This window comes from Kribbella sp. NPDC048915 (genome assembly GCF_040649595.1).
In the GTDB taxonomy this organism is placed as follows: Bacteria; Actinomycetota; Actinomycetes; order Propionibacteriales; family Kribbellaceae; genus Kribbella.
The window spans coordinates 1-45,254 of sequence record NZ_JBEZFT010000056.1; the positions used below are offsets into that span (position 1 = coordinate 1).

Annotated in this window: 44 protein-coding genes and 1 pseudogene; 22 read left to right on the forward strand and 23 right to left on the reverse strand. The window is 69.1% G+C overall.

Going from position 1 to position 45,254, the window contains the following annotated elements:
• Both AB0B82_RS24510 and AB0B82_RS24515 read right to left on the reverse strand, forming a co-directional pair.
• Positions 1–380 (reverse strand): transposase (locus AB0B82_RS24510; protein WP_360172939.1); only part of this gene is annotated, 380 nt, incomplete at its 3' end.
• Positions 265–660 (reverse strand): transposase, encoded by a 396-nt coding sequence (locus AB0B82_RS24515; protein WP_360172823.1) that lies wholly within the window; start codon positions 658–660, stop codon positions 265–267. The genes AB0B82_RS24510 and AB0B82_RS24515, both read right to left, overlap by 116 nt.
• A gap of 129 nt (positions 661–789) precedes the next feature.
• Here AB0B82_RS24515 and AB0B82_RS24520 point away from each other — a divergent pair, with 129 nt between their 5' ends.
• Positions 790–1,782, forward strand: coding sequence for a malate dehydrogenase (locus AB0B82_RS24520; protein WP_360172826.1), 993 nt, complete (start codon positions 790–792; stop codon positions 1,780–1,782).
• A 99-nt stretch (positions 1,783–1,881) separates the two neighbouring features.
• Here the strand turns inward: AB0B82_RS24520 and AB0B82_RS24525 are convergent.
• The 4 genes and pseudogenes from AB0B82_RS24525 to AB0B82_RS24540 form a co-directional block, all read right to left on the reverse strand.
• Positions 1,882–4,592: pseudogene (locus AB0B82_RS24525) on the reverse strand (S8 family serine peptidase).
• A gap of 57 nt (positions 4,593–4,649) precedes the next feature.
• A complete protein-coding gene (locus tag AB0B82_RS24530) occupies positions 4,650–5,063 on the reverse strand; it encodes a hypothetical protein (protein WP_360172829.1) in 414 nt (137 codons plus the stop codon).
• A 265-nt stretch (positions 5,064–5,328) separates the two neighbouring features.
• The gene (locus tag AB0B82_RS24535) at positions 5,329–6,054 is read right to left on the reverse strand and encodes a transporter substrate-binding domain-containing protein (RefSeq protein WP_360172832.1); all 726 of its coding nucleotides are present in this window, start codon (positions 6,052–6,054) and stop codon (positions 5,329–5,331) included.
• Between the two features lie 448 nt (positions 6,055–6,502).
• Positions 6,503–7,480: a helix-turn-helix domain-containing protein gene (locus tag AB0B82_RS24540; protein ID WP_360172835.1), complete on the reverse strand. Its 978-nt coding sequence runs from the start codon at positions 7,478–7,480 to the stop codon at positions 6,503–6,505.
• Positions 7,481–7,519: 39 nt separating this feature from the next.
• Between AB0B82_RS24540 and AB0B82_RS24545 the strand changes: the two genes are divergently transcribed.
• Positions 7,520–7,879, forward strand: a complete 360-nt coding sequence (locus AB0B82_RS24545) for a cupin domain-containing protein (RefSeq protein WP_360172838.1) — start codon at positions 7,520–7,522, stop codon at positions 7,877–7,879.
• A 25-nt stretch (positions 7,880–7,904) separates the two neighbouring features.
• Here AB0B82_RS24545 and AB0B82_RS24550 read toward each other — a convergent pair whose 3' ends face one another.
• Positions 7,905–8,891 (reverse strand): pirin family protein, encoded by a 987-nt coding sequence (locus AB0B82_RS24550; protein WP_360172841.1) that lies wholly within the window; start codon positions 8,889–8,891, stop codon positions 7,905–7,907.
• A gap of 127 nt (positions 8,892–9,018) precedes the next feature.
• Between AB0B82_RS24550 and AB0B82_RS24555 the strand changes: the two genes are divergently transcribed.
• The 4 genes from AB0B82_RS24555 to AB0B82_RS24570 all read left to right on the forward strand — a co-directional run bounded on the left by AB0B82_RS24555 (position 9,019) and on the right by AB0B82_RS24570 (position 11,323).
• Entirely contained in the window at positions 9,019–9,876 is an 858-nt protein-coding gene (locus tag AB0B82_RS24555) for a bifunctional methylenetetrahydrofolate dehydrogenase/methenyltetrahydrofolate cyclohydrolase (RefSeq protein ID WP_360172942.1), read from the forward strand.
• A 37-nt stretch (positions 9,877–9,913) separates the two neighbouring features.
• Positions 9,914–10,183 (forward strand): DUF3017 domain-containing protein, encoded by a 270-nt coding sequence (locus AB0B82_RS24560; protein ID WP_360172844.1) that lies wholly within the window; start codon positions 9,914–9,916, stop codon positions 10,181–10,183.
• A 269-nt stretch (positions 10,184–10,452) separates the two neighbouring features.
• The gene (locus AB0B82_RS24565) at positions 10,453–10,938 is read left to right on the forward strand and encodes a GNAT family N-acetyltransferase (protein WP_360172847.1); all 486 of its coding nucleotides are present in this window, start codon (positions 10,453–10,455) and stop codon (positions 10,936–10,938) included.
• Between the two features lie 88 nt (positions 10,939–11,026).
• Positions 11,027–11,323, forward strand: coding sequence for a hypothetical protein (locus AB0B82_RS24570; RefSeq protein WP_360172945.1), 297 nt, complete (start codon positions 11,027–11,029; stop codon positions 11,321–11,323).
• On the opposite strand, the gene purH is transcribed toward AB0B82_RS24570, so the two are convergent.
• Genes purH through AB0B82_RS24585 form a run of 3 tightly spaced genes read right to left on the reverse strand, consistent with a single transcriptional unit; the run spans position 11,320 to position 14,763 of the window.
• A complete protein-coding gene (gene purH / locus AB0B82_RS24575; RefSeq protein WP_360172850.1) occupies positions 11,320–12,879 on the reverse strand; it encodes a bifunctional phosphoribosylaminoimidazolecarboxamide formyltransferase/IMP cyclohydrolase in 1,560 nt (519 codons plus the stop codon). The genes AB0B82_RS24570 and purH overlap by 4 nt on opposite strands.
• Positions 12,876–13,502 (reverse strand): phosphoribosylglycinamide formyltransferase, encoded by a 627-nt coding sequence (purN, locus tag AB0B82_RS24580; RefSeq protein ID WP_360172853.1) that lies wholly within the window; start codon positions 13,500–13,502, stop codon positions 12,876–12,878. Before purN ends, purH begins: the two co-directional genes overlap by 4 nt.
• A gap of 10 nt (positions 13,503–13,512) precedes the next feature.
• Positions 13,513–14,763: a DUF6350 family protein gene (locus AB0B82_RS24585; RefSeq protein ID WP_360172856.1), complete on the reverse strand. Its 1,251-nt coding sequence runs from the start codon at positions 14,761–14,763 to the stop codon at positions 13,513–13,515.
• Between the two features lie 175 nt (positions 14,764–14,938).
• On the opposite strand from AB0B82_RS24585, the gene AB0B82_RS24590 reads away from it, so the two are divergent.
• Positions 14,939–16,276, forward strand: coding sequence for a hypothetical protein (locus tag AB0B82_RS24590; protein WP_360172859.1), 1,338 nt, complete (start codon positions 14,939–14,941; stop codon positions 16,274–16,276).
• Positions 16,277–16,324: 48 nt separating this feature from the next.
• Here the strand turns inward: AB0B82_RS24590 and sucD are convergent, their stop codons facing one another.
• Positions 16,325–17,215, reverse strand: a complete 891-nt coding sequence (gene sucD / locus AB0B82_RS24595) for a succinate--CoA ligase subunit alpha (RefSeq protein WP_360172862.1) — start codon at positions 17,213–17,215, stop codon at positions 16,325–16,327.
• A gap of 14 nt (positions 17,216–17,229) precedes the next feature.
• Entirely contained in the window at positions 17,230–18,402 is a 1,173-nt protein-coding gene (gene sucC, locus AB0B82_RS24600) for an ADP-forming succinate--CoA ligase subunit beta (protein ID WP_360172864.1), read from the reverse strand.
• Between the two features lie 189 nt (positions 18,403–18,591).
• Here sucC and AB0B82_RS24605 point away from each other — a divergent pair, with 189 nt between their 5' ends.
• The gene (locus tag AB0B82_RS24605) at positions 18,592–20,241 is read left to right on the forward strand and encodes a glycoside hydrolase family 13 protein (protein WP_360172866.1); all 1,650 of its coding nucleotides are present in this window, start codon (positions 18,592–18,594) and stop codon (positions 20,239–20,241) included.
• A gap of 134 nt (positions 20,242–20,375) precedes the next feature.
• Here AB0B82_RS24605 and AB0B82_RS24610 read toward each other — a convergent pair whose 3' ends face one another.
• The 5 genes from AB0B82_RS24610 to AB0B82_RS24630 form a co-directional block, all read right to left on the reverse strand.
• Positions 20,376–20,765 carry a hypothetical protein gene (locus tag AB0B82_RS24610; RefSeq protein ID WP_360172868.1) on the reverse strand — a complete coding sequence of 130 codons (390 nt, stop codon included), beginning with the start codon at positions 20,763–20,765 and terminating at the stop codon, positions 20,376–20,378.
• A 245-nt stretch (positions 20,766–21,010) separates the two neighbouring features.
• Positions 21,011–21,886, reverse strand: coding sequence for a carbohydrate ABC transporter permease (locus AB0B82_RS24615; RefSeq protein ID WP_360172871.1), 876 nt, complete (start codon positions 21,884–21,886; stop codon positions 21,011–21,013).
• Positions 21,886–22,962: a sugar ABC transporter permease gene (locus AB0B82_RS24620; RefSeq protein WP_360172874.1), complete on the reverse strand. Its 1,077-nt coding sequence runs from the start codon at positions 22,960–22,962 to the stop codon at positions 21,886–21,888. The genes AB0B82_RS24615 and AB0B82_RS24620 overlap by 1 nt, the downstream gene beginning before the upstream one ends.
• A gap of 94 nt (positions 22,963–23,056) precedes the next feature.
• The gene (locus tag AB0B82_RS24625) at positions 23,057–24,382 is read right to left on the reverse strand and encodes an ABC transporter substrate-binding protein (protein ID WP_360172877.1); all 1,326 of its coding nucleotides are present in this window, start codon (positions 24,380–24,382) and stop codon (positions 23,057–23,059) included.
• A 414-nt stretch (positions 24,383–24,796) separates the two neighbouring features.
• Positions 24,797–25,216, reverse strand: a complete 420-nt coding sequence (locus AB0B82_RS24630) for a cobalamin B12-binding domain-containing protein (protein WP_360172880.1) — start codon at positions 25,214–25,216, stop codon at positions 24,797–24,799.
• Positions 25,217–25,347: 131 nt separating this feature from the next.
• Here AB0B82_RS24630 and AB0B82_RS24635 point away from each other — a divergent pair, with 131 nt between their 5' ends.
• The 4 genes from AB0B82_RS24635 (at position 25,348) to AB0B82_RS24650 (ending at position 29,152) form a co-directional block, all read left to right on the forward strand.
• Entirely contained in the window at positions 25,348–26,202 is an 855-nt protein-coding gene (locus tag AB0B82_RS24635; protein WP_360172883.1) for an alpha/beta fold hydrolase, read from the forward strand.
• 336 nt (positions 26,203–26,538) lie between these two features.
• Positions 26,539–27,297: a M23 family metallopeptidase gene (locus AB0B82_RS24640; RefSeq protein WP_360172886.1), complete on the forward strand. Its 759-nt coding sequence runs from the start codon at positions 26,539–26,541 to the stop codon at positions 27,295–27,297.
• Between the two features lie 41 nt (positions 27,298–27,338).
• Positions 27,339–27,857, forward strand: a complete 519-nt coding sequence (locus AB0B82_RS24645) for a DUF6886 family protein (RefSeq protein WP_360172889.1) — start codon at positions 27,339–27,341, stop codon at positions 27,855–27,857.
• Positions 27,854–29,152: a lanthionine synthetase LanC family protein gene (locus AB0B82_RS24650; protein ID WP_360172892.1), complete on the forward strand. Its 1,299-nt coding sequence runs from the start codon at positions 27,854–27,856 to the stop codon at positions 29,150–29,152. The genes AB0B82_RS24645 and AB0B82_RS24650 overlap by 4 nt, the downstream gene beginning before the upstream one ends.
• Here AB0B82_RS24650 and AB0B82_RS24655 read toward each other — a convergent pair.
• Together AB0B82_RS24655 and pcrA are read right to left on the reverse strand one after the other, a co-directional pair.
• Entirely contained in the window at positions 29,124–29,684 is a 561-nt protein-coding gene (locus tag AB0B82_RS24655) for a hypothetical protein (protein ID WP_360172894.1), read from the reverse strand. The genes AB0B82_RS24650 and AB0B82_RS24655 overlap by 29 nt on opposite strands.
• A 106-nt stretch (positions 29,685–29,790) precedes the next feature.
• Positions 29,791–32,118, reverse strand: a complete 2,328-nt coding sequence (pcrA, locus tag AB0B82_RS24660) for a DNA helicase PcrA (RefSeq protein ID WP_360172897.1) — start codon at positions 32,116–32,118, stop codon at positions 29,791–29,793.
• 75 nt (positions 32,119–32,193) lie between these two features.
• On the opposite strand from pcrA, the gene AB0B82_RS24665 reads away from it, so the two are divergent.
• The 3 genes from AB0B82_RS24665 (at position 32,194) to AB0B82_RS24675 (ending at position 34,341) form a co-directional block, all read left to right on the forward strand.
• The gene (locus AB0B82_RS24665) at positions 32,194–33,081 is read left to right on the forward strand and encodes a phospholipase (RefSeq protein WP_360172900.1); all 888 of its coding nucleotides are present in this window, start codon (positions 32,194–32,196) and stop codon (positions 33,079–33,081) included.
• Positions 33,082–33,142: 61 nt separating this feature from the next.
• Positions 33,143–33,736 (forward strand): ATP-dependent Clp protease proteolytic subunit, encoded by a 594-nt coding sequence (locus tag AB0B82_RS24670; RefSeq protein ID WP_360172903.1) that lies wholly within the window; start codon positions 33,143–33,145, stop codon positions 33,734–33,736.
• The gene (locus tag AB0B82_RS24675; RefSeq protein ID WP_360172906.1) at positions 33,733–34,341 is read left to right on the forward strand and encodes an ATP-dependent Clp protease proteolytic subunit; all 609 of its coding nucleotides are present in this window, start codon (positions 33,733–33,735) and stop codon (positions 34,339–34,341) included. Before AB0B82_RS24670 ends, AB0B82_RS24675 begins: the two co-directional genes overlap by 4 nt.
• Before the next feature lie 77 nt (positions 34,342–34,418).
• On the opposite strand, the gene AB0B82_RS24680 is transcribed toward AB0B82_RS24675, so the two are convergent.
• Complete coding sequence (locus AB0B82_RS24680) at positions 34,419–35,489, reverse strand: serine hydrolase domain-containing protein (RefSeq protein WP_360172909.1); 1,071 nt, start codon at positions 35,487–35,489, stop codon at positions 34,419–34,421.
• A gap of 141 nt (positions 35,490–35,630) precedes the next feature.
• On the opposite strand from AB0B82_RS24680, the gene AB0B82_RS24685 reads away from it, so the two are divergent.
• Entirely contained in the window at positions 35,631–36,356 is a 726-nt protein-coding gene (locus AB0B82_RS24685) for a PIG-L deacetylase family protein (RefSeq protein ID WP_360172912.1), read from the forward strand.
• Positions 36,357–36,396: 40 nt separating this feature from the next.
• Positions 36,397–37,122, forward strand: coding sequence for an alpha/beta hydrolase (locus AB0B82_RS24690; protein WP_360172915.1), 726 nt, complete (start codon positions 36,397–36,399; stop codon positions 37,120–37,122).
• On the opposite strand, the gene AB0B82_RS24695 is transcribed toward AB0B82_RS24690, so the two are convergent.
• On the reverse strand, positions 37,105–38,433 hold the full coding sequence (locus tag AB0B82_RS24695) for a C1 family peptidase (RefSeq protein ID WP_360172918.1): 1,329 nt from the start codon (positions 38,431–38,433) through the stop codon (positions 37,105–37,107). The two genes, AB0B82_RS24690 and AB0B82_RS24695, sit on opposite strands and share 18 nt — an antisense overlap.
• A 134-nt stretch (positions 38,434–38,567) precedes the next feature.
• On the opposite strand from AB0B82_RS24695, the gene rpsR reads away from it, so the two are divergent.
• Positions 38,568–38,810, forward strand: coding sequence for a 30S ribosomal protein S18 (rpsR, locus tag AB0B82_RS24700; RefSeq protein ID WP_360172920.1), 243 nt, complete (start codon positions 38,568–38,570; stop codon positions 38,808–38,810).
• 531 nt (positions 38,811–39,341) lie between these two features.
• Here the strand turns inward: rpsR and AB0B82_RS24705 are convergent.
• Together AB0B82_RS24705 and AB0B82_RS24710 are read right to left on the reverse strand one after the other, a co-directional pair.
• On the reverse strand, positions 39,342–39,983 hold the full coding sequence (locus tag AB0B82_RS24705) for a response regulator transcription factor (RefSeq protein ID WP_360172923.1): 642 nt from the start codon (positions 39,981–39,983) through the stop codon (positions 39,342–39,344).
• Positions 39,980–41,530 (reverse strand): PspC domain-containing protein, encoded by a 1,551-nt coding sequence (locus tag AB0B82_RS24710; protein WP_360172926.1) that lies wholly within the window; start codon positions 41,528–41,530, stop codon positions 39,980–39,982. Before AB0B82_RS24710 ends, AB0B82_RS24705 begins: the two co-directional genes overlap by 4 nt.
• 182 nt (positions 41,531–41,712) lie before the next feature.
• On the opposite strand from AB0B82_RS24710, the gene AB0B82_RS24715 reads away from it, so the two are divergent.
• The 4 genes from AB0B82_RS24715 to AB0B82_RS24730 all read left to right on the forward strand — a co-directional run bounded on the left by AB0B82_RS24715 (position 41,713) and on the right by AB0B82_RS24730 (position 44,855).
• The gene (locus tag AB0B82_RS24715; RefSeq protein ID WP_360172929.1) at positions 41,713–43,098 is read left to right on the forward strand and encodes a PspC domain-containing protein; all 1,386 of its coding nucleotides are present in this window, start codon (positions 41,713–41,715) and stop codon (positions 43,096–43,098) included.
• Entirely contained in the window at positions 43,095–43,286 is a 192-nt protein-coding gene (locus AB0B82_RS24720; protein ID WP_360172932.1) for a hypothetical protein, read from the forward strand. The genes AB0B82_RS24715 and AB0B82_RS24720 overlap by 4 nt, the downstream gene beginning before the upstream one ends.
• A gap of 173 nt (positions 43,287–43,459) precedes the next feature.
• Positions 43,460–44,590 (forward strand): Cmx/CmrA family chloramphenicol efflux MFS transporter, encoded by a 1,131-nt coding sequence (locus AB0B82_RS24725; RefSeq protein WP_360172935.1) that lies wholly within the window; start codon positions 43,460–43,462, stop codon positions 44,588–44,590.
• Between the two features lie 64 nt (positions 44,591–44,654).
• The gene (locus AB0B82_RS24730; protein WP_132316966.1) at positions 44,655–44,855 is read left to right on the forward strand and encodes a cold shock domain-containing protein; all 201 of its coding nucleotides are present in this window, start codon (positions 44,655–44,657) and stop codon (positions 44,853–44,855) included.
• Positions 44,856–45,254 lie beyond the last annotated feature (399 nt).

Genomic DNA, 45,254 nt, shown 5'->3' on the forward strand with positions numbered 1-45,254 from the left:
GGGATCACCGCGACGATCCCGCGCTCGCGCAGATGGGTTCGGATCGCGCGCGAGGAATAGGCCTTGTCGGCACGAAGCCGGTCCGGGCGGGTGCGCGGACGGCCGAGCGGCCGGGCAACACGCAACTGGGCCAGCAGCGGCAGCAGCGCCGGTGCGTCGTTGGCCTGGCCGGCGGTCACCGCGATCACCAGCGGCAGTCCATGCCCGTCTACCAGCTGATGGATCTTGGTCGACAGCCCGCCGCGAGAGCGGCCGAGCCCGTGATCAGGCGGCTCGGCCCGCGGATTCTTGTAATTCGACCCAGCCCCCTGTGTGGCGCGCGATGTTGGTCGCGTGCTGATGCGCGCGAGCGATAGTGGAGTCGACTGCGATCGACCAATCCAACCGACCCGTGGCGTCGGCCTGGGCAGTCAACGCGGCCAGCACCTCATCCCACGTACCGTCAGCAGCCATGCGCCGGTGCCAGGTCCAGACCGTCTGCCACGGCCCGAACACCTCAGGCAGATCCCGCCACGCGATCCCGCACCGGTACCGGTAGATGATCGCCTCGACCATCGTGCGGGCATCGGCGAACGGACGACCCTGCCGGCCGGTCCGAGCCGGCAGCATCGACGCGATCAACGACCACTGCACATCCGACAACAACCGAAACCTCGACACGACACCAAGGCTCTCAACGAACAGCCCCAATGTTTGTCAGACACGCTCTAGGCGTGAACCCGGCGTTGGAGGCCGGCCCGCGGCTTGCTAGCGTCCGAAGCACACAATCGGATGATCTAGGAGTGTGTCGTGAGCACTACACCGGTGAAGGTGGCCGTTACCGGGGCCGCGGGGAATATCGGCTACAGCCTGCTGTTCCGGATCGCGAGCGGAGCGCTGCTCGGGCCGGACACCCCGGTGGAGCTGCGGCTGCTGGAGATCACGCCGGCTCTGAAGGCGCTCGAGGGCGTCGTCATGGAGCTCGAGGACTCCGCCTTCCCGACGCTGGCCGGGATCGAGATCGGTGACGACCCGAACGTCGTCTTCGACGGTGTCAACATCGCGCTGCTGGTGGGTGCGCGGCCGCGGACCAAGGGGATGGAGCGCGGTGACCTGCTGGAGGCCAACGGCGCGATCTTCACCGTCCAGGGCAAGGCGCTGAACGACCACGCCGCCGACGACATCCGGATCACGGTGACCGGCAACCCGGCCAACACCAACGCGCTGATCGCGCAGCAGAACGCGCCGGACATTCCGGCCGAGCGGTTCTCCGCGCTGACCCGCCTGGACCACAACCGGGCGCTGGCCCAGCTGGCGAAGAAGACCGGCACCCACGTCACCGACCTGAAGAAGCTGACGATCTGGGGCAACCACTCCGCCACGCAGTACCCGGACATCTTCCACGCCGAGGTGGCGGGCAAGAACGCGGCCGAGGTCGTCAACGACCAGGACTGGCTGGAGAACGACTTCATCCCGACCGTGCAGAAGCGCGGCGCGGCGATCATCGAGGCCCGCGGCGCCTCCTCCGCGGCGTCCGCGGCGGCGGCCACGATCGACCACACCCGCGACTGGCTGAAGGGCTCGGCCGAGGGCGACTGGCTGTCGATGGCGGTCGTGTCCGACGGCTCGTACGACGTCCCGGAGGGCCTGATCTCGTCGTTCCCGGTGACCACCAAGGACGGCAACTGGGAGATCGTCCAGGGCCTGGAGATCAACGAGTTCTCCCGCGGCCGGATCGACGCCTCGGTCGCCGAGCTCGGTGAGGAGCGCGACGCGGTCAAGGAGCTCGGCCTGATCGGCTGACCTCGCCGTGAGATCAGCCTGACTTCAGCTGCGCGAACGCCCCCTGGAACGCTGCTTCCAGGGGGCGTTCTGCTGTCTCAGCAGCTCAGCCCTCAGCCCTCAGCGCAGGCCGTACGCCGCGATCACGGTCTGCGTCGTACTGTTCCCGGCCGTGTCCGTCACGGTCGCCCGCAACGAGACGGCCTTCCCGGCCGGCGTCGGGAAGATCGCCTTGTACCGGCCGTTGCCGATCGGCGCGACCGCGGCCTTGCGCCAGGTCTTGCCGTCGTCGCCGGACACCTCGACGGTCAGCTTCCGGATCTTGCCGGCCGCCGCGTCGACGACGATCGGCAGGACGGTCACCGGTTTGCGTGCGGCGAGGTCGCGGCTGTCCACCGGGGGCTGGTAGCGCACGCTCGGCATCGACAGCTCCGTCCTGTCCTCGGCCGCCGCCGAGCTGAATGTCCAGCGCAGGTCGGTCCGGGTCGCAAAGGGGATCTTCGATTGCGTCTGCGTCGTCTCCAGCGTGTACGTCGACTTCACCGCGGGCAGGTCCGCCGCCTCGACGTACCCAAAGCCCGTCGCCTCGGCGATGACCTTCCCATCCCGGATCAGCCTGCTGGACCCGGAGTCGGGCAGGACGAATCCGGCGTGCCCGTCCGCGTCACCGAGGCTCTCCACGGGCACGTACAGGATGTTCTCGAGCCGAACCGCCCGGCCCGCGCCGGCCCCAAGAGCGGCGGCGTAGTAGCGCTCGTCGTACGACTTGCCCGGCCGGTACGAGTTGTCCAGCGAGGTCAGCTGGCTGACGGTCTGCGGAACCGGGTACTGCGGATCGGTCCCCGGGACGATCTGTGCCACCACCGTCTGCCAGGTGGCCGGCTGCCCGTCGACGTACAGGGTCGTCGTCAGCGGTGCCTTGCCGTAACCGAGCCTCCTCCCCCAGACAGCATCCATCCCCGGCGCAAAGCCGAAGACGGTGCGCTCGTGCGCGCGGTCGCCCGCGGCGTGGACGGCTTGCCGGACGACCGCCTGGTCCTTCGCCTTCACGGCTCGGACAAACCCGGTCGGGAACCTCCCGGGGAACGTGTCGAGCTGGCCGGTGTAGTACGGCGAGTTGTCGAACGATCCGTTGGCGCTCGGCTTCGCCCACTGCGTCGACACGTGGCCGAGCAACTGCTCCGCGGGCAGCGCGGCCGACCCGACCTGTGCGGTGTAGACGACATCGAGGCCGAAGCTCAGACCCGAGTAGGTCAAGCGGTACCGCCCGTCTGCGGAAATGCGGTCGAACCCGATGTCGGCGAGCGCGGCCTGCGCGCCGGCCTGCGGCACGCTCACCTTGACCTGCTTCGCGGTCCGCGCGTCGAAAACCACGGTCGTGGACGCGGCGAGTTTCACCGACGGCTGCACGAGCCCGTAGGTGGTGACGCTGTTGTTCGGCTCCAGCATGTATTGCACGTTGTGCACCAGATACTCGCCCTTCGGCAACCGCAGCGTGAGCGTGTCGCTGTCGCTGCCGAGGAACTCGAAGAAGTTGCGTTCCAGCCCGAAGATCGACCCTTCGAACGGGATCGGCTTGCCGTCGCGTCCGATCGACTTCAGCGCCAGGGTGTAGGCCTCCGCTTCCTTCTCGACGGCGAGCGCCGAGGTCACCCTGACGCCGTCCGCGGTGGCGGTGAGCCGGCCCGAGTACGGTCCGTCCGGACCGTCGTGGTTGGTGTTGGACGTGGCCTGCACGGTCGCCGTACCGCCTGCGGGGATCGTGACGGTCGAGGCGCTCAGCTCCAGGGCGGTCGCCGGGGCGGCCGCGCCGTCCGGGCCGTTCAGCGAGGCGGCCAGGCCGAGGGTGACCGGCTGGTCGCCGAGGTTGCGATACGTCACGGTCTTCGTGACGGGCGCGTCGTCGTCGTGCGGCCATTGCGCCGTACCGAACGAGATGTTGCCCGACTCGGCGATCACGGTCTGTTTGATGCCTTTGGCAACATCTACCCGACCGGCTCCCTGCTCGAAGGCAGTCTGATCCGCGGCGGGCCGGGCCGACGCCATCAGTGCGCCCTTGAGCTCGGCCGCTGTCCAGTCCGGGTGCTGCTGGGCGAGGATTGCCGCCGCTCCCGCGACGTGCGGCGTCGCCATCGACGTACCGTCCAGGTTCAGGTAGTCGTCACCCACCGGGATGCCGATGATCGAGTCCTTCGCCCTCGCCGCCACGATCGCGACCCCCGGCGCGGTGATGTCGGCTTCACCGCGTTGTCGCCGACGCGTGGGCCGCGGCTGGAGAAGCCGGCCAACTGGTCCTGCTTGTCGACCGCGCCGACGGTCAGCGCGGCGTCCGCGCTACCGGGCGACCCGACGGTGCGCTCCCCCGGGCCGCTGTTGCCGGCGGCGATCACGAACAAGGCGCCGGTCTCTGCGGTCAGCCGGTTGACGGCCTCCTCGAGCGGGTCGATCTCGGGGGTGTCGGTGCCGCCGAGGCTGAGGTTCACGACCTTGGCCTTGACCTCGGTCGCGGCCCATTCCATGCCTGCCAGGATCGCGGACTCCTGACAGCCGCCGAAGTCGTCACAGACCTTGCCGTCGTACAGCGTGGCCTCCGGTGCGACGCCCTTGTACTTGCCGGCCGAAGCCGCCGCGGTACCGGCGATCGTCGAGGCGACGTGCGTGCCGTGACCGAAGTGATCACCGCCGGGGGACTCGGTGAAGTTCCTACTGCCGGCCACCTGGGTCGCCAGATCCGGATGCGACGCGTCGACACCGGTGTCCAGGACGGCAACCGGAACCCCTTTGCCGGTGTATCCCGATGTCCATGCGGCCGGCGCACCAATCTGCGGCACCGATCGGTCGAGCGTGACCTTACGCTTGCCGTCCAGCCAGATCTTCTCGATGTCCGGCTAGGTCAGCACCGATGATTCCTTGCCGACCACCAGTGCTGCGCCGTTGATGACCGGAAGCTGACGGGCAAGGGTTGCTCCGGGGATGGTTCGGCGCGTCTGCTGGGCTTTCCCGTTGTAGGTGACGATCAGCGGGAGTTCGTCGCCGTACCCCGCCTCGGCGAGGGCGGTCACGTCGAAGAGGCGGCGATCCAGCGTTCCCTTCGCGACGCGAGCACTCACGTCGGACGGGACGACGTACAGATGATTGCCGGATCGGTACGTGCCGAAGGTGACTGCGCCGCGGCCTTCGCCGGGCTGGATGGTGGCCCGGCTGCCACCGGGCCCGCGCAGCGTGACCCGATCACCGGTGATGAGGGTGACGGTCCTCGGTTCGACTTCCGCTCGGGTAGGGGCCGGGGCGGCTGCGGTCAAGTCGGCAGGGCGGCTGCGACTGAGTTGGGGGCGATGAGCCCGAACGTGACGATCGAGGCGACGGCGGTCAGGCCGCGGCGCCTCGATCGTGGTGTGAACGCCAAGATGAGTCCCTCCCGGTTCGATTTGTCCTCACATGGGTCGCCCGCGGGTCCTCACCTGACGCGCACGCGCGACCACTCACAGAGTCAATGCACCGGCCTCATCAAGATGTTGCGCCGAACAACCTGCCACGGCAGGTTGTTGCCTTGGCAACTTCCGTGGGTCACCGCATCTCGGGTCTGGCGGGTGGGGCGACCGTCGCGTCGGGTTGGCCGGACCTGGTGAGGGAGGAGGCAACGAAACCCGACGCCTTCAGGTCCTCGATCACGTCGTACAGGTAAGCCACGGTCTCGGGCCGCTTCGAAAGCGCCATGGCGACAGCCTGGCGGATCTCCATGAACCGCTCGTCGATCAACCGCAGCTCCGGGTTCTCGGCCACGTACCGCGTGATCGGCTGCCGAATCCCCGCCGCCACCTCCAACCCCTCGGCACGGAACGCCTCCGCACCCTCCGCACCCCTGACCACCGTGGCCCGCTGCAACGTCCGGGTCAGGTAGAGGTCGTACGCCGAACCCTCCTTCACCCCGATCCGCACGCCGCGCGCATCCACATCCTCGACGGTGCGCAACGCCGAGTCCCGGGGTACGGCGAACACACCCTCGATCACGACGTACGGCGCCGTGAACGCAACCTCGGCCGCCCGCGCCGGCTCGATCGCGAGGAAGCCGAGGTCCGCACGGCCGGTGGTCAGGGCCTCGTACGACTTCCGGGCCGCGTCGAAACACACCCATTCCACCGGCAGCCCCAGTCGCCGCGCGACCTCCCGCGCGATATCCACCGTCACGCCCCGCGGCGCCTGCGCCGTTCCCTGCGCCAGCACCGGATTCCCCAAATTGATCGAAACCCGCAGTACACCGGTGGGCGCGAGATCCTCCGCAACAGTCGCCATACCCGCGACCCTAACCAGACGCCCCTGCGCACCCACCTCCGCTTGACGATTCCCGTCAGCCGTGCGGTTTCCCCGTCAGTCGCGCGGCTTCCCGTCAGTCGCGCGGTTCCCGTCAGTCGCGCGGTTCCCGTCGATGATGCGGTGAGGAAATGGGAGGACGGTGGGCCTTGCCCAACCATCGACGCACCACGACGCCGCCCCTCCCGACGAGCAAACCCTCCACTCCAGTGGGTAACCCCTCAACTGGAGGGTTGCCCACTCAAAATTTGAATGGGCAACCCTGCAGATGAATGGGCAAGCTCGCTCGACCGTCTGCGCACCACGGCGTTCGCCGGGCGGGACGTGCGGTCGCCTGGCTGGCGGCAGCTGCGTCGGGGCGGCTGCGTCGGGGCGGCTGCGTCGGGGCGGCTGCGTGGGGCGGCTGCGTGGGGCAGGCGGTGGGCGGCAGCTACTTGCCTTGGTAGGTGCGGCGGTAGGCGGTGGGGGTGGTATGGAGGGCGGCCCGGAAGCGGCGGCGCAGGTTGGTGGCGGAGGAGAGGCCCACGCGGGTGGCGATCGCCTCGACGGAAAGGTCGGTTTCCTCCAGTAGTACGCGGGTTCTGGCGATCCGTTGAGCGATGAGCCACTGCCCTGGCGCCGTACCCAACTGCTGTTCGAACCGCCGTGCCAGCGTCCGTGGTGACACGTTGACCCGTTTCGCCAGGTCCTCGACCGTGATCGGCTCGTCCAACCGCGCCACCGCCCAGTCCAGCGCCGCACCCAACGACTCGGCCCCCGCGGAGGAACTGCCACCACGCCGGGTCGGCGGTTCGTCAATGCCGCGATCGAGCAGAGACGCACCCTCCGAGCGGTACTGCGACTGACCGCCTTCGCGATGCGGCGGCATCACCATGCGGCGCGCGACCCAGGACGCGTACGACGCTCCCTGGTCACGGCGTACCAGGTGCAGACACAGGTCGATGCCGGTACCGGAACCGCCGCTCGTTGCCACATCACCGTGGTCGATGTACAGCACGTCCGGATCCACCTGCACCGCGGGGAATCGGCGCTGCAGCTCGTCGGCGTACCGCCAGTGCGTCGCCGCCCGCCGGCCGTCCAGCAGACCGGTTGCCGCAAGCAAGTAGGCGCCCGAGCAGATGCTGACCAGCCGGGCGCCGCGCCGGTGCGCGCGCAGCAGCGCGCGGACGACGGCGTCGCTCGGCTCCCGATTGATCGGCAGCCAGCCCGGGATCACGATCGTGTCCGCCCGGCTCAGCGCCCGCAGTCCCGACGTCACCACCATGTCGAAACCCTCGGTGCTGCGAACGTTTCCGGGCTCCTCGGTGCAGACCCCGAAACGGTACGGCGGGTCGCGGAACACCGCCGCGGCACAGCCCAACTCGAAACTCGCCTGCGGCGCGGCCACCAGTGCGACAACGCGATGCATGGCAGGAAAGTACCTCATCGAGACTTTCCTGACACTGGGGTGCGGCGACGATCCCGGCCAGGATCGGGAGACATAGAGAAGCAAGACCTGGAGAAATACACGTGGTCGTCGGTCGACGACGCACCGATCCGTGAAGTGTTCCCCGGCATCAGGTTGCGGCCGTTGTGGTCCGGCAAGGTTGCGAAGGCGTTCGTCCTGGAGATGGATCCGGGATCGCACTGGCAAGGTATCGACGTCCACGATCCCGGACCGGAGGAGGTCTTCGTCGTCGACGGCGTGTTCAACGACGGTGAGCGCGACTACCCCGCCGGCTCGTTCATTCACGCGCCGGCGGGGTCGTCCCACGTTCCGCAGTCCGCGACGGGCTGCACGTTGTTCCTCTTCTACCCGGAGGGGTAGCGGCTTCGACCCCGACGGGTAGCAGTCACTCGGTACTGCGGAGCTCGGTCGGGGCGCCGTGCACGGCCGGGATCGAGCCCAGCTTGCCGGCCTGGAAGTCCTCGAAGGCCTGGATCACCTCGGCGCGGGTGTTCATCACGAACGGTCCGGCCATCGCGATCGGTTCCTTGATCGGGCGGCCGCCGAGGACCAGGACGTCAAGGTTCGGTTCGGCCTGCGGCTGCGACGTACTCGCCGCCGTACGGATGGTGTCACCGGGCCCGAAGACGGCCAGCTGACCCTTGCGGATCGGCCGGCGTTCCGCGCCGGCCGTGCCCTGGCCGGCCAGGACGTACACGAGCGCGTTGTAGTCCGGCTGCCAGGGCAGCACCATCTCCGCGCCCGGACTCACCGTCGCATGCACGAGGGTGATCGGCGTGTGCGTCGACCCCGGACCGTCGTGCCCGTCGACCGAGCCGGCGATCACGCGGATCAGTGAGCCGCCGTCCGGCGTGGAGAGCAGCGCGGAGTCGCCGCCGCGGATGTCCTGGTAGCGCGGCGGCGCCCACTTCAGCGCCTTCGGCAGGTTCACCCAGAGCTGGATGCCGTGGAACAGGCCGCCGCTCATCACCAGATGCTCCGGCGGCGTCTCGATGTGCAGCAGACCGCTGCCCGCGGTCATCCACTGCGTGTCGCCGTTGGAGATCACGCCGCCACCGCCGTTGGAGTCCTGGTGCTCCATGATGCCGTCGAGCATGTACGTGACGGTCTCGAAGCCGCGGTGCGGGTGCCACGGTGTGCCCTTCGGCTCGCCGGGCGCGTATTCCACCTCACCCATCTGGTCCATGTGGATGAACGGGTCCAGGTCGCGCAGGTCGACGCCCGCGAAGGCGCGCCGGACCGGGAATCCCTCGCCCTCGTAGCCGCTCGGCGCGGAGGTCACCGACTGCACGGGACGCTCCCGCGTCGCGGCCGGGTCCTGCGCGCTGATCCTGGGCAGAACAGTGATGTCGCTGACGGTCACGGCGGGCATGGCGTGCTCCTCTGGTTGATAGTTCAAGAATAAACTACCTGCTCGAACCGTGGCAAGAGCACCCGCATTCCCGGCCGCGGCGATCCGGCTGCCCGGGAGGATCGGGCGCGTGGCAGACTCTGGGGTCGTGACGGCGCAGATTCTGGACGGCAAGGCGACGGCGGCGGCGATCAAGGACGAACTGAAGGTCCGGGTCGCGAAACTCGCCGAGCAGGGCGTGGTGCCCGGGCTCGGCACGATCCTGGTCGGCGACGACCCGGGCAGCCGGGCGTACGTGGCCGGCAAGCACCGCGACTGCGCAGCGGTCGGGATCGCCTCGATCCAGGTCGAGCTGCCGGCGACCGCGACCCAGGACGAGATCGCCGCGAAGGTGCAGGAGCTCAACGAGAATCCGGATTGCACCGGCTTCATCGTCCAGTTGCCGCTGCCCAAGCACGTCGACACCAACACGATCCTCGGCCTGATCGACCCGGCGAAGGACGCCGACGGGCTGCACCCGGTCAGCCTCGGCAAACTCGTCCTCGGCCAGGACGGTCCGCTGCCGTGCACCCCGAAGGGCTGCGTGGAGATCCTGCGGCGGTACGACGTACCGATCGCCGGCGCCCACGTGGTCGTCGTCGGACGTGGCGTGACCGCGGGACGGCCGATGGGGCTGCTCTTCACCCGGCGCAGCGAGAACGCGACCGTGACGCAGTGCCACACCGGGACGAAGGACCTCGCGTCGGTCGTCCGTACCGGCGACATCGTGATTGCCGCGGCCGGTTCGGCAGGCCTGATCACCGCGGACATGGTGAAGCCGGGCGCCGTCCTGCTCGACGTCGGCACCAGCCGCAACGCCGAGGGCAAGATTGTCGGCGACATCGAGGACGCCGCCCGGGAGCAGGCCGCGTGGATCGCGCCGATGCCCGGCGGGATCGGTCCGATGACGCGGGCGATGCTGCTCACCAACGTGGTCGAGGCCGCCGAAGCGAGCCTGCCGCAGTGAGCGGCGCGCGAGCCGCCGGATCCGGTACGGCGTGCTGATGGCGGGCGAGGCCCAGCGCCGGAGCAACTGGCCGCTCGCGCTGACCCTGCTGGTCGCGCTGAGCGGCCTGGTCGTGCTCTGGTTCTACGACTGGCGCAACGGCGTCCTCATCTTCGCCGGCGCCGTCGGCCTGGCCGGCCTGCTCCGCGCCGGCCTCTCCGACCGCGCCGCCGGCCTCCTGCATGTCCGCGGCCGCGCGTTCGACACCACCTTCCTCTTCCTCACCGCCGCCGCCATCGCCGTCCTCGGCCTGATCGTCCCCAACTGACAGGCGCCTGTCAGCGGGACGCCGCCCGTCGGCCCGTGGCCGACGGATTGCGGCGGGCGGCGGGCGATACACCGGCGATCGCAACCTCGCAATTGTCTGGCTGCCGCCTCCACGAGCAGTCATGCGGAATACTCTCCCAGGAGGGTTTTCCGCATGACAGTGGAGGATTCTGCCCCGCCACACGCCAGAAACCCTCCAAAGATCAACGTCAGGAGCCAGGGGATGTCGCGGACTTCGGCGACGAGCGACTCGTGCTCGGTTGACGCACCATGACCTCGATACGCCCTGCGGACCCGGCGGATGCCGGCGAGATTGCTCGGGTCTATGTGGCTTCGTGGAATCAGGGGTTCGGGGAATTGATGCCGCCGGCTGTGCTGACCGCGGAGCGGGTGGCACGCTGGAGGGAAACGGTTGCTGGAGGCAACTGGTGGGTCGCGGAGTACGACGGTGAGTTCGCCGGGTTCGTGGGAATCGGGGACAGCCGGGATCCGGTGGAGGCGGGGTTGGGGGAGCTCGACACGATCGCCGTCGACCCGGCGTACTGGCGGCACGGGGTCGGTACTGCGCTGCTGCGGAAGGCGCTCGGTGAGCTCGCGGCGCAGTACGACCAGGCGATCCTGTGGACGCTGGCCGACTACCCGCAGGGCCAGAACTTCTACGTCAAGAGCGGCTGGACGCTGACCGATACCACCCGCGCCGACGGGACCCAGCTGATGTATCGCCACAAGTTACAGAACTTGAAATCTGCAACCTGACCTGCCTACGAACATCTCCGTGCCGCAGGTACTGCGGGAGACCGTGACGAGACGTTGGCTCGACCAGCACCGCGATCAGCTCACCGAGATGGCGTCCGACCCCACGATTCCCCCGGTACGTCGCCTGCGCGCCTGGCTGCACGCCGTACTCGAGCTCAAACAGGCGAAGGTCCGTGACGACCCCAAACTGTTCGCCGCATACGGGATCCTCGCCGAGGCGCACAGTCAGCTGGCGACCAACCACGTCGTGGCGCGTGTCAGGTCGACAGGACGTCTCCCGTGCCACGGGCCACAGCCGAGCGTGAATCAGACACCGAACGCACCCGCCCCGCACCACACTAACTGTCGAGCGTGCACACCTTCGGGCCGTGCATCAATCATCTAGTGGAAGAAGTGCCGGGTGCCGGTGAAGTACATGGTGATGCCGGCCTTGTTGGCGGCCTCGATGGCGGCCTCGTCGCGGATCGAGCCGCCGGGCTGGACGACCGCCTTCACGCCGCCTCCGATCAGCACCTCGAGGCCGTCCGGGAACGGGAAGAACGCATCCGACGCGGCCACGGAGCCCACGGCGCGCTCGCCCGCTCGGGAGACCGCGAGCCGGCACGAGTCGACCCGGTTGACCTGCCCCATGCCGACGCCGACCGAAGCCCCGCCCGAGGCGAGCAGGATCGCGTTCGACTTGACCGCGCGGCAGGCCTTCCACGCGAAAGCGAGATCGGCCAGCACCTCGTCCGAAGCAGCCTCGCCGGCCGCCAGGGTCCATGCCGACGGGTCGTCACCCTCGGCCTGGAAGCGGTCGCGGTGCTGCAGCAACAGGCCGCCGCTGATCGCGCGCAGCTCCACGGTCTCGTCCGCGGACACCTCCGGCGCGACGAGCAGCCGGATGTTCTTCTTCGCCTGCAGGATCTCGACCGCGCCGTCGTCGAAGCCGGGCGCCACCAGCACCTCGGTGAAGATCTCCGCGACCTGCTTGGCCAGGTCGACCGTGACCGGACGGTTCGTCGCGATCACACCGCCGTACGCCGACACCGGGTCGCACTCGTGTGCACGGCGGTGCGCTTCGGCGATGTCCTTGCCGACGGCGATCCCGCACGGGTTGGCGTGCTTGATGATCGCGACCGCCGGCTCGCTGAAGTCATACGCGGTACGCCGGGCCGCATCTGCGTCGACGTAGTTGTTGTACGACATCTCCTTGCCGTGCAGCTGCTCCGCCGCGGCCAGACCGCCGCGGCCGTTCAGGTACAGCGCGGCCGGCTGGTGCGGGTTCTCGCCGTACCGCAGGACGGCCGACTTCTCCCAGGACGCACCGACCCACGCGGGGAAGCCGGAGCCCTCCGAGCTGTCGGTGAGCACGTTGCCCATCCAGGACGCGACCGCGATGTCGTAGTCCGCCGTGTGCACGAACGCCGCCGCGGCCAGCTGCTGACGCTGCTCGAGCGAGAAGCCGCCCTCGTTCAGCGCCGCGAGCAACGACGGGTACTGCGAAGCGGACGTGACGACCGCGACGTTCGCGTGGTTCTTCGCGGCGCCACGCACCATCGACGGACCGCCGATGTCGATCTGCTCGATGCACTCGTCGACCGAGGCGCCGGAGGCGACCGTCTCGGTGAACGGGTACAGGTTGCTGACCAGCAGCTCGAACGGCTCGACCCGCATCTCGCGCAACTGCTCGACGTGCTCGTCCCGCCGGACGTCGGCCAGCAGGCCGGCGTGCACCATCGGGTGCAGCGTCTTGACCCGCCCGTCCAGGCACTCCGGGAATCCGGTCAGCTCCTCGACCTTGGTCACCGGCACACCGCTCGCCGAGATCCGGGCCGCGGTGGATCCGGTCGACACGATCTGGACGCCGGCGGCGTGCAGCGCGGCCGCGAGCTCCTCCAGGCCGGTCTTGTCGTACACGCTGATCAGCGCGCGGCGGATCGGCCTGCGGTCGGTGCTCACTTCAGTCGAACCTTTCGTCCGGTGATGGTCCAGCCGTCGCGGACCAGGCGGCCGACCCACTCCACCAGCTGGCGGCGTTCGACCTCCTTGATCCGCTCGGTCAGGGTTTCTTCGGTGTCGTCGTCCGCCACGGGTACGGCGACCTGCGCGATGATCGGCCCGGTGTCGACGCCGCCGTCCACGAAGAACAGCGTCGCCCCGGCGACCTTCACGCCGTACTCCAGCGCGTCCCGGGGACCGTGGATCCCGGGGAAGGCCGGCAGCAGCGCGTTGTGGGTGTTGATGTACCGGTCGCCGAACGCGGCCAGGAAGTCGTCCCCGACCAGCTTCAAGAACCCGGCCGAAACCACCAGATCGGGCTGGTACTGCGCGACCGACGCGGTCAGCGCCCGGTCCCAGTCGGCCCGCGACGGGTACTCCTTGACCTTGTGCACGAACGTCGGCACCCCGGCGGCCACGGCGCGGTCCAGCCCGGCGATGCCGTCCCGGTCGGCACCGACGGCGACGACCTGAGCGCCGTACGCCGGGTCGGCGCAGGCGTCCAGCAGGGCCTGCAGGTTCGACCCCGACCCCGACACGAGCACGACCAGACGTGCAGAACCGGAGTCAGCAGCAGAAGTCACGGCCGGAAGCCTATCGCTCGGCGCCGAGGTCCCCGTCAGCCGGGCGGCGGGACGAGACGATCGCGGCCGTGACCGCGGCGCCGATCGCCATCCCCGCGGCCAGCACGCCGGCCGCGGGCAGTGCTGCCGGGACGCCGACCGCGGCCATCCGCCCCGGCCCGGCCGACCCGCCGGACAGCACGAGCAGCGCGAACAGGACGATGCCCGCGACCGCCGCCGCCATCGCGCCGCGCAGCGCGAACGCGTCCCAACCCAGCGCGTAGGCGTCCTCCTCCGCGAGCCCACGCCGTACGACGACCAGCCCCGCCATCACGCCGGCCACGAGCGGGACGACTGCGGTCAGGGCGAGCAGGTACGACGGGGTCGCGCCGTCGGCAGGTACCGCGGCCAGCAACGGGAACGCCGGGAGGCTGCCGACGTCCACGCCGGTCGGGGCGATCGTCGTACCGGCCCCGAGCTGGAAACCGGGTCCGGCGAGGAACGCCACGGCGAACAGCACCAAGTTCGGCAGCAGCATCAGGCAGATCGCGAACAACACGACCGACCCGACCACGCCCGCGTTCAGCAGCTCGAGCATCGCGGTGATCCGAGAGAAATGGATCGCCAGCAGTACGGCGTACAACAACGACGCCAGCGCCATCACGGTCAGTACGGCGGCCAACGCGGCGGGTACGACGTCGCGCACCCCCGCCGGTGTCGCGTCCGCGATGTCGGCGCCGGCTCCGGACTCGACCACGATGCCGGCGAGCCCGGCCACCAGCGCGAGCGAGAACGTGCCCAGGAAGGCCGCCAGCGGCGACACCTTGAGCGAGCCCTCGTCCGTGAGCAACGCCACGATCAGCCCGCCGAGCCCGTAGACGAGCGCGAACGACAGCCCGAGCCCGATCAGCTCCTTGGTCCGGTCCGCACCACTGGACCGCGCGGCCGACTTGCCGCCGCGGTACAGGCACCAGGCGAAGAACAGGGTCAGGCCGAGCGGCGCGATGCTGATCCGGCCGGTACCGAGGGTCACACCGGCCTTGTGCGCGACCAGCCAGGCCGACGCACCGGCGCGGACCGCGCCCGAGGCTCCGCCGAACGTGGCCGCCAGCCAGCCGATGACGGCCACCGCGGCGCAGGTCAGCAGACCGGTCAGCAGGCAGGCTCCGGCGGAGATCACGGCCGACACGACCAACGGCTTGGTCCGGTCGGCGATCTCCGACGTCTGCGCGGCACTCTTGTCGCCGTCCCGCGCGCCCGGGCGGCTCAGCATGTCGGTCATCCGGCTCCCATCGTCTCTCCGCGACCGGACGGCGCTCGTCCTGACACGCCGGATGTGGGAGACTTCAGCCCGCTCGCTCACGCTCGGTTCACCGCTGTTCGCCTGGTGGTAGCTGAGTGGGGCGGTCGCGGGTTCACCGGGTACTGTCGGGTGGAATCAGTCAGGAGGTCGAGCTTTGGCCGGTTCCCACCGTGCACCACGCGGCGGCGGTCGCGCCGCTGCCCGGGAGGCGCGTCGGCAGAAGGCGCGCAAGCGGAACCAGACGATCGCGGCCGGCGCCGCGGTCGTGGTGCTCGTCGGCGGCGGCGGTGTCGCCGCGCTGAACGCGTTCGGCGGCGACAACGGCTCCGGCCCGAAGGTCGGCAGCGGTCCCGCGGACGACAAGTCGGCGGCCGACATCCTGTCCGACGACAAGGCGCTGCTGGACGCCGCGGCCGCGAAGACGCTGGGACCGACCGGCACCTGGACAGTCACCAAGACCGCGGACGGTACGTCGGCGCCGGACAACTCGTTCGCCTGCCAGATGCAGCGCTTCGCCGACCCGGCCGGGCTGCGCACCTGGGTGCGCACCCTGCAGAACTCGACCACCAAGGAAACCGCCGTCCAGTACATCGACGTGTCGAACGACAAGGCCACCGCGGCCAAGACCTACACGACCGTCGTCCGCTGGCTGAGTCAGTGCACGACACCGCAGACCCGGCTCTCGGCGGGGTACTCGACGGCCGGCGTCGGCCAGGCGGGCGTGATAGCGGTCTTCAGTCAGCTGCCCGGCGCGAAAACGACGAAGTACCGGACCGTCGCGGTCACGCTGGCGGGACAGGCGACCATGGTCGTCGAGCACGACACCGTGTCCGCCGCGCCACCGCGGCCGAGCGCGGTGCTCGCGACGGCGAGCGCGGCGGCGAAGAAGATCTGCGAGCAGACCGGCGGCTGCGGCACCGGAGCCCCGATCGCGAAACCGGCCCTGCTGCCGAACACCGACACCCCCGGCTTCATGGCCCCGGTCGATCTGCCGATCCTGGCCCAGATCGACAAGCCGTGGGTGAGCGCGCCGCCGGCGGCGAAGACCACGACCGGCACCCAGTGCGAGAAACTCGACCTGCGCAAGGCGAGGGCCGCCAAGTACGGCACAGTGACGTATGTGACGCCCGAGGCGAAGGTGCCGACCGAGTTCGGGCTCGACAACACCGTCGCGAAGTTCGCCACCGCGAACGCGGCCGCGAGCTTCGTCGAACAGATCAAGAAGAACGTCGACGCCTGCGAGAAGAACGTGTCGAACGCCGAGGTCGAGTCGACCGGTACGGTCAAGACCCCGACCGTCACGGGCAAGAGCTGGAAGGCGACGTACGACACCGGTAACGGGAACAAGTTCGTCTACCGGATCGGGATCGCCGCATCCGGCGACCGCGCGGTGTACCTGCTGTTCCCGGTGCTGAAGAAGCTCGATCTGACCGACGCCGCGTTCAACGAGACGCTGGTCCGCGCCGCCGACCGCTCGCTGGTCTACAAGTAGCAACGGGACCCACCCTCTCGCGAGGGCAGGTCCCGTTCGTCGGGGGTGCTACTTGCTCAGCCCCTGCATGATCCCGCGCATCAGGTTGGCGGTCTCGGTCGGCGTCTTGCCCACCTTCACGCCGACGGCCTCGAGGGCCTCCTGCTTCGCGGCCGCCGTACCGGACGAACCGGACACGATCGCGCCCGCGTGACCCATCGTCTTGCCCTCCGGCGCGGTGAACCCGGCGACGTACCCGACGACCGGCTTGGTCACGTTCTCCTTGATGAACGCGGCCGCCCGCTCCTCGGCGTCACCACCGATCTCACCGATCATCACGATCGCGTCGGTGTCCGGGTCGTCCTGGAACGCCTGCAGCGCATCGATATGCGTGGTCCCGATGATCGGGTCACCGCCGATCCCGATCGCGGTCGAGAACCCGAAGTCGCGCAGCTCGTACATCATCTGGTACGTCAGCGTGCCGGACTTGCTGACCAGGCCGATCCGGCCCTGGCCGGCGATGTCGGCCGGGATGATGCCGGCGTTCGACTCACCCGGCGTGATGATGCCCGGGCAGTTCGGCCCGATGATCCGGGTCTTGCCGGACGCCTGCGCGGCGGCGAAGAACGCTGCGGTGTCGTGCACCGGCACGCCCTCGGTGATCACCACGACCAGCGGCACCTCGGCCTCGACGGCCTCCAGTACGGCGTCCTTGGTGAACTTCGGCGGGACGAAGATGACCGACACGTTCGCGCCGGTCTCCTTGACGGCGTCCGCGACCGTACCGAAGACCGGCACCGCCTTGCCGTCGAAGTCCTGGCTCTGGCCCGCCTTGCGCGGGTTCACGCCGCCGACGATGTTGGTGCCCGAGGCGAGCATCCGGGTGGTGTGCTTGGTGCCCTCGGAGCCGGTCATGCCCTGGACGATGACCTTGCTGTCCTTGGTCAGGAAGATAGACATTGTTCGGCGATCCCTTACTTCGCAGCCAGCTCGGCGGCGCGCTTCGCCGCGCCGTCCATCGTGTCGACGCGCTCCAGACCGGCCAGGCCGGCCTCGTCGAGGATCCGGCGGCCCTCCTCGGCGTTGTTGCCGTCCAGCCGGACGACCAGCGGCTTGGTCACGGCCTCGCCGCGGCTCGCCAGCAGCTCGAAGGCCTGCACGATGCCGTTCGCGACCGCGTCACAGGCGGTGATGCCGCCGAAGACGTTGACGAAGACGCTCTCCACCTGCGGGTCGGAGATGATGATCTCCAGGCCGTTCGCCATCACCTCGGCGCTCGCGCCGCCGCCGATGTCGAGGAAGTTCGCGGGCTTCACGCCGCCGAACTCCGCACCGGCGTACGCGACCACGTCCAGCGTCGACATGACCAGGCCGGCGCCGTTGCCGATGATGCCGACCGAGCCGTCCAGCTTCACGTAGTTCAGGCCCTTGGCCTTGGCCGCCGCCTCCAGCGGGTCGGCCGCCGCCACGTCCTCGAACTCGGCGTGGTCCGGGTGCCGGAAGTCCGCGTTCTCGTCCAGGGAGACCTTGCCGTCCAGCGCCTCGACGTTGCCGTCCTCGAGCTTGACCAGCGGGTTCACCTCGACCAGCGACGCGTCCTCGCTGATGAAGACGCCGTACAGCTTGACGATTTCCGGTACGACGGCGTCCAGCACGTCGGCCGGGTACTTCGCCGCCTCCGCGATCTCGCGCGCCTTGGCCTCGTCCACACCGGTGGCCGGGTCGATCGAGATCTTCGCGACCGCGTCCGGGTTGGTGTGCGCGACCTCCTCGATCTCCATCCCGCCGGCGGCGGAGGCGATGCACAGGTAGTTGCGGTTCGCCCGGTCGATCAGGAACGAGAAGTAGTACTCCTCGGCGATCGCCGCGGCCGGGACGATGTTCAGGATCTTGACGACGTGACCCTTGATGTCCAGCCCGAGGATCTCGCGCGCCTTCTCCTCGGCCTCGTCCGGGGTCGCGGCCAGCTTCACACCGCCGGCCTTGCCGCGCCCGCCGGTCTTGACCTGGGCCTTCACGACCACCCGGCCGCCGATCTTCTCGGCTGCCGCGCGGGCTTCCTCCGGAGTCGTGACGACCTCACCTACGGTCGTCCGCACTCCGTGCTTGGCGAAGACGGTCTTCGCCTGGTATTCCATCAAGTCCACGACTGTGGTCCCTCTCTCGCACCTGTTCGAGTAGGCCGCGGCAGGCGGGCTGACCCGATGAAGTAGGGCACGGTCGCCGGCGCGCTCCGTCGGCCTGAGACTAGCCACCCCGACGGCGGCGGCAACAGCCGGGGTACACGCTGAGACGACTGTCACACGCGCGGCGGCCTTCGTGTCACGCTAGTTCGCATGAGCGATCCAGTGCCTGAATCCGGAACCAGACCAGTGGACGACTGGTGGCGTAGCGCGGTCGTCTATCAGGTGTACCCCCGTTCGTTCGCGGACGCCGACGGCGACGGCACCGGCGACGTGAACGGCATCCGTGCCCGGCTGCCGTACCTCGCCGACCTCGGCGTCGACGCCCTCTGGATCAGCCCGTGGTACCCCTCGCCGCTGCTCGACGGCGGGTACGACGTGGCCGACTACCGCGACATCAACCCGGAGTTCGGCACGCTCGCGGACGCCGACGCGCTGATCGCCGAGGCACACGCGCTCGGGCTGCGGATTCTGATCGATCTGGTGCCGAACCACTGCTCCTGGGAGCACCCGTGGTTCAAGGCGGCGCTCGCGGCGGGTAAGGGTTCTCCGGAGCGAGACCTGTTCTGGTTCCGGGACTCGCGCGACGGCGGTCCGCCGACCAACTGGCCGGCCGCGTTCGGCGGCGGCGCCTGGCAGCAGATCGACGACGGGCAGTGGTACCTGCACTTGTTCGACATCTCGCAGCCGGACTGGAACTGGGACCACCCGAAGGTGATCGAGGAGTTCGACTCGATCCTGCGGTTCTGGTTCGACCGCGGTGTCGACGGGTTCCGGATCGACGTCGCCGACTCGATGGCCAAGGATCCCGCGCTGCCCGACGTACCGCTGCACAACGGTGAGCCGACGCGCGAGAAGTACGTCGGGAACCCGTTCTACGACCAGCCCGGGGTGCACACCATCCACCAGCGCTGGCGGGCGATCGCGGACGAGTACGCCGATACGCCGCAGGGGCCGCGGGTCTTCGTGGCGGAGGCGTGGCTGTCGCCGGCGGAGCGGCTGGCGCAGTACGTGCGCCCGAACGAGCTGCACTCGGCGTTCAACTTCGACGCGCTGCGGGCGACGTGGGACGCCAAGGAACTGCGCGAGGTCATCGACCACACCACCGAGAACCTGTGGGCAGTCGGTGCACCCGCGACCTGGGTGCTCAGCAACCACGACACGATTCGGCACCGCACGCGGTACGGACGCGCGCCCAAGGACGCGCTGGAAGGCGCGGGCGTCGTACCGACCGATCTCGAGCTGGGGTTGCGCCGGGCGCGGGCCGCGGCGCTGCTCGAACTGGCGCTGCCGGGCGGGGCGTACATCTATCAGGGCGACGAGCTCGGGCTGCCCGAAGTGGAGGATCTGCCGGAGGACGTGCTCGACGATCCGACGTGGGAGCGGTCCGGTCATACGGTGCGCGGGCGGGACGGGTGCCGGGTACCCATCCCGTGGTCCGGGTCGGAACCGCCGTACGGCTTTGGCCCTGGCGCCGGTCAGCCCTGGCTCCCCCAGCCCATCGACTGGGCTCCCCTCACCGCCGAAGCGCAGGCCGCGGATCCAGACAGTCACCTCAACCTCTACAAGCAGGCGCTACGGATCCGCCGCGACCACCCCGCGCTGGGCGAAGGCCGCCTCACCTGGGACGAGGACGCTCCCGCCGACGTGCTCTCCTTCACCCGCGCCTCGACCTTCCGCTGCATCGTCAACCTGGGCCCCACCCCCATCCCCCTCCCCACCCACAAATCCATCCTCCTCACCAGCCACCCCCTCCCCGGTAACAACCTCCCCCCAGACACCACGGTCTGGCTCGAGCTCTGACCGGAGGGTGATGAGTTGAGCTGCAGGCTTTGGCGATCGCCGAAGCCTGCAGCTAAACTAGGAATGCCGAAGCGGGAGCTGAGGAAGTGGGCCCGGGAGCCAGCCGGACGACTGGTCGCCCGGGTTTCGCGCGTTCAGGGCAGGTCGACAATGTCCGCCACGATGTCGTTCACTCGACGGCGCCAGTCCCCGCCCTTTCCCAAGGCCCAGGCGGTCGCATCCGCTGCCCAGAGCAACGGCTCGGCGGCCGGCGCCGAATGGAGCCAGGTGAATTGAGCGACTCCGCGCCGATTGAGGATCGGCTGAATCACCCGCTCGTCCTGACGGTCTTGGCTGCACGACTCGATCACCAGTCGCGCAACACCAAGATCGAGGAGATCGGGAACCAGCGCCCGGAGACACTGATCCCGCGCTTGACGAATCGGTCGGCCGGCGACCGGCGCTCGGTACAGGTGCCCCTGGATGCCCAATCCTGCAAGGGTGCTGAGGATCTCACGGCGCCGGCTGTCGTTCTCGTCCCTCATGTGTAGCCGTCGCTGACCGGGTTTGCACAACTCACGGAGTTTGCCGCGCGCAACCGACAGGTCGCCGGTCGAGATCACAGCGGCGGAGAGCAGGTAGCCGTTGCGAACCGACTCGTCGACGAAGGCATGGGAGGCGGGCACAGAGAGTTACCTTAAGTGTGCCGTCAGGCACACACCAAACCTGTCGTGAACAGCGAACGGCCGGAGCCTGTGCGGGCTCCGGCCGTTTCTGTTGAGTGGACCGCTTACTTGACGCCGCCTGCGGTGAGGCCGGCGACGATGCGGCGTTGGAAGAGGAGTACGGCGATCACCAGCGGGATGGTGACGACCACGCCGGCTGCCATCTGGCTGCCGAACGGTTGGTCACGACCGGACGCGCCGGTGAACTGGGTGATCACGACGTTCGCCGTCTGGATCGACTTCTTGTTCACCATGCTCAGCGCGATCAGGTACTCGTTCCAGGCCGCGATGAACGTAATGATCGCGGTGGTGAACACGCCGGGCGCGGCCAGCGGGATGATCACCTTGCGGAACGCCTGCGCCGGCGTACAGCCGTCCACCATGGCGGCCTGCTCGAGTTCCCGCGGCATCTGCCGGAAGAACGCGGTCAGGTTCCACACCGCCAGCGGCAGCGCGAACGACAGGCTCGGCACGATCATCGCCTGATAGGTGTTGATCCAGTTGATGTCGCTGAACAGCTTCTTCAGCGGGATCACCAGCGAGATGCCCGGGAACATCGACGTGGTGATGATGATCGCCAGCACGACGTTCTTGAACTTGAAGTCCAGCCGGGCGAGCGTGTACGCCGCCACCATGCCGATGATCAGCGTCAGGATCGTCACCGTGCCGGCCACGATCAGGCTGTTCAACAGCGCCCGGCCGAAGCCGGTCCCGGGCCGGAACACGTCGGTGAAGTTCGTGAACGACCAGCGCCGCGGAATGATCGAGTTGTCGAACTGATCGGTTGGCCGACGCAGCGCCGAGACGACCATCCAGTAGAACGGTGCCAGGCAGTAGAGCACGATCAGACCGAGACCGACCAACGGCAGCCACCGCCGGTACCACGGAGCCTCGGCCGCCTTGACATCGATGACGTTCGGGGCCTTCGCTGCCACCGCCATCACGCACCTCCTCCACCGCTGCCGGTGCCCGCGTTCGCGCCGGCCAGCGCCGGCCGGTCGTCGCGGTTGCGCAGCTTGCCGTTCTTGCCGTTCTTGCCGTTCTTCTTCGGCTTGGCCTGCCGGGCCTCACCGATGACGTCCGCGCCGAGCACCTTCACGAACACGTAGGCGACCACCGCGACATAGATGAACAGCAGCGTCGCGTACGCCGCCGCCGGTCCGTACCGGGTCTGGTTCGCCTCCAGGTAGGCCAGGATCGACAGCGTCTCGACCGACTCCTTGTTCGGGCCGACCAGAACGAACGGCAGGTCGAAGATCCGCAGCGTGTCGAGGATGCGGAACAGTACAGCCACCAGCAGCGCCGGCTTCACCAGCGGCATGGTGATCCGGATGAACGTCTGCCACGGACTGGCTCCGTCCACCTTCGCCGCCTCGTACACCTCGTCCGGGATGGTCTGCAGACCGGCCAGGACGAGCAGGCCGATGAACGGCGCGGTCTTCCAGGTGTCAGCGATGATCACCGACAGCACCGACTGCCAGCCCTCGGTGGACCACAGGATCTGCGTGCCGAGGATGGCGTTCGCGATGCCGTCGGCCTGGAAGATCCATTTCCACAGCAGCGCCGACACGACCGTCGGGATCGCCCACGGGACCAGGATGCTGGCCCGGACCAGACCACGGCCCTTGAACGCCTTGTGCATCACCAGGGCCATCGCCACACCGAGCACGGTCTCGAGGATCACGCAGGTGACGGTGAAGAACGTGGTGTTGTAGAAAGCGTTCCAGAAGCGGTCCGCGGTCTCCCCCTGGAAGATCGCCGTGAAGTTGTCCCATCCGACGAACTCGTCGCCCTGGACGACGAACCCGGATTCGTCGATCCGTTGACCGCTCTGGTACAGCGACTCGCGAAAGGCCGACAGGATCGGGTACACGACCACCAGGAGCAGAACGATCAGGGTCGGTGACAGCAACAGCGCGGCGAGCCGACCGGTGCCCTCGTTGAACGAGCTCTGGCGCCGGGGCTTCTTGGTGGCTTCCGGCGTCGGTCGCGGCGCGACCGGTGCGGATGTAGTCACCTCTGCCTCCTTCTCTCTGCCCGCGTACCGCGGGCATCGACAGGCCGGGGCCGGCACGCAACGCTGTAGCTACGCGCCGGCCCCGCCGCTTCGATCATTGGGTGATGAGGCCGCTCAGCTTGTCCTGCAGCTGGCTCAGCGCATCCTTCGGTGGCGTCGTGCCGGTCAGGGCACCGTAGGCCGCCTCCTGGATGGCGGTCGTGACGTCGCCGTACTTGACCACCTTCGGCCGCGACTTCGCGCCCTCGATGGAAGCCTTCAGCGGAGCCAGGTACGGGAACTGCTTGGTCAGCTCGGGGTCGTCGTACAGCGACGCCCAGGTCGGTGCCTGCGAGGTCTTCTGGACGTTCACCTTCTGGCGCTCTTCGCTGGACATGAACTTGATGAAGTCCGCGGCCGTCGCCTTGTTCTTGGCGAACTCGGAGATCGCGTAGTTGTGACCACCCAGGGTGGACACGCCGGCGCCGTTCAGACCCGGCAGCGGGGCGACAGCGAACTTGCCGGCGATCTTCGACGAGCCGTCGGTCTTGTTGGCCAGCGCGTACACGTACGGCCAGTTGCGGTGGAAGATCAGGTTGCCTTCCTGGAAGGCCCGCCGGCCCTCTTCCTCCTTGTAGGTGATCGCGGCCTTCGGGATCTCGCCCGACTTGAAGCCCTCGACCAGGAAGTTCAGCCCCTCGAGCGCCTCGGGGGTGTTGACGTTCGGCTTGCCGTCGTCACCGACGACCACACCGCCGGCGCCGTTCACGGCCTCGGAGAAGTTGACCGTCAGGCCCTCGTACTTCTCGAACTGACCGGCGTAGCAGTTCATCGACTTGGCCTCGGGCAGCGCCTTGACCTTCTCGCAGGCCGTCTTCATCTCGGCCCACGTCTTCGGCGCCTGGACACCGGCCTTGTCGAGGAGGTCCTTGCGGTAGTACAGCAGGCCGCCGTCCGACGTCACCGGGACCGCGTACAGCTTGTCGCGGTACTTCGCGGTGTCCACCGTCGAGGGCAGCAGCTTCCCGAGGTCCGGGAACTGGTCCTCGGGCAGCTCGGTCACCCAGCGGTTCGCGGCGAACTCGGCGGTCCAGACGACGTCGAGGTTCAGCACGCTGAAGGCATCGGACTTGATCTGCGCGTTCTGGATCATCTGCGCCCGCTGCTGATCCGCGGACTCCGGCAGCTCGGTCACGGTGACCTTCTCGTCCGGGTGTTGCGCGTTCCACGCCGCGACCTGGTTCGTCAGGTTCCCGGAGGTGTCCTTGCCGGTGGCAAAGTTGATCGGACCGCGGCCTTCCAGTGCTGCACCCCCGGACGAACCGCTGTCCCCGCCGCCGCCGCTTCCGTCGTCACCACCACACGCGGTCGCCAGCAGCGCCAGGCTGCTCGCGATGGCCACAAAGGCCGCGCGGCGTGTGTGTGATCGTTCAAACCTCATCGTTTACCTGCCCTCTCCCGATGGGACATCGCTTAGGTCCTGCGTGAGCGGTTCCCAGTCCCCCACCGCACTGCGATCCGCCCTGTCCGGACAGTAACCGACCACGGGCCAATGTGTTCTGAGCCACACAGTGCACGACCCGACAGTCTCTGAAACGGACAGCCGCATGGCTGTATGCGACCGCGTTTGGGAAGCCCGCACAACCGGGTATTTCTTAACGATTCGGTATTACCGATTAGTAACCTGGCAGAAACGGGCAGGACTGTTCAGAACGACTCCAAGCAGTCGTCATTACGCTCCGGAGCGATGCCGAAGCGATCCGGAGGAGCCCCGGATGAGCCCCGGACGAGGTACGGGCGCGGCACGAACGAGGTACGGGCGAGGTACAGGCGAGGGCTCGGCGGGGGTGTGAACTCAGGCCGAGGTGGCCGACGCGTCGCCCACGTTGGCGCGTACCCACTCGACGATCTCGGTGGTCGTCGCACCCGGGGTGAAGATCTTGTGGACGCCGAGTTCGGCCAGCGGCTGCAGGTCGGCCTCGGGGATGATGCCGCCGCCGAACACCACGATGTCGTCGGCCTCGCGCTCGGTCAGCAACTCACGCACACGCTTGAACAGCGTCATGTGCGCACCGGACAGCACCGACAGCCCGATGGCGTCGGCGTCCTCGGCGATCGCGGTCTCCACGATCTGCTCCGGCGTCTGGTGCAGGCCGGTGTAGATGACCTCCATACCGGCGTCCCGCAAGGCGCGGGCGACGACCTTGGCGCCGCGGTCGTGACCGTCCAGGCCGGGCTTGGCGACGACGACACGCAACGGGCTGGTAGCTGGCATGAGGGCAGGCTAACCGGTGTCTTCCTCACGGATAAGACACGGAGACGTGTGTTCGCCCACATGCCGGATGGGAACCGGTTACCGTGGAAGTGATCGGACCACCGGGGGGTCTGGTTTGCTGAGGAGTCGCCATGAGCAGCTGGCAGGACGAGGTCCGCGGCGCCTTGGACGGTCTTGCGTACGGCGCTCGCTCGGCGCTCACGCCCAGCGTGCTGCAGGGCGCGGCCGTCGAACTCGGCTGGCTGACGACCCATCTCGCGATGTACCCGCTCGGCCTGGTCCGCGGCGGCGCGCCCGAAGCCTCCCGGCTGAACCTCGCCGGTCTCGGACCGGTCCAGCGCGGTCTGCTGGTGAGCGACGTCCAGGCCGCCGGTACGCCGATCCTGCTGGCGCACGGGATCATCGACAACCACACGATCTTCGCGCTGATGCGCCGGCAGTTGGTCCGGCGCGGATTCAGTCGCCTGCACACGTTCTCGTATTCACCGTTGACCCTGGACGTACGCCGTACCGCCGAGCGGATGGCCCGCGAGGTCGAGGCGCTCTGCGAGGCGTCCGGGTCGGACCAGATCCATATCGTCGGCCACAGCCTCGGCGGACTGATCGCCCGGTACTACGTGCAGCGCCTCGGCGGTGCTGCCCGCGTGCACACCTGTGTCACGCTCGGCACGCCGCATCAGGGGACGGTGGCGGCCAAGCTGCTGCCGTGGCCGCTGGTCAAGCAGGTCCGGCCGGACAGTGACCTGATGGCCGAGCTGAGTGAGCCGGCGCCCGGCTGCCGGACCCGGTTCGTCGCGTTCTACAGCGACGTCGACCAGCTGATCGTGCCGCAACGGCGGGCCCGGATCCGTCACCCCGATCTGACGGCGAGTAATGTCCGGGTGCACGGCGTGGGTCACCTGTCCCTGCCGTTCCACGGCGAGGTCGTGCACCACATCACCGGCGTACTGGCCCACCTGGACGAAGAAGAGCCCAAAACTGCCTGATACGGCAGCTTTCTGGCAGCTTCGGGCGGATGCACGTGCAGCGGCTCATGCAAAAGTTTCGTGAAGGAGCCGCGGAAAAGTGGGTGGCGGGGTTTGTCACCCCGTGACCCTTCCGTTATGGTCTGTGAGTCCTCCCGGGGAATAAACCCCTGAGGGGATGCAGGACAGCGACAAGCCCCTCCCCTGTGACCGAAAGGCCACGTTGTGTCCCAGCACCGTGCCGCGGGTGACCGCGTCACGCCCGGCAATGCTGCGCGCAAGCCCGGCGCAGGACGTCATAGTGCGAAACATCGCGTTGCCAGGCGTAATACCCCCAGCAGTTCCCAGATCGTCGGATTGACCGCCGCGCTCGCCGCAGCCGCCGGAGCTGTCGGCTTCAGCCACAGCACGTTGGCGTCGCCGACCCAGGCGAACTCCGCGGTGAACCTCGCGGCGCTCAGCCTGGACAGTGGGCAGCAGCTGTCCGGAATCACCACGGCGCGGATCCAGGCCCGCCAGCTCGCCACCCGGGACTCCTCCCGCGTCCAGCTGGCCGACCCGACCACCAAGAAGCAGTCCGCCGCGGCGAAGCTGGCCCAGGCCCGCGCCGCGAAGCTCACCGCCACGCAGGCCCTGACCGCCAAGCGCGCCAGCGCACTGGCCGCCGCGAAGGCGAAGGCCGAGGCAGCCGAGAAGAAGGCCCGCGAGTCGGCCACCCGCTGCGAGATGATGATCTCCGGCTATCACATCACCGCGACCTTCGGGCAGGGCGGCAGCCGTTGGGCCCGCACGCACACGGGCACCGACTTCGCCGCCCCGATCGGCACCAAGATCAGGTCGGTGATGAAGGGTGTGGTGATCTTCGCCGGCCACGCCGGCGCGTACGGCCGTCAGGTCCAGGTCCGGCACGAGGACGGCACCGTCACCTGGTACAACCACATGTCGAAGTTCAGCGTCGAGGTCGGCGAGACCGTGTACGCCGGCGACGAGGTCGGCCGGGTCGGGATGAGTGGCAACACCACGGGGCCGCACCTGCACTTCGAGGTCCGCCCAGGCAACGGTGACCCGATCAACCCGCTGCCGTGGCTGCGCAACCACTGCGGTCTGAACCCGTAATCCGATACAGCACCTGACTCGACCTGACTAAGCTGCGGCGCATGCGTCCGGCAGCTGGTGAGGTTCTGCACTTCTCCGAAGATCCGACCATCGAGATCTTCCGGCCGCACGTCGCCAAGACGGCGCAGCAGGCCACCGCGTACGTCTGGGCCGTCGGGCCCGACCGCGCCCCCGACTACTGGTTCCCGCGGCAATGCCCGCGGGCGATGGCCTGGGTCGGGCCGAAGACCACCGACGAGGACCGCGACCGCATCATCGGCGCCGGCTCCGGTACCCGCGTGCACGCCGTGGAGTACGGCTGGCTGGACGCGATGCGCACCGTCGAGCTGTACGCGTACCGCCTTCCCGCCGACGACTTCGTCGAGCACGACGCCGCCGTCGTCGCGACCACCGCCGTACGGCCGCTCGGGCCGCCGGAGCGGGTCGGTGACCTGTTCGCGTTGCACGACGAAGCCGGGATCCAGCTGCGAGTTCTGAACCGCCTGCACGACTTCTGGACCGCCGTCCGGGCCAGCACCCTCGAGTGGAGCGGGATCCGGCTCCGCAACGCCCGCCCATGACGTACGGCGAAGTGGCTGAGCGCGCCTGGTCCTGGGTGCTCGGGCAGGTCTGCTGGGACGAGAGCGGGCCGTGGATCGCGGAGGCGGCGGGCGGTGCGAAGCCCGAGGAGTACGTCGACGGGATGCACAGCGGGATCGGCGGACTCGCGCACGTGCTGGCCGAGATCCGGCTGACGCGGGAGTGGACGCCTGAGGAGTCGCAGCTCGCGGCAGCGATCGCGGAGCGGATCCGGGCAGCGGTGCCGTCGAGTACGACAACCACCTTCTTCGACGGACTGGTCAGCTCGCTCGGGGCCCTGACCGCGCTCGACGCTTCCGGTGCGGACGCTGTTGTAGCGCGTCTGCAGGAGTTGGAGCTGGGCGATGGTTGGCCGCAGGACTTCCTGGCCGCGCCGAAGTACCTGCCCGGTGCGGTCGCGAACGACGTCACGCTCGGCACCGGCTCGATCCTGCTCGGTGCGCTCTGGGCGCTTCGGCACGGCGTCGACGCCGCCGCCCTCGCCAACCGCGCCGCGGACCTGCTGCTCGCCGAACGGGAGGAGCAGAGCACCGGGTGGAACTGGCGGTTCGTGCCACGCCGGTTCCGGACCGACGAACCGGCCGAGATGCCCAACTTCTCCCACGGCCTGGCCGGCATCGTCGCCGTACTCGCGCTGGCCGCCAAGGAGCTGGACCGGCCTGAGCTCGTCGACGCGGCCGGGCGTGGGGCCGAGCATCTGGTGACGCTCGGGATCACCGACGACCGTGGCTTCCGGGTGGCGCGGGTCGTTCCGTGGTCCGAGCAGCACGGTGACGAGTTCACCTACAACTGGTGCCACGGCGGCGCCGGGACCGCGCTCGCGTTCACCGCCCTCGAGTACGCCGACGTGCAGCAGATCGCCGGTGAGACGCCAAGGACGTGGCGCCGGCGCTGCCTGGACGGCGTCCGGTCCTCCGGCATCCCGGAACGCCTGCATCCGGGATTCTGGGACAACGACGGGCGCTGCTGCGGTACGGCGGGCGTCGGCGACGCGTTCCTCGACGCGTGGCTGCTCGACGGCGAGCAGCAGGACCTGGAGTTCGCCGTACGGATGGGTGACACGCTGGTCGAGCACGCCTCCCCGGAGGGGTACTGGCGGTTCGTCGAGCATCGCAACGACGACCCGCTGTTGCCACCCGGAGTCGGCTGGATGCAAGGCGCGGCCGGGATCTCGGCGTACCTGTTCCGGCTGCAACGCATGCTCGACGGCGATCGAAGGGCGGTCGAGCGGATGGAGAACTGGTGGGTCAGCGCTGCCAGACCTCAGCGGTCGTGAGGAACGCGGACGAACCCGGCTTGTCCGGCGAGCCGTCGACCTGAACGAACCCGGGTACCGACGCGCCGCCGATCGAGACCGTCGCGGTGCGCACCGGGGCGATCACCAGGCTGAGGCTGTGCTCACCCTCGGCAAGCGGGAAGCTGTCGGTGGCGAACAGCCGCCGGTCCAGCACGCCGCTCATCTCGATCTGGATGTCCGCGGCCTTCACGCTCAACCCGTCGGCGAGGTTCATCGAGACCTGGACGAGGTCCCGCTCGACGGCGGGCTCGTGCCAGGGCAGCCCCTGGACCTCGAGGAACGAGCGGACGAAGTACGACTCCAGCCAGGCGGCCAGGTCCGGGTCCTCCGAAACGACCCGGACGATCCCGTCGAACCACAGCACCACCGCCGTACCGCTGCCGCGGATCGACCAGTCGACCATCCAGATCGAGGCGTACGCCGTCACCTTGCCGTGCTCGTCGAACAGCCGCAGGCCAGGATTGGCTCCCGCCAGGATGATCCGGCGGCCGGCGGCGGACGACTTGGACATGGATCTGCGCTTCCGGAGAGGGGCCGAAGATCCTTGATTGTCTCAATCTCCGGCCCAGATGCAACGGACAGCGCAGGAAAGTTGCCCTAGTGTCCCGACTCAGGACTCAGATCTTCTCCACCGGGGCGTAGCGCAGCAGCAGCCGTTTGACGCCTTCGGACCCGAAGTCGATGTCGGCCTGGGCCTGCTGCCCCTCGCCGCGGACGACCACGACCGTGCCCATCCCGAAGCTGTCGTGCACCACCCGATCGCCCGGGTTCAGGCTGATCACCGGCTTGTCCGAGGCGGTCCGGCGCGGCGGCTCGTACCGGCTCGGGATCCCACTGCCACGCGCGCCGGTGCTCGTCCCAGTGCCGGACCAGCGGCTGATCGCGGACTCGTCGCGGCGCCAGTCGAGCAGTTCGGCCGGGATCTCCTCCAGGAACCGCGACGGCGGGTTGTGTTGCGGAGCGCCGTACGCCGACCGCACCGCCGCACGGGAGATCGCGAGCCGCTGCCGCGCGCGGGTGATCCCGACATACGCCAGGCGGCGCTCCTCCTCGAGCTCCTTGAGGTCGGTCAGCGACCGGGAGTGCGGGAAGACGCCGTCCTCCATCCCGGTCAGGAACACCACCGGGAACTCCAGGCCCTTCGCGGTGTGCAGCGTCATCAGCGTGACCACGCCGCCGTCGTCGGCCGCGTCCGGGATCTGGTCGGCGTCGGCGACCAGCGCGACCCGCTCCAGGAACGCCTGCAGATCGGCCGCCTCGCCGGCCGCGGTCCGCTCCTCGACGAACTCGCGCGCCACCGAGATGAACTCGTCCAGGTTCTCCAGGCGGGTTTCGTCCTGCGGATCCGGCGACTTCTGCAGCGTCTCGTAGTACCCGGAACGGTGCAACGCGACGTCCAGGATCTCGTCCGGCGGCGCGCCCGAGTCGACCATCGCGGTCAGCTCGTCGAGGATGTCGACGAAGGCCTGGACCGCGTTCACCGAGCGGGACGCCATCGCCGGCGCATCCTGGGCCCGGCGCATCGCCTGGGCGAACGAGATCCGGTCCCGCTGCGCGAGCGCCTCGATCGCCGCCTCGGCCCGGTCACCGATGCCGCGCTTCGGCTCGTTCATGATCCGGCGCAGCGAGACGGTGTCCTCCGGGTTGACCAGAACGCGCAGGTACGCGAGCGCGTCGCGGACCTCCTTGCGCTCGTAGAACCGGACGCCGCCGACCACCTTGTACGGATGCCCGGTGCGGATGAACACTTCCTCGAACACCCGGGACTGCGCGTTGGTGCGGTAGAACACCGCGACGTCGGACGGCTTCACCCCCTCGGCGTCGGCCAGCCGGTCGATCTCGTCGGCGACGAACTGCGCCTCGTCGTGCTCGTTGTCGGCGACGTACACCGCGATCTGCTCGCCCTGCCCCTGGTCGGACCAGAGGTTCTTCGGCTTGCGGCCCTCGTTCCGGGAGATCACCGCGTTGGCCGCGGTCAGGATCGTCTGGGTGGAGCGGTAGTTCTGCTCCAGCAGGATCGTCTCGGCGCCCGCGAAGTCCTCCTCGAAGGCGAGGATGTTGCGGATCGTGGCACCGCGGAACGCATAGATCGACTGGTCGGAGTCGCCGACCACCATCAGCTCGGCCGGCGGGGCAGTCGGGCCCCTGTCATCGGCCGGGTCCTCGCCGCAGAGCTCGCGGATCAGCGTGTACTGCGCGTGATTGGTGTCCTGGTACTCGTCGACGAGCACGTGGCGGAAGCGGCGCCGGTAGTACTCCCGGACCTCGGGGAAGGCCTGCAACAGGTTGACCGTGGTCATCAGCAGGTCGTCGAAGTCCAGCGCGTTCGCCTGGGCGAGGCGCTCCTGGTAGATCCGGTAGCACTCGGCATACGTCTGCTCGAGATGGTTCTCCGCCTTGGCCGCGGCCGTCTCGTGGTCGATCAGCTCGTTCTTCTGGGTGCTGATCCAGTTCAGCACGGCGCGCGGGTTGTACCGCTTCACGTCCAGGTCGAGCTCGCGGCAGACCAGCGTCATCAGCCGGCGCGAGTCGGTGTCGTCGTAGATCGAGAACGTCGAGTTGATCCCGAACCGCTTGATGTCGCGACGCAGGATCCGCACACAGGACGAGTGGAACGTCGAGACCCACATCAGCTTCGCCCGCGGACCGACCAGGTCCACCACCCGCTCGCGCATCTCCGCGGCGGCCTTGTTGGTGAACGTGATCGCCAGGATCGAGCCGGGGTGCGCGTCGCGGGCCGCCAGCAGGTAGGCGATCCGGCGAGTCAGCACCCGCGTCTTGCCCGAGCCCGCACCGGCCACGACCAGCAGCGGCTTGCCGGAGTGCACGACGGCGGCGCGCTGCTGCGGGTTGAGCCCCTCGAGCAGCGCCTCCGGGTCAGACCGAGACGTCTTCGGCTCCTCCAGCGGCACCGGGAGCTCATCAGGCGAGAACAGCGTAGTCATCACCCAACACCTTAGGCGCTCCCGCCGACAGTTACCGAAAACCGGTTCGAATCGGCCCGGTTAGAGTGGCCCGCTATGGAGCTGGTGGATCGCTACGACGCGCTGGTCGACGGGGTCGAAGAGCTGTACGAGCAGGGCCGGTACGGCGAGGCGGTCGCGCTGATGGACTCCGAGAGCGGCGGCCTGGAGGCCTGGCAGGCCGAGCTGGCACATCTGAAGGCCTGTGTGCTCGGCGCGGGCGGCGACACCGATGGGGCGCTTCGGGTACTACGGGACGCGAGCGCCGAAGGTGCGTGGTGGGTGCCGGATATTCTCCTGGACGACGACGATCTGGCCGGTCTGCGCGGGCGGCCCGAGTTCGACGAGATGGTCGCGGTCTCGGGTGCGCGCGCGAGCGGCGATCCGGTCCCGGCGCTGGTCGACGTACCCGAGCAGCTCGCGGGTGTCGTGTTCGCGCTGCACGGAGCAGGGCAGACGGCGGAGCACGCGCGGCGGGACTGGGCGGGCGTCCTCGAACGGGGGTACGCGCTGGTGTGTGTCACCTCGTCGCACCGGATGTCACCCAGGTACCGCACCTGGCCTGACCGTGAACAGGCCGCGGCCGACATCGCTGCGGCACTCGACCGCTGGCAGGCCATGACCAGTCTGCAACTCCCACGCGAAGGGCTGCCGCTCGTCGCCGCCGGTTTCTCGGCCGGCGGACGGGCGGCTCTTGACTGGGCGCTCACCGGCCGGCCGGTGCCCGTCGACGGCGTACTCGCCATGGCTCCGGCCCTGCGCGAACTGCCCACGGACCGGCCGTCATTGTCCCCGGCAACTGTCTGGATCGGGACGGACGACGGCCTGCTGGAGGTTGTCGACGCGGCGGCCGACCAGTTGGACGGGTTCACGATCGAGCGCGTACCCGGGTTGGGACATGCCTTCCCGCCGGACTTCGCGCAACGGCTGGCCGCTTTGCTCTGAGCAGAGTTGCCCACAGCAGAAAAGCTGGGGTGGCGGGGTCCGGCCGGTCAGGGTGGATGACATGGCAGAAGACATGAAACCGCCGATGTTCAACGAGGCCGCCCGGCAGCGCTTGTTCGGCCAGCGGATCGTCGTACTGGACGGCGTGCTCGACGACGACAACGGGACCCTGCTCGCCAGCCAGATCATGTCGCTGGCGGCCGAGGACCCGGACACCGACATCTCGCTCTGGATCCATTCGCCCGGCGGTTCGGTGCCGTCGATGCTGGCGATCCGGGACGTGATGCGGCTGGTGCCGTGCGACGTGTCGACGCTGGCGATCGGGCTGGCCTGCAGCGCCGGCCAGTTCCTGCTGTCGGCCGGTACGCCGGGCAAGCGGTACGCACTGCGGCACGCGCGCGTCCTGATGCACCAGGGCTCGGCCGGGATCGGCGGGTCCGCGGTCGAGATCGAGATCCAGGCCAACGACCTGCGGCACATCCGGGACACGGTGCTTGGGCTGATCGCCGAGGACACCGGGCAGTCGTTCGAGACGGTGCACGAGGACTCGCTGCACGACCACTGGTACACCGCCGAGCAGGCCCGCGAGTACGGCTTCATCGACCACATCGTCGACTCGTTCGATCAGGTCATGCCGAGGAGGGCAGCCGCATGAGCACGTACACCATTCCGAACGTGATCGCCCAGTCGCCGCGGGGCGAGCGGATCATGGACGTCTACTCGCATCTGCTCGCGGAGCGGATCATCTACATCGGGACGGGGATCGACTCCGGGGTCGCGAACGCGCTGATCGCGCAACTGCTGCACCTGGAGGCGGACAAGCCGGACCAGGAGATCAAGATCTTCATCAACTGCGAGGGCGGCGACATGACCGCCGCGCTCGCGATCTACGACACGATGCAGTACATCCAGTCGCCGATCGCGACGTTCTGCGTCGGGCAGGCGATCTCGGCCGGTGCGCTGCTGCTCGCCGCCGGGACGCCGGGCAGCCGCGCGACGCTACCGCACGCGCGGGTCGTCCTGCACCAGCCGGCCGCGCGGAGTCAGGGCACGATCCCGGACCTGATCCTGCAGGCCGACGAGGTGGTCCGGGTCCGCGGCCAGGTCGAGGAGATCCTCTCGCGCCACACCGGGCAGACGGTCGAGCAACTGCGGCACGACACCGACCGCGACCACGTGCTGACCGCGGAGGGCGCGAAGGAGTACGGCATCGTCGACCAGGTGCTCAGCGCCCGCACCCCGCTGCCCGCCTTCGCGTGACCCGCATCCCCACGCGGTCGCCCCTGGTTCCAGCCTGGCAGCGCAGGCTCGGCCGGATTGTGATGGCGTAGGGATCCTCATCCCGCCGCCTCCAGCACCTTGTCGGCGACGGCGGCGTGGTGGGCGAGGTCCTGTTTCGGGCGGCCGACCCGGTTCGTCAGGTACGCGTAGGCGATCCTGCGATCCGGGTCGGCCCACCCGATACAGCAGTTGCTGCCGTTGTGCCCGAACGCCCGCGGGCTGCTCAGCGCCCCCAACGACGACACGGTGCCTTCCATCCAGCGCGGTCCGCCGAGCTGGAAGCCCTGCGACCAGCGCACCGGCGCCCGCGCGACCGGGTCGTACACGCCCTCGCTGCTCGGCTCGAGTGCGACCGCGAGCTGCTGCGGCCCGATCAGTCGCCCCGCGAGCAGACCTTGGTAGAACGCGGCCAGGTCCCGCGCGGTCGTCGAGATCCCGGCGGCCGGTACGACGGCCTCGCGGGTACTGCGCCGGTTCACCACGGACTGGATGATCGGACCGAGCGGACCCGAAGCACGAACCGCGACATGCTGCCCCCACAACTCGGGCGGCAGACCGAGGTACGTATCGGTGACGCCGAGCGGTTCGATCACGCCGTGCCGCACGAGTGCGTCGATCGGCATCCCGGCGCAGCGCCGCGCGACCTCGGCCAGGATGAACCCGAACGCGAGCGGGCTGTACCCGACGGTCCCGATCGGCCACCGCGGCGTACTCTCCTCGATCCGGCGCAGCGAGCGGTTCCAGTCCGCCATCGCGCGCACGTCGCCGACGTACGAGCCCGCGCTGGACAACCCGGAGCGATGCCGCAGCACGTCCCGCACGGTGATCTCGCGTTTGCCGTTCTGCCCGAACTCCGGCCAGTACGCCGCGACCGCGTCGTCGAGATGCAGCCGCCCGGACTCGACGAGTTGGTGGATGACGACCGCGAGGTACGGCTTGCTCGCGGAGAAGAGCCAGAACAATGCGTTCGGTGAGCACTTGAACGAGCGATCGACCACTGTCCGGCCGTCCCGGACGACACACAGCTGCGCGACCGCGCCCCGGGATTCGATCAGCCCGACCGCTGCAGTCAGCCGGTCGGGATCGAAGCCGGCGTCCCGAGGATCGCAGGTGCCACCGAACTCCATAGCTCCACTGTGCCCAGGCGTACAAGCCCAGGCGTACAAGCCCAGGCGTACAAGCCCAGACGTACAAGCCCAGACGTACAAGCCCGGCAGGGCGTGCTCGGCCGGAGCACCGCGACCGGACCAGCCGCTAGGGTCGGGCAGATGACAGTGCCTGAGACGGATCCGCGGCCGGACAGCGAAGTCGAGCGCGTGCTGGTCGTCGTCGCGCACCCCGACGACATCGACTTCGGCGGTGCGGGCACGGTGGCGCTGTGGACCAAGGCCGGCATCGAGGTGCAGTACTGCATCGTCACCGACGGCCAGGCCGGCGGCTTCGAACCGGACCGGGACCGCGCCGAGATGCCCGCCGTCCGCCGGGCCGAGCAGACCGCCGCCGCGCAGCACGTCGGTGTCCGGCAGCTGCACTTCCTCGGGTATGCCGACGGTGCGGTCGAGCCGACCCAGGAGCTGGTGCGCGACATCACCCGGGTGATCCGCACGGTCCGGCCGCAGCGGTTGCTGACGCAGTCGCCGGAGCGTTCGTGGAACCGGCTGCAGGTCTCACATCCGGACCATCTGGCCACTGCGGAGGCGGCCGTGCGCGCGTTCTACCCGGCGGCCGGCAACCCGTATGCGTTCCCCGAGCTGGACGAGCAGGCCTGGGACGTCGGCGAGCTGTGGATGATGGATCATCCGGTCGCCAACCACTACGTCGACATCACCGACACGTTCGACCAGAAGATGGCGGCGCTGATGTCGCACACCAGCCAGCACCGCGACCCCGACGGGCTGCGGACCGGCATCGCGCAAGGGTTCGCCGGCGTCGCCGCCGCGGCCGGGTTCCCGGCGAACCATTACGCCGAGGCGTTCACGGTCGTCCGGCTCTAATCCGTTTGCTCTTCCGCGGCGCGGCGGTCATGGTTCGCCCATGACGACTTCTTCTGCGGTAACCGGCGAGGGCCCGGATCTGGTCCTGGTGCACGCCGGCGTCGCCGATGCGCGAATGTGGTCCCGGCTGGTGGACGAGCTGACGGACAGGTACCGGGTGATCACGCTCGACCTGCGCGGGTACGGCGAGTCGCCGCTGGTGCCGCAGTACTCCGACGCGGGCGACCTGCTCGGTGTGCTCGAGGAGCTCGGCGCGCGGGACGTCGTCGCGGTCGGGGCGTCGTACGGCGGGTACGTCGTCCAGCAGGTGGCGAGCCGCCGGCCGGAGCTGTTCTCGCGGCTGGTGCTGATCTGCGCGCCGACCGACAACGTCGAGCCGGGCGAGGACCTGCGCGCAGTGTGGGCCGAGGAGAACACGCTGCTCGAGGCCGGTGACATCGACGGCGCCACCGAGCTGATGGTGGACCGTTTCGTCGGACCGGAGGCGGACGCCGAGGCGCGCGAACTGGTGCGGGTCATGCAGCGGCGCGCGTACGCCGTACAGCTCGCGGCCGGTGACGTGGACAACGAGGAATGGCCGATCGAGCCGGAGAAGATCAGCGCGCCGGTGCGATTGATCACCGGCGCGCACGATTTCAGGTTCTTCGCCGACAGCGCGGACTACCTGGAGCAGCGGCTGCCGAACGTGGAGCGCGTCGAGCTCTCGTGGGCCGGCCACCTGCCGACCCTCGAGCGCCCGGCGGAAGCGTCAGGCCTGATCGGCTAGCGCGCCCATCGGGTCCCACGCGGGGAGCACGATCGGCTCGTCGTCCAGGCGGGCCTGCAGCTCGGCCGGCAGCGCGGAACGCCGTACCGCGACCTCGAACACGTGCTCACCGAACCACGAGTCGTTCATCGTCCAGAAGCCGTTGTCGGCCTTCTCGTCACCCCAGCTGTTCTCGACCCGCCAGCGGCGCGGCTTGCCGTCCACGACGTCGACTCCGGTGAACAGCATCGCGTGCGTCATCAGCGTCTCGTGGTGGATCAGCCGCTCGGCCTTGTCGAGCGAGAACTCGGTGTCGTACACCGCGCTGTAGTCGTACAACGCGGCGTCCCAGAAGCCGAGGTCGGAGTTCATCTGCTTGCCGACGTCGCACCCGAACCAGACCGGCTCACCGCCGACGATCGCGTCCTGGGTGAGCTGCTTCATCAAGTCGATCTCGACGTTCAGGTACACGACCGGCGGCGCGTCGATCACGTTGCCGAGGAAGTCGACGGTGAACGTCCGGCCGACCGGGCTGGTCGGGCGCGGGTCGTGCACCAGGCAGACGTACTCGTCGACCGGCAGCTGCACGTACGCCTTGGCGAACTCGGTCGGCGTCGTCCAGCCGTCGCGGTGGAAGGCCTTGTCGCTGTCCTTCCACTGCCACAGGAACTTCTGCGGCGGCGTACCGAGGTGAATGCTGAGCACCCGGTGCACCGTGGTCAGGATCTCCCGCTTGCGCTCCCGCCGCGCCTCGACGTCGGTCAGCGCCCGCAGGTCGCGCGCCCCTTGGCGCAGCAGCTTGCGGAGGATGTCGTTCATCTGCGCGGTCGCGGACGAGCTCTCGGTCTCCGGCATCGCGGTCTTCGGCACCAGGCCGTGCTTGCGGACCAGCGCGACGAACATGTTCCACTGGCCGCCGTCGCCGATCGGGTCCGACAGCAGGTGCGCGACGGTCCGGTCGTCCGCGTCCCGGTCCGCGGTGTCGATCATCGCCTCGAGGAAGAAGTTCGACCGCTCGAACTTGTCCCAGAACAGCAGGTAGTTCTGCGAGAACTCGAAGTCCTTGACCCCAAGCTTCTCGGCCGCGCCGACGCGAAGTAGGTTCAGCCCGGCGAACAGCCAGCACCGACCGCTCTTCTTCTGATTGGTGACCTTCCAGTCGTCCAGCAGATGGGACACCGAATGGTCCATCGAGGTGACGATCTGGCGATCCAGGGCGATGCTGTTGACCGGCGTCTGCGTGACGGCGTTCTGCATCACCCGGTACTGCGGGTTCGACGCGAACTCCTTCTCGAAGAGCGCGAGCTGATCGGCTGTGAGATTCCGCTCCATAACAGTCGACGGTATAACAGCCACCAAGCCGGGACCGCCGGAACGGAGTGGCGAATCCATGCCCTGGCCACATCACGCCACCGCTCACCTCTTGCGCTACGCTTGTTGAAAACGATATTCAACAGGAGGTCGCCATGCCCCGACGCCCGGCCCCCACCGGCAAACGCAAGCCGAAGCAGAACCCGCTCGACCGCGACGGCATCACCTACATCGACTACAAAGACACCGCCCTGCTGCGAAAGTTCATCTCCGACCGCGGCAAGATCCGTTCCCGCCGAGTGACCGGACTGACCGTCCAGCAACAGAAACAAGTCGCCCGCGCCATCAAGAACGCCCGCGAAATGGCGCTCCTCCCTTACACCTCCTCCGGCAAGTAAGCCCTGGAGTGCGTACTGCGGCCATCCACCAGTGGCCAACACGATGGGCCAACCGGGTCTTCTGACACAGGTATGGGTCAGAAGACCGGTCCCCCCGCCTTGGCCGACCCGCAGGAGCAGTTCTGCACATCGACCCGAGCACCCTTGCGCTCCCCTCGGGGGAGGTACCGCGCCGTCGAACCGGCACTCGTGCCCGCGCCTCCACCCGTGAAGATGCCGCCGGCCAAGACGAACCCTGCACATCCGCCACGGACCTTGCACAACGAATACCCTGACCAAGGTCCCGCGTGGATGTGGAAGGTCCCGCGTGGATGTGGAAGGTCCCGCGCGCTTGGGTACCGTGCCCCACCGCGAGTCAGCTGACTTTGTGCATCAGATCCGTACTTTGCGGCGCGGAAATTACGGATCTGATGCACAAAGTGAGGCGTGCGGCAGTCGCGGCGCGTGCGGCAGTCGCGGCGCGTGCGGCGGTCGCGCGCGGGCAGCGGCGCGTGCGGCGGTCGCGCGGGCACTGCAACAGCCGAGTGGCGGCTAGACGAGGCGGCGGTCGGTGGCCCAGCGGGTCAACTCGTGGCGGTTGGAGAGCTGGAGTTTGCGGAGTACGGACGACACATGCGTCTCGACGGTCTTCACCGAGATGAAGAGTTCGCGGGCGACCTCTTTGTACGCGTACCCGCGCGCGATCAGCCGCAGTACCTCGCGCTCGCGCTGCGACAGCCGATCCAGATCCTCGTCCACCGACGCGATGTCGATCGCTCCGGAGAAGGCGTCCAGCACGAACCCGGCCAACCGCGGTGAGAACACCGCGTCGCCCTCGGCCACGCGGTTGATCGCGTCGACCAGCTCGGTACCGGAGATGTTCTTGGTGACGTACCCGCGAGCCCCGGCCCGGATCACCCCGATGACGTCCTCAGCAGCGTCCGACACCGACAGCGCCAGGAACTTGATGTCCGGGTGCCGTTGGTGGACCTGCTTCATCACCTCGGTACCGCCGCCACCGGGGAGGTGGACGTCGAGCAGGACGACGTCCGGCTCGGTGCCGACGATCGCCTTGACCGCGGTCTCGACGTCGGAGCCCTCGCCGACGATGTCGACCGCGGTACCGATCTCGCTGCGCACCCCGGCCCGGAACATGTCGTGGTCGTCGACGACAACTACGCGCCTGCTGCTCATCTGTCCATCTCCAGTCGCACTTCGGTCCCTGTTTCCGGATCGGATCGCACTGTCGCGCGTCCGCCGTGCCGTTCCATCCTGCCCATCACACTGTGCCGCAAGCCGAGCCGGTCGTCCGGGACCTCGTCGACGTCGAAACCCTTGCCGCGGTCGCGGACGAACATCTCCACCCGGTCGCCGTCCACCTCGACGAAGACGTCAATTTTCGCAGCGCCGGAGTGTTTGGCGGCGTTCACCATCGACTCGCGCGCGGCGCGGACCATCGACGCCAGCGGCTCGGTCAGGTCGCAGTCGCCGACCGTGACCACCTCGATCGGTACGCCGTGGGAGTCCTCGACCTCGGCCGCGGCCTGTTTGGCGGCGGCCGCGATGGTCTGGTCGGCGTCGCGTTCGTCGTCGTACAACCAGGACCGCAGCTCACGCTCCTGGGAACGCGCGAGCCGAGCGACCGCCTTGGGGTCGTCGGCCTGCTTCTGGATCAGCGCGAGGGTCTGCAGCACCGAGTCGTGCAGATGCGCGGCCATGTCGGCGCGCTCCTGCGAACGGACCCGCTCGGACCGCTCCTCGTTCAGGTCGCGGGTCAGCCGGTGGACCCACGGGCCGGCGATCACGCCGATCCCGATCACCGCGAGCAGCAGCGCGATCAGTACGTCGCCGACCATCGCGAGCCGGCCGTTCTGCACCAGGAACAGCGTGATCGCGGTACCGATCAGGACCAGCCCGACACCGATCCGCACCAGCGACTTCCAGCCGCCCTTGCCGAGCACCAGCCCGACGATCGGGACGCGGACGTCGCGCGCCCACTTGTCCTTCTGGCTCTCGTCCGCCTGCCGCCAGATCAGCGCCAGACCGGTCGCCGCGAACACGAGCGGCCAGAACAGCTTGCCGGCCACCCCCAGTCCGGCGACCTGCAGCAGGATCAGCAGACCGGCCCCGATCGCCACCAGCGCGGGCAGCTGACCGCGGCTCTTCTCCCGTTTCCGTTGCCGCGCCTCCGCCACCGGCGGCGGGGGCTCCTCGGAGCGCAGTCCGCTGCGGGTGTGGGCGGCCAGGCCGGGCGCGGTCGGTACGTTCTCGGGCGCGAGCGGCATCAGGAACCACAGCGCCGCGTAGATCAGGATGCCGAACCCGCCGGACACCGTGGTGGCGATCAGGACCAGCCGGACAATGGTGTCGGAGATGCCGAGGTGGTCCGCGATGCCACCGGCGACACCGGCGACCACGCGTCCTTCGGTACGGCGGTACGCCCGGCGGACCGGCTGCTCGCCGCGGGGCGGCAGCGAGGCGTGCGGCGGTGCGGACGAGTACGACGCTCCGCCCGGTGCGTTACCCATCCGCGCCGCGTAGGCGGCGTACGGACCTTGGTACTGACCGGCCGGACCGTGCGGCCCCCAGCCCTTGTACCGCCACTGGTCCTGACCCTGCTTGCCCTGCTTGCCCTGCTGGCCCTGTTGGCCCTGACGGCTCTGGTTCTGGCCAGGCTGCGGCCCGGGTCCGGCTCCGTTCGCGGAGGACCCGCCAGGCGGCGCTGCTGCTGGCTGACTCATCACCACCGATCGTCACATGTGGACCGGTCCGACACCAGCAGGCTTGTCCCCGGCCGGCTCCTCAGCGCACGCCCGCGCGACTCAGGGTCGGCTCGGGGTGATCCCCCAATTCCGGGGGCTCCGGGGCCGGTCAGGGTGCATCCCCGATGTCCGCGGCGGCCCACGGTGTGAGTATCGGTGTCATGGAGCAGAACCAGAGTGGACCCGCCGGGTTCGACCGCAACCGCCTGCAGAACCCCCAGAACTGGCGGCGCAGCAGGTCGGACCGCTGGCTCGCGGGGGTCTGCGGCGGCATCGGCCGGGCGCTGAACATCGACCCGGTCCTGGTCCGCGTGGTGATGGCCGTGCTGATCATCAGCGGCCCGGGCATCGTGTTCTACATCGCCGCCTGGATCCTGATGCCCGATGAGGGCAGCGAGCGGTCCGCCGTCCAGGGCATGTTCGGTGACCGGATGCGGACCGACCACCCGTGGTTCTGGCCGGTGGTCGCCGGCGGGTGCGTGTTCCTCGCGGTCGCGATGATGTCGTCGTTCAACTTCGGGCGGTTCGTGCCCGGGCCGTTGATCGTGATCGGTGTCATCTGGCTGATCGCCAAGCAGCGCAAGAGCTCCCGGCCCGGCGGGCAGCCCCCGCAACCGTACGGCCCCCAGAACCAGTCGCAATACGGCTCGCAGTACGGGTCGCACGGCGGTCCGCAGTACGGCGGCTCGCCCGAGCAAACTCAGCGTCCGCAGGACACGGTGCAGCCGGGCGCCTCGGCGTACTCCGGTCCGCAGCCGACCACGGCGTACGCCGCACAGACCGGCCCGTCTGCTCCCCCGGCGGGCCCGTCGTCCTCGGCCACGCAGCGCCCCCAGGACCGCACCGTCGAACCGGTCCAGCCTGTGTGGACCGAGGACGACCCCCTCGGCCTGTACGTCGACGAGCCGGCCGATGCCGCGCCCGCGGCGACGCGGCCGGCCGAACCGCCCGCGAAGGGCCTGCGCGGCGTCAAGTCGATGATCGTGGTGCTCACCGGCCTCGCGATCGGGATCGCGGCGCTGGCGGGCGCCTCGACGGCGACCATGCTGGTCATCGGGCTGGCCACGCTCGGCGGCGGCATGCTGATCGGCGGATTCGTCGGCCGGACGCTCGCGCTGCTGCCGCTGGGCATCCTGCTGGCGGTCGGCGTGGTGGCGAGCACGGTGTTCCCGGACGTCCCGCGCAACGTCGCCGACATCAACTACGTCGCGCCGTCGACGCAGACCATCACCGCGACCGGGACGAGCTACGAGTTCGACGCCGGGTCCGCGAAGCTGGATCTGACCCAGGCCACGTTCGGCCCAGACGCCAAGGTCGAGGTGCACGGCGGCGTCGGCGAGGTGATCGTGAAGCTGCCGGCCGATGTTGACGTCAAGGGTGACCTGTCCGCAAGGATGGGGGACGTGTCCTTCCTCGACCAGCACCGTGGCGGCCGGAACGCCGAGCTGACGCTCGACGACCTGGGCGCGGACCGCAAGGCCGGCCCGCAGCAGGTCACGCTGGACCTGGACCTCAGGGTGGGCAGCATCAAGGTGGAGCGCGGATGAACCGGCAGCCACGCAAGACCCGCCCCGACGTGCCCGGCGTCGTGGCCGGCACCGTCCTGACCGGAGCCGCCACGATCTGGATGCTGACCGACAACGGCGTCCTGCAGCCCGACGATCTCGGTGTGACCAGTGCGCTGCTCCTGGTCACCGCCGGGCTGCTCGGCCTGGCGGCGTCCCGCCGCGCTTAACTCGCTGGACGCCGTACCGGCGCCTGCCTAGGCTGCTCTCCGTGACCAGCCCGGAGGCGGACAGACCGTAACCACCGGCCGTTCCACGTGACTCACGGTGTCCAGCACCGTGTGACGCACCGGAACCGCCGGGGACGACTCATGCCGTTCTCCACTGGTTACGGAGCTTCCTCATGCCTTTCGTGCTGTATCTGCTCGGCCTGGCCGTGTTCGCCCAGGCAACCTCCGAATTCATGCTCTCCGGGCTCGGCCCGGACATCGCCCGCGACCTGGGTGTCTCGATCCCGGCGACCGGGTGGCTGACGTCGGCCTTCGCCCTCGGGATGGTCGTCGGCGCGCCCACGATCGCCGTCCTCGGCAACCGCTGGCCGCGACGCCGGACGCTGCTGGTGACGCTGACCGTCTTCCTCGCGGTCCACGTCGTCGGCGCCCTGACCACCGACTTCACGGTGCTGTTGATCACCCGCATCCTCGCTGCCCTCGCCAACGCGGGCTTCCTCGCGATCGCGCTCGCCACTGCGGCGAGCCTGGTCCCGCCGGACGCGAAGGGCCGTGCGACGTCGGTCCTCCTCGGCGGTACGACGCTCGCGTGCATCGCCGGTGTACCGGCCGGGGCGCTGCTCGGCACGTCCTTCGGCTGGCGGTCCGCGTTCTGGGCGGTGGCGATCGTGTCGGTACCGGCGCTGCTCGGGATCCTGTGGTCGGTCCGGGACCGCCTCAGCGGTCCGCCGGTCCCGGTCCGCTTCCAGGTCCGGCCGCGGCTCGCCGTACTGCTGTTGCTGGGGGCACTCGTCAACGGCGCGACATTCTGCTCGTTCACGTACCTCTCACCGGTGCTCACCGACGTCACCGGACTCGGCCTCGCTTGGGTGCCCGGGTTGCTCGCCCTCTTCGGCATCGGCTCGTTCATCGGTGTCACCGCCGCCGGCCGGTACGCCGACCGCCGCGACAACCGCCTCGTACTACTTGCCGGCAGCACCTTGTTGCTCGGCTGGTGCGCGTTCGCCCTCGCCGCGGGGTACGTCGTCCCCACCATCGCGCTCGTACTGGCTCAAGGCGCACTGTCCTTCGCGGTCGGTTCCACCCTCGTTGCCTACGCCCTCTACGCCGGCACCGACACCCCTGCCCTGACCGGAGGCCTGGCCACCGCAGCCCTGAACGTCGGCGCCGCCGCGGGCCCTGTCCTGGGCGGGCTCGCGATCACCCGGACCGGTTACCGCGCCCCGCTCTGGGTAAGCGCCGCGCTGGTCGCGACGGCGCTCTGCGTGGGATGGTGCAGCACGCGCGGGCGGCGGCTCGGCTAGGCTTGTGGACCGCGAAACAGCAGAGGGGTCCGGGTGCAGCGGGCTCCGTGGTCAAGGAGTTCCGATGGTGCGCGGCACCGTGAAGTGGTTCAACGCCGACAAGGGCTACGGCTTTCTGGCCGTCGACGGGCAGGACGACGTGTTCGTGCACTGGAGCAAGATCGTCTCCGACGGGTACAAGACGCTCGAGGACGGCCAGCAGGTCGAGTTCCAGATCGTCGACGGCCCCAAAGGCCGCGAGGCCGACGCCGTCACCCCGGTCTGACCCGCACTCGGTACGCCGTCACCCCGGTCTGACCCGCACTCGGTACGCCGTCACCCCGGTCTGACCCGCACTCGGCACGCCGTCACCCCGGTCTGACCCGCACCCGGTACGCCGGCGGCCGGCCCGGCACCGCACTGCAGAAAGTCGGCAGGCGGCATCGGGCAACCGATAACCGGCCCTTGTGACCGATCCGTGGGTGGCCCGGGTGACTGAGTCGCCGCCCACGCTGTGCCGCGCTGGACCACGCCCGACCACGCCCGACCACGCCCGACCACGCCCGACCACGCTGGACCGCGCTGGACCGCGTTGGACGCCGCGCGCGTTCCCACACGATGGGTTCACCCACGGTGTTGTGGGTTCCTGACCCGGGTGAAGGGTTCGGAACCCACAACACCAAGG

Bases quoted from the DNA above. Each gene is read 5' to 3' on its own strand.
- AB0B82_RS24570 (WP_360172945.1), top strand. From the start codon at position 11,027: ATGGCGTCCGACCCCACGATTCCCCCGGTACGTCGCCTGCGCGCCTGG.
- AB0B82_RS24670 (WP_360172903.1), top strand. From the start codon at position 33,143: ATGGCAGAAGACATGAAACCGCCGATGTTCAACGAGGCCGCCCGGCAG.
- AB0B82_RS24690 (WP_360172915.1), top strand. From the start codon at position 36,397: ATGACGACTTCTTCTGCGGTAACCGGCGAGGGCCCGGATCTGGTCCTG.
- AB0B82_RS24625 (WP_360172877.1), bottom strand. From the start codon at position 24,382: ATGAGGTTTGAACGATCACACACACGCCGCGCGGCCTTTGTGGCCATC.
- AB0B82_RS24535 (WP_360172832.1), bottom strand. From the start codon at position 6,054: ATGGCGACTGTTGCGGAGGATCTCGCGCCCACCGGTGTACTGCGGGTT.
- AB0B82_RS24585 (WP_360172856.1), bottom strand. From the start codon at position 14,763: ATGACCGACATGCTGAGCCGCCCGGGCGCGCGGGACGGCGACAAGAGT.
- AB0B82_RS24630 (WP_360172880.1), bottom strand. From the start codon at position 25,216: ATGCCAGCTACCAGCCCGTTGCGTGTCGTCGTCGCCAAGCCCGGCCTG.
- AB0B82_RS24605 (WP_360172866.1), top strand. From the start codon at position 18,592: ATGAGCGATCCAGTGCCTGAATCCGGAACCAGACCAGTGGACGACTGG.
- sucD (WP_360172862.1), bottom strand. From the start codon at position 17,215: ATGTCTATCTTCCTGACCAAGGACAGCAAGGTCATCGTCCAGGGCATG.
- AB0B82_RS24615 (WP_360172871.1), bottom strand. From the start codon at position 21,886: ATGGCGGTGGCAGCGAAGGCCCCGAACGTCATCGATGTCAAGGCGGCC.
- AB0B82_RS24710 (WP_360172926.1), bottom strand. From the start codon at position 41,530: ATGAGTCAGCCAGCAGCAGCGCCGCCTGGCGGGTCCTCCGCGAACGGA.
- AB0B82_RS24655 (WP_360172894.1), bottom strand. From the start codon at position 29,684: ATGTCCAAGTCGTCCGCCGCCGGCCGCCGGATCATCCTGGCGGGAGCC.
- AB0B82_RS24610 (WP_360172868.1), bottom strand. From the start codon at position 20,765: ATGAGGGACGAGAACGACAGCCGGCGCCGTGAGATCCTCAGCACCCTT.
- AB0B82_RS24550 (WP_360172841.1), bottom strand. From the start codon at position 8,891: ATGCCCGCCGTGACCGTCAGCGACATCACTGTTCTGCCCAGGATCAGC.
- AB0B82_RS24680 (WP_360172909.1), bottom strand. From the start codon at position 35,489: ATGGAGTTCGGTGGCACCTGCGATCCTCGGGACGCCGGCTTCGATCCC.
- pcrA (WP_360172897.1), bottom strand. From the start codon at position 32,118: ATGACTACGCTGTTCTCGCCTGATGAGCTCCCGGTGCCGCTGGAGGAG.
- AB0B82_RS24720 (WP_360172932.1), top strand. From the start codon at position 43,095: ATGAACCGGCAGCCACGCAAGACCCGCCCCGACGTGCCCGGCGTCGTG.
- AB0B82_RS24565 (WP_360172847.1), top strand. From the start codon at position 10,453: ATGACCTCGATACGCCCTGCGGACCCGGCGGATGCCGGCGAGATTGCT.
- AB0B82_RS24725 (WP_360172935.1), top strand. From the start codon at position 43,460: ATGCCTTTCGTGCTGTATCTGCTCGGCCTGGCCGTGTTCGCCCAGGCA.
- AB0B82_RS24675 (WP_360172906.1), top strand. From the start codon at position 33,733: ATGAGCACGTACACCATTCCGAACGTGATCGCCCAGTCGCCGCGGGGC.
- AB0B82_RS24645 (WP_360172889.1), top strand. From the start codon at position 27,339: ATGCGTCCGGCAGCTGGTGAGGTTCTGCACTTCTCCGAAGATCCGACC.
- AB0B82_RS24685 (WP_360172912.1), top strand. From the start codon at position 35,631: ATGACAGTGCCTGAGACGGATCCGCGGCCGGACAGCGAAGTCGAGCGC.
- AB0B82_RS24715 (WP_360172929.1), top strand. From the start codon at position 41,713: ATGGAGCAGAACCAGAGTGGACCCGCCGGGTTCGACCGCAACCGCCTG.
- rpsR (WP_360172920.1), top strand. From the start codon at position 38,568: ATGCCCCGACGCCCGGCCCCCACCGGCAAACGCAAGCCGAAGCAGAAC.
- AB0B82_RS24705 (WP_360172923.1), bottom strand. From the start codon at position 39,983: ATGAGCAGCAGGCGCGTAGTTGTCGTCGACGACCACGACATGTTCCGG.
- AB0B82_RS24650 (WP_360172892.1), top strand. From the start codon at position 27,854: ATGACGTACGGCGAAGTGGCTGAGCGCGCCTGGTCCTGGGTGCTCGGG.
- AB0B82_RS24665 (WP_360172900.1), top strand. From the start codon at position 32,194: ATGGAGCTGGTGGATCGCTACGACGCGCTGGTCGACGGGGTCGAAGAG.
- AB0B82_RS24560 (WP_360172844.1), top strand. From the start codon at position 9,914: ATGGCGGGCGAGGCCCAGCGCCGGAGCAACTGGCCGCTCGCGCTGACC.
- AB0B82_RS24730 (WP_132316966.1), top strand. From the start codon at position 44,655: ATGGTGCGCGGCACCGTGAAGTGGTTCAACGCCGACAAGGGCTACGGC.
- AB0B82_RS24540 (WP_360172835.1), bottom strand. From the start codon at position 7,480: ATGCATCGCGTTGTCGCACTGGTGGCCGCGCCGCAGGCGAGTTTCGAG.
- AB0B82_RS24695 (WP_360172918.1), bottom strand. From the start codon at position 38,433: ATGGAGCGGAATCTCACAGCCGATCAGCTCGCGCTCTTCGAGAAGGAG.
- AB0B82_RS24635 (WP_360172883.1), top strand. From the start codon at position 25,348: ATGAGCAGCTGGCAGGACGAGGTCCGCGGCGCCTTGGACGGTCTTGCG.